General features: G+C 63.4%; 54 protein-coding genes and 1 pseudogene (2 of these 55 running past the window's edge). 17 read left to right on the forward strand and 38 right to left on the reverse strand.

Features of this window, described 5'->3' with window-relative positions; all coding sequences use genetic code 11:
- From AC1RCO_RS17610 to AC1RCO_RS17645, 8 genes are all read right to left on the reverse strand, one after another.
- On the reverse strand, positions 1–2104 hold the 5' portion of the coding sequence (locus AC1RCO_RS17610; protein ID WP_342400767.1) for a DUF4118 domain-containing protein. Its footprint begins 569 nt before the window's first position; the window shows 2104 of its 2673 coding nt (coding positions 1–2104); the start codon lies at positions 2102–2104; its stop codon lies off the left edge, out of view.
- Between the two features lie 78 nt (positions 2105–2182).
- Positions 2183–4255: a potassium-transporting ATPase subunit KdpB gene (gene kdpB / locus AC1RCO_RS17615; protein WP_011062825.1), complete on the reverse strand. Its 2073-nt coding sequence runs from the start codon at positions 4253–4255 to the stop codon at positions 2183–2185.
- A 12-nt stretch (positions 4256–4267) separates the two neighbouring features.
- Positions 4268–4951 carry a potassium-transporting ATPase subunit KdpC gene (gene kdpC / locus AC1RCO_RS17620; protein WP_015636717.1) on the reverse strand — a complete coding sequence of 228 codons (684 nt, stop codon included), beginning with the start codon at positions 4949–4951 and terminating at the stop codon, positions 4268–4270.
- Between the two features lie 9 nt (positions 4952–4960).
- A complete protein-coding gene (kdpA, locus tag AC1RCO_RS17625; protein WP_492617903.1) occupies positions 4961–6667 on the reverse strand; it encodes a potassium-transporting ATPase subunit KdpA in 1707 nt (568 codons plus the stop codon).
- Between the two features lie 13 nt (positions 6668–6680).
- A complete protein-coding gene (locus tag AC1RCO_RS17630; RefSeq protein ID WP_011062828.1) occupies positions 6681–6851 on the reverse strand; it encodes a hypothetical protein in 171 nt (56 codons plus the stop codon).
- The gene (gene kdpF, locus AC1RCO_RS17635; RefSeq protein ID WP_019093583.1) at positions 6835–6933 is read right to left on the reverse strand and encodes a K(+)-transporting ATPase subunit F; all 99 of its coding nucleotides are present in this window, start codon (positions 6931–6933) and stop codon (positions 6835–6837) included. The genes AC1RCO_RS17630 and kdpF overlap by 17 nt, the downstream gene beginning before the upstream one ends.
- A gap of 257 nt (positions 6934–7190) precedes the next feature.
- The gene (locus AC1RCO_RS17640; protein WP_404673787.1) at positions 7191–7679 is read right to left on the reverse strand and encodes a GyrI-like domain-containing protein; all 489 of its coding nucleotides are present in this window, start codon (positions 7677–7679) and stop codon (positions 7191–7193) included.
- Between the two features lie 69 nt (positions 7680–7748).
- Entirely contained in the window at positions 7749–8411 is a 663-nt protein-coding gene (locus AC1RCO_RS17645) for a LysE family translocator (RefSeq protein ID WP_404673788.1), read from the reverse strand.
- Between the two features lie 279 nt (positions 8412–8690).
- Between AC1RCO_RS17645 and alaC the strand changes: the two genes are divergently transcribed.
- On the forward strand, positions 8691–9902 hold the full coding sequence (alaC, locus tag AC1RCO_RS17650) for an alanine transaminase (RefSeq protein WP_053153377.1): 1212 nt from the start codon (positions 8691–8693) through the stop codon (positions 9900–9902).
- A 96-nt stretch (positions 9903–9998) separates the two neighbouring features.
- Here alaC and AC1RCO_RS17655 read toward each other — a convergent pair whose 3' ends face one another.
- Positions 9999–11351: a GntP family permease gene (locus AC1RCO_RS17655; protein WP_011062833.1), complete on the reverse strand. Its 1353-nt coding sequence runs from the start codon at positions 11349–11351 to the stop codon at positions 9999–10001.
- Between the two features lie 84 nt (positions 11352–11435).
- Entirely contained in the window at positions 11436–11969 is a 534-nt protein-coding gene (locus AC1RCO_RS17660; protein ID WP_011062834.1) for a gluconokinase, read from the reverse strand.
- A 215-nt stretch (positions 11970–12184) separates the two neighbouring features.
- On the opposite strand from AC1RCO_RS17660, the gene gntR reads away from it, so the two are divergent.
- Positions 12185–13216: an HTH-type transcriptional regulator GntR gene (gene gntR / locus AC1RCO_RS17665; RefSeq protein ID WP_011062835.1), complete on the forward strand. Its 1032-nt coding sequence runs from the start codon at positions 12185–12187 to the stop codon at positions 13214–13216.
- Positions 13217–13222: 6 nt separating this feature from the next.
- On the opposite strand, the gene AC1RCO_RS17670 is transcribed toward gntR, so the two are convergent.
- The gene (locus tag AC1RCO_RS17670; RefSeq protein ID WP_011062836.1) at positions 13223–13843 is read right to left on the reverse strand and encodes a LysE family transporter; all 621 of its coding nucleotides are present in this window, start codon (positions 13841–13843) and stop codon (positions 13223–13225) included.
- A gap of 66 nt (positions 13844–13909) precedes the next feature.
- On the opposite strand from AC1RCO_RS17670, the gene AC1RCO_RS17675 reads away from it, so the two are divergent.
- Entirely contained in the window at positions 13910–14839 is a 930-nt protein-coding gene (locus tag AC1RCO_RS17675; protein ID WP_041119577.1) for a LysR family transcriptional regulator, read from the forward strand.
- Positions 14840–14843: 4 nt separating this feature from the next.
- On the opposite strand, the gene AC1RCO_RS17680 is transcribed toward AC1RCO_RS17675, so the two are convergent.
- On the reverse strand, positions 14844–15758 hold the full coding sequence (locus AC1RCO_RS17680; protein ID WP_011062838.1) for a LysR family transcriptional regulator: 915 nt from the start codon (positions 15756–15758) through the stop codon (positions 14844–14846).
- 123 nt (positions 15759–15881) lie between these two features.
- On the opposite strand from AC1RCO_RS17680, the gene AC1RCO_RS17685 reads away from it, so the two are divergent.
- The 5 genes from AC1RCO_RS17685 to AC1RCO_RS17705 all read left to right on the forward strand — a co-directional run bounded on the left by AC1RCO_RS17685 (position 15882) and on the right by AC1RCO_RS17705 (position 20072).
- Positions 15882–16313, forward strand: a complete 432-nt coding sequence (locus tag AC1RCO_RS17685) for a PACE efflux transporter (protein ID WP_015636721.1) — start codon at positions 15882–15884, stop codon at positions 16311–16313.
- Between the two features lie 90 nt (positions 16314–16403).
- On the forward strand, positions 16404–17036 hold the full coding sequence (locus AC1RCO_RS17690) for a glutathione S-transferase family protein (RefSeq protein WP_011062840.1): 633 nt from the start codon (positions 16404–16406) through the stop codon (positions 17034–17036).
- Between the two features lie 37 nt (positions 17037–17073).
- Positions 17074–17817 carry an NAD-dependent epimerase/dehydratase family protein gene (locus AC1RCO_RS17695; RefSeq protein ID WP_015636722.1) on the forward strand — a complete coding sequence of 248 codons (744 nt, stop codon included), beginning with the start codon at positions 17074–17076 and terminating at the stop codon, positions 17815–17817.
- Between the two features lie 169 nt (positions 17818–17986).
- A complete protein-coding gene (locus AC1RCO_RS17700) occupies positions 17987–19402 on the forward strand; it encodes an MFS transporter (RefSeq protein ID WP_492617904.1) in 1416 nt (471 codons plus the stop codon).
- Positions 19403–19562: 160 nt separating this feature from the next.
- Positions 19563–20072, forward strand: coding sequence for a hypothetical protein (locus AC1RCO_RS17705; RefSeq protein WP_011062843.1), 510 nt, complete (start codon positions 19563–19565; stop codon positions 20070–20072).
- Positions 20073–20132: 60 nt separating this feature from the next.
- Here the strand turns inward: AC1RCO_RS17705 and AC1RCO_RS17710 are convergent, their stop codons facing one another.
- From AC1RCO_RS17710 to AC1RCO_RS17720, 3 genes and pseudogenes are all read right to left on the reverse strand, one after another.
- Positions 20133–20672, reverse strand: coding sequence for a methyl-accepting chemotaxis protein (locus tag AC1RCO_RS17710; protein ID WP_225368817.1), 540 nt, complete (start codon positions 20670–20672; stop codon positions 20133–20135).
- Between the two features lie 6 nt (positions 20673–20678).
- Positions 20679–21452 (reverse strand): annotated as a pseudogene (locus AC1RCO_RS17715) (PAS domain-containing protein); the annotation flags it as partial.
- A 537-nt stretch (positions 21453–21989) separates the two neighbouring features.
- Positions 21990–22850: a LysR family transcriptional regulator gene (locus AC1RCO_RS17720; protein ID WP_041774414.1), complete on the reverse strand. Its 861-nt coding sequence runs from the start codon at positions 22848–22850 to the stop codon at positions 21990–21992.
- 98 nt (positions 22851–22948) lie between these two features.
- Between AC1RCO_RS17720 and gstA the strand changes: the two genes are divergently transcribed.
- Positions 22949–23551 (forward strand): glutathione transferase GstA, encoded by a 603-nt coding sequence (gene gstA / locus AC1RCO_RS17725; protein WP_011062846.1) that lies wholly within the window; start codon positions 22949–22951, stop codon positions 23549–23551.
- A 265-nt stretch (positions 23552–23816) separates the two neighbouring features.
- Entirely contained in the window at positions 23817–24242 is a 426-nt protein-coding gene (locus AC1RCO_RS17730) for a GNAT family N-acetyltransferase (protein ID WP_492617905.1), read from the forward strand.
- Between the two features lie 18 nt (positions 24243–24260).
- Here the strand turns inward: AC1RCO_RS17730 and def are convergent, their stop codons facing one another.
- From def to AC1RCO_RS17745, 3 genes are all read right to left on the reverse strand, one after another.
- On the reverse strand, positions 24261–24800 hold the full coding sequence (gene def / locus AC1RCO_RS17735; protein ID WP_011062848.1) for a peptide deformylase: 540 nt from the start codon (positions 24798–24800) through the stop codon (positions 24261–24263).
- A gap of 2 nt (positions 24801–24802) precedes the next feature.
- A complete protein-coding gene (locus AC1RCO_RS17740; protein ID WP_015636729.1) occupies positions 24803–25747 on the reverse strand; it encodes a YihY/virulence factor BrkB family protein in 945 nt (314 codons plus the stop codon).
- A 186-nt stretch (positions 25748–25933) separates the two neighbouring features.
- Positions 25934–26125: a CsbD family protein gene (locus AC1RCO_RS17745; RefSeq protein ID WP_011062850.1), complete on the reverse strand. Its 192-nt coding sequence runs from the start codon at positions 26123–26125 to the stop codon at positions 25934–25936.
- A 210-nt stretch (positions 26126–26335) separates the two neighbouring features.
- Here AC1RCO_RS17745 and AC1RCO_RS17750 point away from each other — a divergent pair, with 210 nt between their 5' ends.
- A complete protein-coding gene (locus tag AC1RCO_RS17750) occupies positions 26336–26713 on the forward strand; it encodes a hypothetical protein (RefSeq protein ID WP_015636730.1) in 378 nt (125 codons plus the stop codon).
- Positions 26714–26774: 61 nt separating this feature from the next.
- Here AC1RCO_RS17750 and fadD1 read toward each other — a convergent pair whose 3' ends face one another.
- Positions 26775–28466, reverse strand: a complete 1692-nt coding sequence (fadD1, locus tag AC1RCO_RS17755) for a long-chain-fatty-acid--CoA ligase FadD1 (RefSeq protein WP_011062852.1) — start codon at positions 28464–28466, stop codon at positions 26775–26777.
- A gap of 340 nt (positions 28467–28806) precedes the next feature.
- Positions 28807–30495 carry a long-chain-fatty-acid--CoA ligase FadD2 gene (fadD2, locus tag AC1RCO_RS17760; protein WP_011062853.1) on the reverse strand — a complete coding sequence of 563 codons (1689 nt, stop codon included), beginning with the start codon at positions 30493–30495 and terminating at the stop codon, positions 28807–28809.
- Positions 30496–30709: 214 nt separating this feature from the next.
- Here fadD2 and AC1RCO_RS17765 point away from each other — a divergent pair, with 214 nt between their 5' ends.
- Entirely contained in the window at positions 30710–31654 is a 945-nt protein-coding gene (locus AC1RCO_RS17765) for an alpha/beta hydrolase (protein WP_011062854.1), read from the forward strand.
- Between the two features lie 49 nt (positions 31655–31703).
- Entirely contained in the window at positions 31704–32174 is a 471-nt protein-coding gene (locus AC1RCO_RS17770; RefSeq protein ID WP_011062855.1) for a MaoC family dehydratase, read from the forward strand.
- Positions 32175–32241: 67 nt separating this feature from the next.
- Here the strand turns inward: AC1RCO_RS17770 and AC1RCO_RS17775 are convergent, their stop codons facing one another.
- The 4 genes from AC1RCO_RS17775 to AC1RCO_RS17790 all read right to left on the reverse strand — a co-directional run bounded on the left by AC1RCO_RS17775 (position 32242) and on the right by AC1RCO_RS17790 (position 35925).
- Positions 32242–33108 (reverse strand): efflux RND transporter periplasmic adaptor subunit, encoded by an 867-nt coding sequence (locus AC1RCO_RS17775; protein ID WP_011062856.1) that lies wholly within the window; start codon positions 33106–33108, stop codon positions 32242–32244.
- 10 nt (positions 33109–33118) lie between these two features.
- Positions 33119–33325 (reverse strand): DUF1656 domain-containing protein, encoded by a 207-nt coding sequence (locus AC1RCO_RS17780; RefSeq protein WP_011062857.1) that lies wholly within the window; start codon positions 33323–33325, stop codon positions 33119–33121.
- Positions 33312–35300, reverse strand: coding sequence for an FUSC family protein (locus tag AC1RCO_RS17785; protein WP_065365380.1), 1989 nt, complete (start codon positions 35298–35300; stop codon positions 33312–33314). Before AC1RCO_RS17785 ends, AC1RCO_RS17780 begins: the two co-directional genes overlap by 14 nt.
- Before the next feature lie 157 nt (positions 35301–35457).
- Positions 35458–35925 (reverse strand): ferritin-like domain-containing protein, encoded by a 468-nt coding sequence (locus AC1RCO_RS17790; RefSeq protein ID WP_011062859.1) that lies wholly within the window; start codon positions 35923–35925, stop codon positions 35458–35460.
- A 232-nt stretch (positions 35926–36157) separates the two neighbouring features.
- Between AC1RCO_RS17790 and AC1RCO_RS17795 the strand changes: the two genes are divergently transcribed.
- Together AC1RCO_RS17795 and AC1RCO_RS17800 are read left to right on the forward strand one after the other, a co-directional pair.
- Positions 36158–36394: a DUF3820 family protein gene (locus AC1RCO_RS17795; RefSeq protein ID WP_015636734.1), complete on the forward strand. Its 237-nt coding sequence runs from the start codon at positions 36158–36160 to the stop codon at positions 36392–36394.
- 13 nt (positions 36395–36407) lie between these two features.
- On the forward strand, positions 36408–37598 hold the full coding sequence (locus tag AC1RCO_RS17800; RefSeq protein ID WP_492617906.1) for an aminotransferase class V-fold PLP-dependent enzyme: 1191 nt from the start codon (positions 36408–36410) through the stop codon (positions 37596–37598).
- A 114-nt stretch (positions 37599–37712) separates the two neighbouring features.
- Here the strand turns inward: AC1RCO_RS17800 and AC1RCO_RS17805 are convergent, their stop codons facing one another.
- Genes AC1RCO_RS17805 through zwf form a run of 3 tightly spaced genes read right to left on the reverse strand, consistent with a single transcriptional unit; the run spans position 37713 to position 40565 of the window.
- Complete coding sequence (locus tag AC1RCO_RS17805) at positions 37713–38378, reverse strand: bifunctional 4-hydroxy-2-oxoglutarate aldolase/2-dehydro-3-deoxy-phosphogluconate aldolase (RefSeq protein WP_404673585.1); 666 nt, start codon at positions 38376–38378, stop codon at positions 37713–37715.
- Between the two features lie 17 nt (positions 38379–38395).
- On the reverse strand, positions 38396–39109 hold the full coding sequence (gene pgl / locus AC1RCO_RS17810; RefSeq protein WP_019094569.1) for a 6-phosphogluconolactonase: 714 nt from the start codon (positions 39107–39109) through the stop codon (positions 38396–38398).
- Positions 39096–40565, reverse strand: coding sequence for a glucose-6-phosphate dehydrogenase (gene zwf, locus AC1RCO_RS17815; protein WP_015636738.1), 1470 nt, complete (start codon positions 40563–40565; stop codon positions 39096–39098). Before zwf ends, pgl begins: the two co-directional genes overlap by 14 nt.
- Before the next feature lie 312 nt (positions 40566–40877).
- Here zwf and AC1RCO_RS17820 point away from each other — a divergent pair, with 312 nt between their 5' ends.
- Positions 40878–41738, forward strand: coding sequence for a MurR/RpiR family transcriptional regulator (locus AC1RCO_RS17820; protein WP_169892262.1), 861 nt, complete (start codon positions 40878–40880; stop codon positions 41736–41738).
- Between the two features lie 31 nt (positions 41739–41769).
- On the opposite strand, the gene AC1RCO_RS17825 is transcribed toward AC1RCO_RS17820, so the two are convergent.
- The 11 genes from AC1RCO_RS17825 to edd all read right to left on the reverse strand — a co-directional run bounded on the left by AC1RCO_RS17825 (position 41770) and on the right by edd (position 55118).
- Positions 41770–42624: a D-hexose-6-phosphate mutarotase gene (locus AC1RCO_RS17825; RefSeq protein ID WP_015636740.1), complete on the reverse strand. Its 855-nt coding sequence runs from the start codon at positions 42622–42624 to the stop codon at positions 41770–41772.
- Positions 42625–42753: 129 nt separating this feature from the next.
- Entirely contained in the window at positions 42754–44103 is a 1350-nt protein-coding gene (locus tag AC1RCO_RS17830) for a carbohydrate porin (protein ID WP_047288671.1), read from the reverse strand.
- An 88-nt stretch (positions 44104–44191) separates the two neighbouring features.
- Entirely contained in the window at positions 44192–45352 is a 1161-nt protein-coding gene (locus tag AC1RCO_RS17835; RefSeq protein WP_220223166.1) for an ABC transporter ATP-binding protein, read from the reverse strand.
- A gap of 3 nt (positions 45353–45355) precedes the next feature.
- Positions 45356–46201 (reverse strand): carbohydrate ABC transporter permease, encoded by an 846-nt coding sequence (locus tag AC1RCO_RS17840; RefSeq protein WP_065365378.1) that lies wholly within the window; start codon positions 46199–46201, stop codon positions 45356–45358.
- Complete coding sequence (locus AC1RCO_RS17845; RefSeq protein ID WP_492617907.1) at positions 46194–47102, reverse strand: carbohydrate ABC transporter permease; 909 nt, start codon at positions 47100–47102, stop codon at positions 46194–46196. Before AC1RCO_RS17845 ends, AC1RCO_RS17840 begins: the two co-directional genes overlap by 8 nt.
- A gap of 120 nt (positions 47103–47222) precedes the next feature.
- Positions 47223–48515, reverse strand: coding sequence for an ABC transporter substrate-binding protein (locus AC1RCO_RS17850; RefSeq protein ID WP_053159862.1), 1293 nt, complete (start codon positions 48513–48515; stop codon positions 47223–47225).
- Positions 48516–48631: 116 nt separating this feature from the next.
- Positions 48632–49891: a D-mannose isomerase gene (locus AC1RCO_RS17855; RefSeq protein ID WP_015636742.1), complete on the reverse strand. Its 1260-nt coding sequence runs from the start codon at positions 49889–49891 to the stop codon at positions 48632–48634.
- A 187-nt stretch (positions 49892–50078) separates the two neighbouring features.
- The gene (locus AC1RCO_RS17860) at positions 50079–51548 is read right to left on the reverse strand and encodes an ATP-binding protein (protein ID WP_019094564.1); all 1470 of its coding nucleotides are present in this window, start codon (positions 51546–51548) and stop codon (positions 50079–50081) included.
- On the reverse strand, positions 51538–52269 hold the full coding sequence (locus AC1RCO_RS17865; RefSeq protein WP_011062874.1) for a response regulator: 732 nt from the start codon (positions 52267–52269) through the stop codon (positions 51538–51540). Before AC1RCO_RS17865 ends, AC1RCO_RS17860 begins: the two co-directional genes overlap by 11 nt.
- Before the next feature lie 69 nt (positions 52270–52338).
- Positions 52339–53295, reverse strand: coding sequence for a glucokinase (locus AC1RCO_RS17870; protein WP_011062875.1), 957 nt, complete (start codon positions 53293–53295; stop codon positions 52339–52341).
- Positions 53292–55118, reverse strand: coding sequence for a phosphogluconate dehydratase (gene edd, locus AC1RCO_RS17875; RefSeq protein WP_011062876.1), 1827 nt, complete (start codon positions 55116–55118; stop codon positions 53292–53294). The genes AC1RCO_RS17870 and edd overlap by 4 nt, the downstream gene beginning before the upstream one ends.
- A 223-nt stretch (positions 55119–55341) precedes the next feature.
- Here edd and gap point away from each other — a divergent pair, with 223 nt between their 5' ends.
- Positions 55342–55674, forward strand: partial view of a type I glyceraldehyde-3-phosphate dehydrogenase gene (gap, locus tag AC1RCO_RS17880; RefSeq protein ID WP_011062877.1) — the 5' portion only. Its footprint extends 672 nt past the window's final position; only the first 333 of its 1005 coding nucleotides appear in the window; the start codon lies at positions 55342–55344; its stop codon lies beyond the right edge, outside the window.

Raw genomic sequence — 55674 nt, forward strand, 5'->3', positions numbered from 1 at the left:
GCAGGTGCTTGAGCGGGCCCTGCGCAGCGTGGGGCAAGGCGGCGTCGGCGGCGCCGATGATGGTGGTCAAGGGCGTGCGCAGGTCATGGGAAATGGCCGCCAGCAGGGTGTTGCGCATGCGCTCGCCCTCCATCTGCAGCACAGTGCTCTGGGCCACCTCGACGTAATGCACGCGCTCCAGGGCAATCGCCAGCTGGCTCATGCAGGCCTCCAGCAGGCGCTGTTCTTCCGGCTCCTTGAGGCGCTCGGCATCCTCGGCTTCAAGCACCAGCACGCCACGCACCCGCATCGGCGCCTTGAGCGGCAGATAGCAGCCCTTGGCCGCCGCCAGGGTATCGGTGCCGCGCCCGGCCGGTTGGTCGTGGTCATAGGCCCACTGGGCGATGCTCTCGTCAATGGCCAGGGTATTGGCGCTCAGCGCCCGCACCCGGTTCTCGGCATCCGGCAACGCCAGCCCGACCCGGGCCTCGAACACCCCACTGAAGGTACGCAAGGCCACGGCGCAGATCTGCTCCTCGGTCAACGCCGCCGACAGCTCACGGGCCAGCCCGGCCAGGGAGGTGGCACGGCGCTCGCCCGCGGCCGCGGTACGCGCTTCATGGCGCAGGCGCGCGGTGAGCTGGCCGGTGATCAGGGCAATCCCCAGCATCAGGGCGAAGGTGAAGAAGTACTGGGTGTCGTTGACCGTGAACGACCACACCGGCTGGACGAAGAAGAAATCGAAGCACAGCACCGCCAGCATCGCCGCCCAGACGCCGGGGCCCCGCCCGTAGCGCAGCGCCACCAGGACCACGGTCAGCAGGAACAGCATGACCACGTTGGCCGGGTCGAACACTTTGAGCAGCAGCGCCGCCACCGCGGTGGCGGCAAAGCACGCCAGGCTCGCCCACAGGTAGGCCGGCGCGCGGCTGGGCGGCAGGCCGGCCTCGGGCTTGTCCACTGGCGCAGGGCGCCGGCTCAAGGGCCCGTTGGCGATCACGATCTGGTCGATTTCCGGGTGCTGGCGGCTGATGCGGTCGCTCACCGACTGGTGCCAGAACTGCCAGACCTTGCGCGGGTAATGGCCCAGCACCAGGCGATTGGCGTTGTGCTCGCGAGCGCAGGCCACCAGGGCTTCGACGACATCCATGCCGGGCAAAGTGGCGGTTTCGGCGCCAAACTCGGCGGCCAGGGCCAGGGTCTTCATGGCCGCCGCATAACGGGCGGCGCCGGCGCCACGGCGCTGGGCCGAAGCCACGTGCACCACCATCCAGTCGGCTTCGAGCTTTTGCGCCAGGCGCGCGGCTTCGCGCACCAGGCGCTCGTCCGCCGGGTCGCCAGCGACCCCCACCAGCAAGCGCTCGCGAGCCGGCCACAAGGCATTGATCGAACGCTCGCGGCGATAGTCGCGCATCTGTGCATCGACCCGGTCGGCGGTGCGGCGCAGGGTCAGTTCACGCAGGGCCAGCAGGTTGCCCTTGCGAAAGAAATGCCGTGAAGCGCGTTCGGCCTGGGGCCCGAGGTAGACCTTGCCGTCCTTGAGGCGGCGCAGCAGGTCATCCGGCGGCAGGTCGATCACCAGCACTTCGTGGGCTTCGTCGAACAGGTGGTCGGGCACCGTCTCGCGCACCCGGATGCCGATGATCCCGCTGACGATGTCGTTGAGGCTTTCCAGGTGCTGGACGTTGAGGGTGGTCCAGACATCGATGCCGGCCCGCAGCAATTCCTCCACGTCCTGCCAGCGCTTGGGATGGCGCGAGCCGGGCACGTTGCTGTGGGCCAGCTCGTCCACCAGCAGCACCGCCGGGTGCCGCGCCAGGGCGGCATCCAGGTCGAACTCCGGCAAGGCGTAGTCGCGGTGCATCAGGCGGTGGCGCTCCAGCACTTGCAGCCCTTGCAGCAGCTCGGCGGTTTCCCGCCGGCCATGGGTTTCCACCACCCCGGCCACCACGTCGCGGCCCTGGGCCACTTCGTTGCGCGCCGCGGTGAGCATGGCGCAGGTCTTGCCGACTCCGGCGTTGGAACCGAAATAGATCCGCAGTTTGCCCCGTTGGGCCGCTTGCTCGTCCTGCTGCAGTTTTTCCAGCAGCGCATCGGGATCGGGGCGACCGTCGCGGGGCGGCATGTCAGCATCGAGAACAGCCATGTGCATCCTTAAATGGACAAGGCGGCACTCGAAAGAGCGCCGCCTTGCAAGTCCCTGTCAGACCAGGCCGAGGCCGGCCAGCAGCATGTCGATCAGCTTGATCCCGGCGAAGGGTACCAGCACCCCGCCCAGGCCGTAGATCAGCAGGTTGCGGTTGAGCAGCGCCGCGGCGCCAATGGCCCGGTACTTCACCCCCTTGAGCGCCAGGGGGATGAGGAACACGATGATCAGCGCGTTGAAGATCACCGCACTGAGAATCGCCGAGTTCGGGCTGTTCAGGTGCATCACGTTCAGCGCCGCCAGTTGCGGGTAAGTGGCGACGAAGGCGGCCGGTACGATAGCAAAATACTTGGCCACGTCGTTGGCCACGCTGAAGGTGGTCAGGGCGCCGCGGGTCATGAGCATCTGCTTGCCCACTTCCACCACTTCGATCAGCTTGGTCGGGTTGCTGTCCAGGTCCACCATGTTGCCGGCTTCCTTGGCCGCCTGGGTGCCGCTGTTCATGGCCACCGCCACGTCGGCCTGTGCCAGGGCCGGGGCGTCGTTGGTACCGTCGCCGGTCATGGCCACCAGCTTGCCCTTGGCCTGGTAGTCGCGGATCAGTTGCAGCTTGTCCTCGGGCCGTGCTTCGGCGAGGAAATCGTCGACCCCGGCTTCCACGGCGATGGCCGCCGCGGTCAGGCGGTTGTCGCCGGTGATCATCACGGTCTTGATGCCCATGCGCCGCAGCTCGGCGAAGCGCTCCTTGATCCCGCCCTTGACCACGTCCTTGAGCTCCACCACGCCCAGGGCCTGGGCGCCTTCACTGACCACCAGCGGGGTGCTGCCACGCCGGGAGACTTCATCGACCTTGGCCTGCAAGGCCGGCGGGAAGCTGCCGCCCTGGGCCTCGATATGCCGGCGGATGGCATCGGCCGCGCCCTTGCGGATGCTCCGGCCCTCGGGCAGGTCGACCCCGCTCATGCGGGTCTGGGCGGTGAACTGCACGAAGCTGGCGCCCAGGGCGTGAAGGTCACGCCCACGGATGTCGAACAGTTGCTTGGCCAGCACCACGATGCTCCGGCCTTCCGGGGTCTCGTCCGCCAGGGAAGCCAGTTGCGCGGCTTGCGCCAGTTCGCTGTCCTTGATCCCCGGCGCCGGCAGGAAGGCGCTGGCCTGGCGGTTACCCAGGGTGATGGTGCCGGTCTTGTCCAGCAGCAGCACGTCCACGTCCCCCGCCGCTTCCACGGCGCGGCCGGAGGTGGCAATGACATTGGCCGACATCATCCGGCTCATGCCCGCCACACCGATGGCCGAGAGCAGGCCACCGATGGTGGTGGGGATCAGGCACACCAGCAGCGCCACCATCACCGTGGCGCTGATCACACTGCCGGTGCCGCTCATGGCCACGGCGAAGATCGAGTACGGGCTCAGGGTCACGATCACCAGCAGGAACAGCAGGGTCAGGCCCACCAGGAGAATGGTCAGGGCCACCTCGTTGGGGGTCTTCTGGCGCTTGGCCGATTCCACCATGGAGATCATGCGGTCCAGGAACGACTCGCCAGGGTTGACGCTGATGCGCACCACCAGCCAGTCCGACAGCACCCGGGTGCCGCCGGTGACCGAGGAGAAATCGCCCCCGGCCTCGCGGATCACCGGCGCCGATTCACCGGTGATGGCGCTTTCGTCCACCGTGGCCACGCCTTCGATGACCTCGCCGTCCAGGGGCACCAGGTCGCCGGCCTCGATCAGCACCACCATGTCCTTGCGCAGTTCGCTGGCGGCCATGGGCAACCAGGCGGCGCCATGCCGGGGCTGTTGCAGCAGCTTGGCCAGGGTCTGGCGCTTCATGCCCTTGAGGCTCGCCGCCTGGGCCCGGCTGCGGCCCTCGGCCAGGGCTTCGGCAAAGTTGGCAAACAGCACGGTGAACCACAGCCACAGGGTGATGCTGAGGATAAAGCCGCTGGGGGCCTCACCCTCGCCGCCCAGGGACTGGAACCACAGCAGGGTGGTGAGAAGGCTGCCCAGGTAGACCACGAACATCACCGGGTTCTTCCACTGCGCCTGGGGCAGCAGTTTCTTCACGGCATCCAGGCACGCGGTGAGCACTAGCCCACGGTCGAACAACGCTATACGAGGGTTGCTACTCATGATCGACGTCTCTTACTCACTGGCCGCAACGGGCGAGGAATGCAGGGGCGCTTGGGCATCCAGCGCCAGGTTGAGTTGCAGCACATTGACCCGGGGCTCGCCCAGCAGGCCGAAGGTGCGGCTTTCGCTGTGCGCCTGCAGCAGCATCAGCACGTCCACGGCGGCCATTTGCCGCTGGCGGGCCACCCGGTTCAGTTGCAGCCGGGCGTTGGCCAGGGAGATGTGCGGGTCCAGGCCGGAGGCCGAGGCGGTCACTGCGTCCACTGGCACCGGCATGTCTGCCGCCAGGCCATTGAGCTGGCGATAGGCGCTGACCCGCGCGGCCACGCTGTCCACCAGCTTCTGGCTGGTGGGGCCCAGGTTGCTGGCGCCACTGGCCCCGGCGTTGTAGGGCTGGGGCACACTCTTGCTCGGGTCCAGCGGATCGCTGCCCAGGGTCATGCTCGGGCGGCCCTGGAAATACTCCGGGCGGTCGAACGCCTGGCCGATCAGCGCCGAGCCCACGACCCGGCCATCACGCTGCACCAGACTGCCCTGGGCCTGGAACGGAAACAGCAGGTTGGCCAACCCCGTGGTAACCAGCGGATAGGCCAGCCCGGTGAGCAGCATGAAGAACACCGCCGACACCAGCACCGGGCGCAACAGGCCCTTGAACAGCAGCGCGGTGGCGCCCTGGGTTTGCATTTGCGTAGTCATCACAACCCCTTACTTGTAGGTCTGGCCGGCGAGCAACTGCAGTTGCTCCACCAGCGGGCCGAGCGCGAGGGCCGGCAGGAAAGTCAGGCCACCGACCACCAGCACCACGAACACCACCAGCAACATGAACAGCGGCGTGGCGGTGGGAATGGTGCCGGCACCGGCCGGGATGTTCTTTTTCGCCGCCAGGGAACCGGCCACGGCCAGCATCGGCAGCATGGTGAAGAAGCGCCCCATGAGCATCGCCAGGCCAATGGTGGTGTTGAAGAACGGTGTATTGGCGTTCAGGCCGGCAAACGCCGAACCGTTGTTGGCGGTGCCCGAGGCGTAGGCGTAGAGCACCTCGCTGAAGCCATGGGGGCCCAGATTGTTGAGGCTGTTGAGAGTGCCCGGCCACAGTGCCGCCAGGGCGGTGAAACCGAGGATGCAGATCGGGTGCGCGAGCACCGAGAGCATCACCAGCTTGATCTCCCGGGCCTCGATCTTCTTGCCCAGGAACTCAGGGCTGCGACCGATCATCATGCCCACCAGGAACACCGTCAGCAGGGCGTACTGGATCAGGTTGATAAAGCCCACGCCGTCGCCGCCGAACACACAGTTGAGCATCATCTGCGCCAGGGGCACGAAGCCGCCCATGGGGGTCAGCGAGTCGTGCATGGCATTCACCGAACCGGTGGTGGCGCCGGTGGTGGTGGTGACGAACAGCGCGGTGTCGGCAATGCCGAAGCGCAGCTCCTTGCCTTCCATGTTGCCGCCGCTCTGGGTCTCCGACATCTGCTGGTCGGCACCGGCCTGGGTCAGCAGCGGGTTACCGCCCTGCTCCGCGGTGAAGACAATCGCCAGGAAGCCGATGAACATCACCAGGAAAGTGCCGAAGAACACCCAGCCCTGACGCCGACGCAGCAGCATGCTGCCGAAGGCGTAGGTCAGCGCCGAAGGGATCAGCAACATGCTGAGGATGTGCAGGACGTTGGTCAGCGGCGTCGGATTCTCGAACGGGTGGGCCGCGTTCATGCTGAAGAAGCCGCCACCGTTGGTGCCGATGTGCTTGATCGACTCGAAACTGGCCACGGCGCCGACGATCAGTTGCTGCTGGGCGCCTTCCAGGGTGGTGGCCAGGGCCTGGGAGTTGAGGGTCTGGGGCATGCCCTGCCAGACATAGACCAGGGCCATGACCAGGCACAACGGCAGCATCACCCGGTACAGGGTGCGGGTGAAGTCGACCCAGTAGTTGCCGATATCCGCCGAGCTGGAACGGCTCAGGCCGCGAATGAAGCCGGCTGCGGCGACAACACCTGCGGTAGCGCCGACGAACATCAGGAAGGTGATCACTGCCATCTGGCTGAAGTTCGACAGGCTGCTTTCACCTGAGTACGCCTGCCAGTTGGTGTTGGTGATAAAGGACGCGGCGGTGTTGAACGCCAGGTCCGGGGTCTGCGCCGCCAGCCCCATGGGGTTGAGCGGCGTGCTGCCTTGCAGGCGCAGCAGCAGGTAGCCCAGCAGCATCATCGCCGCGTTGGACAGCAGCAGGGCCGAGCCATAGCGGGCCCAGCCCATGGTTTCAGCCGGGTCGATCCCCAGCAGGCGGTAGGTGGCACGCTCCGGCAAGGCGTGGCCACGGCCGCTGAAGACCCGGGCCAGCCATTGGCCCATGAGTACGGCGAGCCCGGTCATTACCCCGAGGATCACCGCGTATTCCAGCACAGTACTCAACATGTCGATGCTCCGTTCAAATCTTGCCCATGGCGACGATGACCAGGGCCGTCAACACAAAGAACCCCAGGGTCAGGCCCACGAAGATCAGGTCGAACATGGCTGGTTTCCTTTCTGGTAGATGCCCGGACGGGCGAATGAAAGTGGGTGGCAGTTGCTGCGTGCGGTCATCAGAATTTCTCGGCACGGATCAGCGCATAACCCAGGTAGGCAAACAGCAGCACGGCGCACAAACCACTGGCGCCGTAGATGAATGGCAGTGTCAGCAAGGCAGCTCTCCCCTTAATGCTCAAAGGCGGTGCCGGGAGCGCAAAGCGCAACCCGGGCACGGCCGGTCAGGGCACCCGCGACGGGCGCCGGCAGGGAGTCGGGAACGCCTCGTCCACCGCTCTCCTCTGCGCCACGCAGGTTAGGTGAGGGCGCATCAAGGTCGGGCACTGATTGCCGGGGGCGGCATTAAGACGGCGTAAAGATTGCGGCGGTGTGGGGCGGGAGAATCGGGGACGGGACAGCGCCCCCGAGGGGGTCATTCACTTTTCAGGGGCAGCCAGATTTCCAGTACCCCGGTGCCGGCCTGGGGGTTGAAGTCGGCGCTGTAGCGCTCGAATTCCGGGGCATCGGCGGCCTCTCGACCCGACTGGGGCAGCCAGGTGTTCCAGATGTAGTCGAAGGTCCGCGGCAAGTCCTGCAAGGCGCCGCCATGCTCGAACACCGCATAGTGCTGCGGCTGCACCTCGATCCAGCGATAGCGCTCGGGCAGATCGTCGAGCTTGCTGATCTCGACCCCGGCGATGTACTCGAAGCCGCCCTGGCCGTCGGGGTTGCGGCAGATGCCATAGGTCTTGCGGTCGACCTGCCCCGGCACCTTGCCGATGTGCGGCACAAAGCGCTGCCACAGCAGGCCGATGTCCTGGCGAGTGGCAGGAGTGAATCGTTCGCCGAGGCCGGCGATCAGCAAAAAACGCTCCCTTTCGAAGCGCGGTTCTGGGCCTCTGCCCTGTTCTTGCTCATCCATGAATGCCACTCCTGCCGCAGAAAAGATGGGTTCGGCACGAAGTATAGAAGCCAATAGCCAAGGCCAGGATCAGAGCGCCGGAAGGTCTGCCGCGCCCGTACCAAGGATGAACTCCTGGTAGCCGGATAGGATCACGTACACCGCGAAATAGCAGAAGATCGCCGCAGATGCCAGGTAGGAATAGCGCAACAGCTTGTCCCCCAGCAGCTTGCCGCCCTGGGTCGCGGCCAGGCACAGGCCCAGGGTCCAGATCAGCCCGGCACAGAAAAAGCCGGCCAGGAACAATCCCGAATCGGCAATCCCACCGCCCCCGGATCGGGCAATCAGGGTGCCGCCCACGGCAGCGAACCAGAGGATCGCACTGGGGGACGACATGGCCAGGAAGATCCCGCGAAAAAACTCCCGGCGCGGCGAGCCCTGGTCCGCCTCCCCGGCGGTGGCCAGCACCGCGCTGTGATGGAGGGCGGCGTAGATCATCTTCGCCGCGAAGTACACCAGCAGGGCCGAACCGCCGATCCACAGCACCCAGCGCACGCTTTGGTATTGCAGCAGCACGGTCATCCCGGCCAGGGCCAGCAGCGCATAGATCAGGTCGCCGACACAGGTCCCCAGGCCCAGGCAGAAGCCCTGGAAATAACCCCGTTGCATGGCCAGGGTAATCATCGCGATATTGGCCACGCCGATGTCCAGGCACAGCGAAAGGCTCAACAAGAAGCCGCTGGTAAACTCCATCATTCATCCCGTTTGCTGCTGTTGTTCGAAGAGAAGCGAGGTGCGAGGAGCCCGGAAAAGCCGGGCCGGCTGAGGCAGCTCACAGCCCCTGCAGGCAAGAAGCGTGCACGTTATAGCGGCAAATCCTGCACCCTCGCAAATCCGCCCGGCGCACCAAAAATAATTTTCCGCGCCTCTGGACAAGCCGGCGGCGGCGCCCGTATCGTCTGCCCCGCAGGCCACCGCAGTGGCCAACGTCGCTCGGACGGTTCCGGGCGCTTACGTCTTTTCGAGGCAACAATGGCCGAACAAGGTTCGCCGCGCCGCTTTGCGCGCATCGATCGTCTTCCCCCCTATGTTTTCAATATCACTGCCGAGCTGAAGATGGCTGCGCGTCGGCGCGGCGAAGACATCATCGACTTGAGCATGGGTAACCCCGACGGCCCTACCCCGCCGCATATCGTCGAGAAACTGGTCACCGTCGCCCAGCGCGAAGACACCCACGGCTACTCCACCTCCAAGGGCATTCCGCGGCTGCGCCGGGCGATTTCCCGCTGGTACAAGGACCGCTACGAGGTCGATATCGACCCGGAAAGCGAAGCCATCGTCACCATCGGATCCAAGGAAGGCCTGGCGCACCTGATGCTGGCCACCCTGGACCAGGGCGACACGGTGCTGGTGCCCAACCCCAGCTACCCGATCCACATCTACGGCGCGGTCATCGCCGGCGCCCAGGTGCGCTCGGTGCCGCTGGTGCCCGGGGTGGATTTCTTCGCCGAGCTGGAGCGGGCCATCCGCGGTTCGATCCCCAAGCCGAAGATGATGATCCTCGGCTTCCCGTCCAACCCCACCGCCCAGTGCGTGGAGCTGGACTTCTTCGAACGGGTGATCGCCCTGGCCAAGCAGTACGACGTGCTGGTGATCCATGACCTGGCCTACGCCGATATCGTCTACGACGGCTGGAAAGCTCCGTCGATCATGCAGGTGCCGGGCGCCAAGGACATCGCGGTGGAGTTCTTCACCCTGTCCAAGAGCTACAACATGGCCGGCTGGCGCATCGGCTTCATGGTGGGCAACCCGGAACTGGTCAGCGCCCTGGCGCGGATCAAGAGCTACCACGACTACGGCACCTTCACCCCGTTGCAGGTGGCGGCGATCGCCGCCCTGGAAGGCGACCAACAATGCGTGCGCGACATTGCCGAACAGTACCGGCAGCGGCGCAACGTGCTGGTCAAGGGCCTGCACGAACTGGGCTGGATGGTGGAGAACCCCAAGGCCTCGATGTACGTCTGGGCCAAGATTCCCGAGGCCTACGCGCACCTGGGCTCCCTGGAGTTCGCCAAGAAGCTGCTGGCCGAGGCCAAGGTCTGTGTCTCGCCGGGGGTGGGTTTTGGTGAATACGGCGACGATCACGTGCGCTTCGCCCTGATCGAAAACCAGGACCGGATTCGCCAGGCAGTGCGCGGCATCCGCGGCATGTTCCGCGCCGACGGCCTGGTGCAGAAAAGCTGAGATGCTTTCAGCCACAAAAAAACCGCAGTGATGCGGTTTTTTTGTGGCCGTGCTATCGGTGTTTCGCGGGCAAGCCCGCTCCTACGGGTGAAGCTCTTAAACCACCAACGACAGCAGCAGGATAAAGATCAGCCCCACCACCGAAAGGATGGTTTCCATCGCCGTCCAGGTCTTGAACGTCTCGGCCACGGTCATGTTGAAGTACTGCTTGACCAGCCAGAACCCGGCGTCGTTGACGTGGGACAGGATCAGCGAGCCGGCGCCGGTGGCCAGCACCAGCAGCTCGCGGTTGACCCCGGGAATCATCCCTACCACCGGCACCACGATGCCGGCACCGGTGATGGTGGCCACGGTGGCCGAACCGGTGGCGATACGGATCACCGCCGCCACCAGCCACGCCAGGAGGATCGGCGAGATCTGCGCATTGACCGCCATATGGCCGATCACGTCACCCACGCCGCTGGTCACCAGCATCTGCTTGAAGCCGCCACCGGCACCGATGATCAGGATGATCGCTGCGGTCGGCGCCAGGCTGGCATCCAACAGTTTGAGAATCTGCTTGGAACCGATGCCCTGCTTGTAGCCGAAGGTGTACAGCGACAGCAGCAGCGCCAGCAGCAAGGCGGTGATCGGGTGGCCGATCATGTCCATCCAGATGCGGAAGAAGTGTCCGTCAGGCAGCGCCACGTCGGCGAAGGTCTTGAGCAGCATCAGGAACACCGGCAGCAGCACGGTCACCAGGGTCACGCTGAAGCTGGGCAACTGGGCGGCCTGGGGCTCGCGGGCCAGTTGGTCCACCAGTTCCTGGGACGGATTGCCGGGAATGTACTTGGCAATGAAAGTGCCGTAGATCGGCCCGGCGATGATCGCCGTGGGCAGCGCCACGATCAGCCCATACAGGATGGTCTTGCCGATGTCGGCGCCGAACACGCCGATGGCCAGCAGCGGCCCCGGGTGCGGCGGCACCAGGCCGTGCACCGCCGACAGGCCGGCCAGCAGCGGAATGCCGATCTTGATCAGCGATACCCCGGTACGCCGGGCAACGATGAACACCAGCGGAATCAGCAGCACGAAGCCGATCTCGAAGAACAGCGGGATGCCCACCAGGAAGGCGGCAAACATCATCGCCCACTGCACCCGCTCCTTGCCGAACGAGCGGATCAGGGTCTGGGCGATCTGATCGGCGCCACCGGACTCGGCCATCATCTTGCCGAGCATGGTACCCAGGGCCAGGATGATGCCGACAAAACCGAGCACGCCACCAAAGCCGTCCTGGAACGCCTTGATGATCTTGTCCACCGGCATGCCCGACGTCAGGCCGAGGAAACCCGCGGCGATGATCAGAGCGATGAAGGGGTGCAGCTTGAATCGGGTGATCAACACGATCAGCCCGATGATAGTGACCACTGCATCAACCAGCAGATAGGTCTCTTGGGACATGCCAAACATGGGATTGCCTCCGGTTTGTTGTTTTTATTAAAGCGTTAAAAACAAGGGCCGAGTGGGATAGCGCTACCTTTTTCGAGCCAGCACTTAATGTGAAGGTTCCAGGCCATGCTCCAGCCACCATTGGTTGGCCAGTTCGGCCAGGCGCTGGACGCTCAGGGTGCTGGCATCCAGGGCCAGGGTGAGCGGCTCCCCCACCGGGGATTCGAGAGTGGCGAACTGACTGTCGATCAGGGTCGAAGGCATGAAATGCCCTGGCCGGTGCGCCACACGGTCGGCGGCGACTGCCGGAGTCAGTTCGAGAAAGACAAAGCCCAGGCCGGGCGTGGCGGCGCGCAGGCGCTCGCGGTACTTGCGCTTGAGCGCCGAGCAGGTCAGTACCGGGTGCTGGCCGGCGGCCAGGGCACGACGCAGTTCATCGCACAGGCTGTCGAGCCAGCCGGCACGGTCTTCGTCGTCGAGGGGAATGCCGGCACTCATCTTGGCGATGTTCGCCGCCGGGTGGAAGGTATCGCCTTCAATGGCCATGGCGCCGCTGCGCTGGCACAGGGCCTGACTGACACTGGACTTGCCGCAGCCGGCAACACCCATGATGACCAGGGCGGTGATGGGTTGACTCATGAAACACCTCAGCGCGCAGACAGCGCTACCTTCGCAAATAAAAAATCTAGTACAAAAACAGTGTCTGCCGACGCCTTCTTGTCATTTTTGTGGGTTGCCGCGTATATAGTCCGCCAAACCAAAGAGCGAGGGTCAGGCACACCTCGCTCACGCATTGCAGCTGTTTCAGGACAGCGCTACCTTAGAGACTTGAATTTTGTTTGGCAAGCCGTCTGATGACCACTCATAAAAACGATAAAAACACCCGTACCACGGGCCGTCCCACCCTCAATGAAGTCGCCCGCCTGGCCGGAGTCAGCCCGATTACCGCCTCCCGGGCCCTGCGCGGCGTCAGCAGCGTGGCCACCGAACTGGTGGAAAAGGTGCAGAAGGCCGCGCAGGAACTGAACTACGTGGTCAACTCCGCCGCCCGCGCCCTGGCTTCGGCGCAGAGCCAGTCGGTGGTGGTGCTGGTGCCGTCGCTGTCCAACCTGCTGTTCATCGAAACCCTGGAAGCCATCCACCAGGTACTGCGCCCCAAAGGCTTCGAAGTGCTGATCGGCAACTGCCACTATTCTCGGGACGAAGAAGAAAACCTGCTGCGCAACTACATGACCTACCAGCCCCGGGGGCTGCTGCTGACCGGTTTCGACCGCACCGAAAGCGCCCGACGGATGATCGAGGCGAACAACATTCCCTGCGTCTACATGATGGACCTGGACTCCGGCGCCGGGCTCAACTGCGTGGGCTTCTCGCAATTGAACGCCGGCGAAACGGCGGCCCAGCATCTGATTTCCCGCGGGCGCAAGCACCTGGCCTACGTCGGTGCGCAACTGGACCAGCGCACCCTGCTGCGCGGCGAAGGTTTCCGCCGTGCCCTGCAGCAGGCCGGGCTGTACAACCCCGACCTGGAACTGTTGACCCCACGGCCCTCGTCCGTCGGCCTGGGGGCCGAGCTGTTCCTGCAACTGATGCAGAGCCAGCCCCAGGTGGACGCGATCTTCTTCGGCAACGACGACCTGGCCCAGGGCGCGCTGCTGGAAGCCATGCGCTGCGGGATCAAGGTGCCCGAGCAGGTGGCGGTGCTGGGCTTCAACGACCTGCCCTCCTCCGAACACATGGTGCCGCGCCTGAGCAGCATCAGCACTCCGCGCGAAGCCATTGGCCGCCGCGCCGCCGAACAGATGCTGACCCTGCTGGCCGGCAACAGCGTGGCCGAGCCGGTGGTGGACATGGGGTTTGAACTGCGGGTTCGGGAAAGCACCTGAAACGCCTCAGGGCCTGACGCTCAGGACACTGAGCAACAGGCCGAAGCCCACCAGCACCGCGCCGAACAACTGATCGATCCGGCGTTTGTAGGCCAGTAGCCGGCCGGCAATCGCCGGTGCCGAGAAAAACAGCGCCACCAGCACGAACCACAGCACGTGGGCCAGGACGATGATCGCGCCGTAGCCGATCTGTACCGGCAAGGCCGTGCCCGGCTGAATCACCTGCATGAACAGACTGAGAACGAAAATCATCGTCTTGGGGTTCAGGGCATTGGTCAGAAAGCCACTGCGCAAGGCGCCCCAGGTCGACATCCGAGCCCCCTCTGCCGGTTCTTCCCCCGGACGTTGCTCAGGGCTGCGCAACAGCTTGATGCCCAGGTAGATCAGGTACAGCGCACCCGCGATCTTCAAGCCGGTAAACCACAGCAGCGACTGCTGCAACAGCACCCCCACCCCCAGCAAGCTGTAGCCGATATGCACCATGACCCCGAGCCCGATGCCCAGGGCCGTGAACACGCCGTGGCGGCGCGAAAGCAGCAGGCTGTTGCGGGTTACCAGGGCAAAGTCGGCCCCGGGGCTGAGTACAGCAAGAATGGTAATGGTGATTACGAGTAACAGTTCGGTCACGTTGAATACGCCTAGGCTATAGAATCAGGCACTACTGTATTGGGACCATGACCCAGGCCGATAACGATGAAAACTGACATTCCTGGTGATAAAAACTCACAACTCTCGCGACGGCGCCTGCCCCCGCTGAGCGCCTTGCGCTGCTTCGAAGCCGCTGCACGCCTGGAAAGCTTCACCCAGGCCGGCGCCACCCTGCACCTGACCCACGGCGCCATCAGCCGTGCGGTGCGCGCCCTGGAAGAGGACCTCGGCACCCCTCTCTTTGAGCGCCGCAGCCAGCGGGTCTTTCTCACCGCCGCCGGAGCCGAACTGCTCCACAGCGTGACCCAGGCCCTGGACCTGATCGAGAGCACCGCCAGCCGCCTGCGAGCCCCGGCTCCCGCAGCACCGCTGGTGCTGTCCTGCGAGCCGACGCTGCTGATGCGCTGGCTGATTCCGCGCATGCCGGGGTTCTATGCCGAGCACCCGCAAGTGCCGATCCAGCTGCTGGCCGGCGGCGGGCCCTTCTCGTTCGGTGCCGGTATCGACCTGGCGATCCGCCGCAACGACTTTGCCTGGAGCCGCGACACCCAGGCCCACTGGCTATTCGACGAAGCCATAGGCCCGGTATGCCGCCCCGAGCGCCAGGCCGACTGGACCCCGGCAACGGCCGGGCTGGCGCAACTGGCGGCGCAGGCACCGCGCCTGCACAGCGCCACCCGGCCGCACGCCTGGCAACAGTGGCTGCAATTGCAGCAACAACCGGTTGCCCCGACGCCACCGGAGCAGGTCTTCGAGCACTTCTACTTCAGCCTGCAAGCGGCCGTGGCCGGGCTGGGTCTGGCCATTGCCCCCTGGCAACTGGTGCGTGACGACCTGGAGGGCGGGCTGCTGTGTGCGCCCTTCGGCTTTGTCGCCGATGGCAGCGCTTATTACCTGCTTTCCCCCCAGGCCATAGACCCGGATTCGGCCAGCGGAAAACTGCTGCACTGGTTGCGCCGGCAAGCCCTGGCGTAGGCACTCAGGCAGGCGGGGCCACGGCCCCCAGCGCCGGGTCCTCGCCGCTGAGCAACTGCACCAGGGCCAGGGCCCCCTTCTGCAAAGGCTGGTTCTTCAACCACACCGCGTGCACCGGCAACACCAGGCCGTTGTCGATGTTCTTGAAATGCAGCCGTTGCAAGCGCCCCGCCGCCAGCAACGGCTGGATCACCGACAGCGGGAAATTGCCCCAGCCGATCCCCGCCTCCACCATGTGCAGGGCCATGGCCAGGCTGTCGGTGCGCCACAGCGACTCGCCCACCAGGGGCCGGGTATCACTCAGGGGCAGGTCGCGGCTGGCCACCACCACCTGACGGACCTTGATCAGCTCTTCCAGGTACAGCGAACCGTCACTGGCCTGGAACACAGGGTGCCCGGCACAAATGCAGGCAATCATCCGCTCGCAGCCCAGGTACTGGAAATACTCCAGGGCATTCACGCTCAACCCGGCAAAGGCCACGCCGACGCTGACCCGGCCACTGTGCAAAAGGTGCAGCACGTCATCCTGGGGAGCACTGAGCAGCTCGACTTCCAGCAGCGGATAACGCTCGGCAATCAGCTTGATGGCGGCCAGTACCCGTTGCTTGTCGATGTCATCCACCACCGCGATCGACAGCTTGCTCTCCAGGCCCAGGGACAGCTCGACGGCATGCACCTGCAATTGCTTGAGCTGGTCGGCAATCAGCCGCGCATGGGGCGCCAGGGACAAGGCCAGCGGCGTGGGCAGCGGCTCGCGGTGGCTGCGATCGAACAGCGCATACCCCAACTCCGCCTCGAGGTTGGCGATGCCCATGCTCACGGCCGAAGGCACCTTGCCCAAAGAACGCGCCGCCGCAGAAAAGGAGCCGCGATCGAGCACGGCGAGAAACAACTGGATGCTGTCGCTGGAGAAGTTCATGAGAAACAACCTATCAGGAAAACTGAAAGCTTCCGACTTTTTCTGTCACCTTGATTGAAGCTATCTTCCGCGCCCTGCGCCACCCTCAGGCTGGCCATTCCCATTCAAAATCGAGGAACCCGCATGCAAGGCGTGAAACGCAAACTGGTCTATGTCTCTTTATTCGAAGTGTTCGGCATGACCTTCTCGGCCCTGGGCCTGGCCCTGCTGTCCGGCACCTCGCCTAGCAGCACCGGACCGCTGGCGGTGGTCATCACCAGTATCGCGGTGACCTGGAACTTCATCTACACCACCCTGTTCGAGCGCTGGGAAAGCCGCCAGCCATCGCGCACCCGTACGGTCAAGCGGCGCATTGCCCATGCCGTGGGTTTCCAGTTGACCCTGATCGTGTTCCTGATCCCGCTGATCGCCTGGTGGATGGCGATCAGCCTGGTGCAGGCCTTTCTCCTGGACCTGGCGCTGATCCTGTTCATCCCCTGCTACACCTTTGCCTTCAACTGGCTGTTCGACCGGGTTTTCGGCTTGCCGGCCTCGGCCCTCCCCGATCCGGCCTGAGATACCCGTATCGGCAAATTGATCGTCGCCGAGACGACACCACGCTGTTAGATTCCCATGGCCATCCAGTACCACGAACAAGGAAGCGTCATGGGAACCCGCTGCAGAATTCTCGGTAAAGCCTCGTCCATCAATGTCAGGAAAGTCTTGTGGACCTGTGAGGAGCTTGGGCTTTCCTACCAGCAGGAAGACTGGGGTAGTGGCTTTCAGTCCACCCATACCCCCGAGTTTCTCGCCCTCAACCCCAATGCCCAGGTACCGGTGCTGATCGACGACGCCGGGGTCCTGTGGGAATCCAACAGCATCTGCCGCTACCTGGCCAACCTGCACCCCGGCAGCGGCCTGCTGCCCACGGCCCCGCGCGCCCGGGCCCTGGTTGAACAGTGGATGGACTGGCAGGCCACCGAGCTGAACCCGTCCTGGAGCTATGCCTTCATGGGCCTGGTGCGCCAGCATGCGGATTACCAGGACAGCCAGCGCATCGGCGCCAGCCTGCTGGCCTGGAATGCCAAGATGCAAATCCTCGAACGCCAGCTCGAGCGCTCGGGCGCCTATGTTCTGGGCGAGGATTTCAGCCTTGCGGATATCGTTCTTGGTCTCTCGGTGAATCGCTGGAAGATGACCCCCATGGAGCACCCGGCCTACCCCGCCGTGGCCGCCTACTACGAACGCCTCAGCCTGCACCCGGGCTTCATGCTGCACGGGCGCAATGGCATCGCCTGAGCTGGCCATCCCTCCTCTGGCCCATCGGAGATTCGAAATGAACGGACTTAACGTACTACTGACCGGCGCTTGCGGCAGGATCGGCAAGGTGTTTTTTCAGGGCTCCCAGGAGCGCCACCGCTTCACCCTCACCGACCGGGTGGAGCCGGACTTCGAAATCCCCGCGCCACACCGCTTCGTGCGCCTGGACCTCGACGACCCGCAAGCCATCGGCCGCCTGCTCCCGGGGATCGACGTCATCGTGCACCTGGCCGGCATTCCCCATGCCAGCGCCAGCTTCGACGAGTTGCTGCCGAACAACATCCTCGCCACCACCTACCTGTTCGAGGCCGCGGTACAGGCCGGTTGCCGGCGCCTGGTATTTGCCAGCAGCGCCCAGACCATCGAGGGCTACCCGGTGGACCGGCAGATCACCCCGGGCATGCCGGTGATGCCAGCCAACCTGTATGGCGTGAGCAAGTGCTACGGCGAGGCGCTATGCGCCTTCTATGCCGCCAAGCGCGGGCTGTCCTGCATTGCCCTGCGCATTGGTGCGTTCGAAGACCCGAAACACCACGAACTGACCACCACCCGCGACCTGAGCGCCTGGCTCAGCCCACGGGATGCAGTGCAGCTGTTGCAACGGGCAGTGGAAACCCCGGGGGTGCAACTGCTGATCGGCCACGGCATTTCCAACAATCGCTTCAAGCGCCTGGACCTCAGCGAAACCACCCGGGTGCTGGGCTACGAACCGGTGGACGATGCCTTCCAGGAAGATTTCGGCATTCCCATCACCTACTGAGCCACCACCGGGCACGCGCGGGTGCCCGGCGTTGCGCTATAAATCCGGCAGATGTAACGAAATACGACAATAAATCAGCGCATCCTCCGGTTTACGCACGTGGATTCACAATCCTTGGTTTCCGTTAGCAGGCTAAGATTTCCGCTCTGTGTCCTGTGGAATTCCCTGCATGCCCGCCTCTGCCCCGCTCACCAGCGACCTCGACCCTCAACGCGCCGCCGGCATCAGCGCGCGCATCGACCGCCTGCCTGCCATGGCCACGATCTGGCGCCTGGTGGCGCTGCTGTCCATTGGCGGTTTTTTCGAGCTGTACGACCTGTTCCAGACCGCCTACATCAGCCCGGGGCTGATCCGCGACGGGATCTTCGCCAGCGGCAACAAGGGGGTGTTCGGTTTTTCCGACCAGGCGGCCTTCGCCTCGGCGACCTTTCTCGGCCTGTTCCTCGGCGCCAGCCTGCTGAGCCCGATAGCCGACCGCTTCGGACGCCGGGCGATCTTCACCTTCGCCCTGATCTGGTACACCCTGGCCACGGTGCTGATGGGGCTGCAGAGCACGGCGCTGGGGATCATCTGCATGCGATTCCTGGTGGGCATCGGCCTGGGCATCGAACTGGTGACCATCGACGCCTACCTCAGCGAACTGGTGCCCAAGCGCATGCGCAGCTCGGCCTTCGCCTTTGCCTTTTTCGTGCAGTTCCTGTCGGTGCCGGCAGTGGCGCTGATGTCCTGGTGGCTGGTGCCCCAGGCGCCCTGGGGGATCTCCGGCTGGCGCTGGGTGGTGCTGGCCAGCGCGGTGTTCGCCCTGTTCATCTGGTGGTTGCGCTCACGCTTGCCGGAGTCGCCACGCTGGCTCGCCCAGCACGGGCGCTTCGACGAAGCCGACCGGATCCTGCAAGGCCTCGAGACCCGCTGCGCCCGGGACTACGCCAAGCCGCTGGATGAGCCCGAACCCCAGGCCGTGGATATCCAGGGCCGTGGGCGCTTCGCCGATATCTGGCAACCGCCCTACCGCCGCCGGGCCCTGATGCTGATCGTGTTTCACGTGTTCCAGGCCATCGGCTTCTTCGGTTTCGGCAACTGGCTGCCGGCGCTGCTGTCGGGCCAGGGCGTGAGCGTCACCCACAGCCTGCTGTACGCCTTCATCATCACCCTGGCCTATCCCCTGGGGCCGCTGCTGTTCGTGCGTTTCGCCAACCGCTTCGAGAACAAGTGGCAGATCGTCGGCTCGGCCCTGGGCGCCATGACCTTCGGCACCTTGTTCGCCCTGCAGAGCAGCGCCCTGGGGCTGATTGTCTGCGGGGTGATGATCACCTTCTGCAATGCCTGGCTGAGCTTCAGCTACCACTCCTACCAGAGCGAATTGTTCCCCACCAACATTCGCGCCCGGGCGGTGGGCTTCTGTTACTCGTTCAGCCGTTTGTCGACGGTGTTCAGCAGTTTGCTGGTGGGCTTTTTCCTCGAGCATTTCGGCACGCCCGGGGTCCTGGCCTTTATCGTCAGCAGCATGCTGATCGTGATCCTGACCATCGGCCGCTTCGGGCCGCGCACCCGCAACCTGGCCCTGGAAGACATTGCCCACGCATGAAGACGGCGCCGGCAGCGGTTGCCTGAAAGCGGCAAGACTTGTCCGCTTGCTGGCAGCCACGACCGGCGTCTTGAGCCAAGCCCTTGATATACAAGGGCGTATCAATCGGCATGGAACTTGCTAAAACCTCAGCCTAGTTCTCTTACACAGGTTCCCGATCATGTTGGTCAACGCCCAGAAATCCGTTTCGGTGCAGCCCACCTCGCGCACCGATATGGACCCGACTACCGCAGCCGCCAGCGCGCTGTACAGCGGCATGCTGCAACAGGCCCAGAACTCCGTGACCTATCCGGCGTCCCAGTCCTCCAGCCAGCAGGCCAACAGCGTGGACGACAACGTCAACGCCGCCTTCGCCAAGACCCGCGTGCTGCTCCAGGCCACGCCACCGACCGCCAGCGCAGCGCAGGCTACCAGCGCGACGGAAACCGGCGCGCTGAGCGAGTTCAAGGACTACATGAGCAAGACCCCGGAACAGCGCCTGCGCGACAGCATCCTCAAGGACATGGGGCTGACCGAGGAAGACCTGAAGAACCTGCCGCCAGAGCGCCAACTGGCGATCAACCAGGAAATTGCCCAGCGCCTGCAGGACAAGATGCAACTGGCCAAGGAAGAGAAAGACGCCAAGGACAGCGCCAAACCGGTGGACGAGAAGTTCCTCGCCGCGCTGTAACCCCGCTGGACGCAAAAGGGTTCCCCATGGGAACCCTATTTTGTGCCCGGCGAAAACCGGCTACTGCAACTGCAGGGTCGAGTTGAACTGGCTGATGGCATCCACCACGTGCCGCGAGCCCTGCTGGATCTCCAGGATCACCTCCCCCGCCTCATTCGCCAGTTCGACCCCGAGCCCGGTGCGGCTCAGGCTCGACTGCATGCTGGTCACCGCGCTCGTCGACAGGTCGTGGTTCTTGCGCACCACCTCGACGATTTCCACCGTCGCCTGGCTGGTGCGCGCCGCCAGGCTGCGCACCTCGTCCGCGACCACGGCGAAACCGCGCCCGTGCTCACCGGCACGGGCGGCCTCGATGGCCGCGTTGAGGGCCAGCAGGTTGGTCTGGTCGGCGATCCCGCGGATGGTCTGGACGATGCTGCCGATGATGTCCGACTGCTTGCTCACCGCATCGATGCTGTGGGCCGCTTCATTGAGGTCATGGGAAATCTGCTGAATGATTTCCACGGTCTGCTGCACCACCTCCGAGCCCTTCTGCGCACAGGCGTCGTTCTGCACCGAGGTGCTGTGGGCGGACTCGGCGGCGGAGCGCAAGGTGGTCATCTGATCGGTGATGTCGCTGGCGATCTTCACCACCTTGTACAGGCGGCCCTTGGTATCGAACAGCGGGTTGTAGGAGGCTTCGAGAAACACCGTCTGCCCATACTTGTTTTCCCGCTCGAAACGATGGGAGTGAAACTCGCCCCGGTTCAACGAAGCCCAGAATTGCTTGTACTCCGGGGATTCAGCCTCGGAACGGTGGCAGAACATGCTGTGATGCTGGCCAACGATTTCATTCAGGGTGTACTGCATGGTCTTCAGGAAGTTGTCGTTGGCGGTGATGATCCTGCCGTCAGGGCTGAACTCGATTATGGCCATGGAACGGCCGATAGCGTTCAGCAGGCTCTGGTTCTCATGTTCGACATGGATGCGTTCGGAGATGTCCGACGCCACCTTGATCACACTGCGCACCTGACGATCGGCATCGAACACCGGCATGTAGCTGGCTTCGAGCCAGATCTCCCGGCCACGCTTGTCCAGGCGCAGAAAAGTCCCGCTGACCGGTTCGCCACGCCCCAGGTCGCGCCACAGCTTGCTGTACTCCTCGCTGCGATAGAACTCTTCCTCACAGAAAATCCGGTGATGCTTGCCACGTATGTCTTCTGCGGAGTAGCCCATGACCTGGCAGAAGTTTTCATTGGCATCCAGCACGATGCCATCGGGCGAGAACTCGATCATCGCCATGGAACGACTGATCGCCGCCAACTTGGCGTTGGCCTCGCTCAGCGCACAGTTGAATCGTTCGATTTCCAGCAGGTCAGCCTTGTGATGTAGGTTAAACATGGTTGTATCACCTTCAACGCTGTCTTTTGATTGACGGAAGTTTCTAGTCTTTCAACTGATCCACCACAACGATCTATAAAACAGGGCAAGCGCCTCCCTCCATATGAGAGAGGAAGTGTCAGGTGATAAATGATGTTTAATCGGAGAGTCCATGTTGCAACGCTCTTATCAAGCCATCCTTTACTTGATGCCCCATTTCCGGGCCTGACCTAACAAAGTTAAGAAACTCCATCTAAATCGACACTCCTGATACTGCGGTGCCTCTAACTGCGCACTCTCGCCTTTATTCATGGATTCAATACTGCGCCCTGGATGAAGGTCGCACGCATACCGGTTACATCGGCGCAGGCCGCTCGGGACGGATACTCATAGGCCAACAGATACGAATTTTCACAATTGAGCATAGACAGCCGCAGTCTCTATGCAAGGCCACTAGTCAGTCTGTTTTCACAACTTTCGAGGTATTGAAGTGCATTCGCGACAAGTAACAAACAAGACATAAACAGAGCCTGTGGCAAAGCCCGGGAAGCTCCCGCACTAAAACTCTTCGAGGGTCGACAGAAACGCCTGGACCAGCACACTCGACTCCCGCCCCGGCGCCGCTACCAGGGCGAACTCCCGCTCCACTCCTGTGCTCAGTTCCAGCACCCGCAACCCTTCGCGCTGCACCGGTAACGTACTCTGTGGCACCAGAGTCACTCCCAGTCGCTCGCGCACCAGGCTGAAGGCACTGTTCCATTCCCGCACCTCCACCCGGACGTCGGCCAGGGGGATCCCGGCTTCGGCGGCCAGGCTGCGGGCGTTCACCGAACAGCCCCCGGTGGCCAGGACAAAGGGCTGCGCCAGCAAGGTTTCAAGGTCGATGGTCGAGGCCTGCCAGGGGTGATCTTCAGGTAGCACCGCGACCCACGAATCACGCCCCAGCAACCAAGAGCGGCGCTCGGGGGCCGGGTTGAGCACGACCCCAAGGTCCACCAGTTGCGCCTCTAGCAGCGTTTCGACTTCATCATCACTGACCTCCAGCTGCACCACCTCGATGCCCGGATACAGCTGCTTGAAACGCCGCAGCAACGGCGGCAGGAAAGTCGCCAGGACCATGGGAAAGCCCGCCAGTCGCACACTGCCTTGAGGAATGCCCCGCGCCGCGTCCACCTGCCGGCGGACCTCGGCCAGGGCCTCGAGCATCACCCGCGCCTGGGCCAGCACCTGCAAACCGATCGCCGTGGGCAGCGCCTGGCGGCTCTCGCGGACAAACAGCTGCACCCCGAGCATGTCCTCCATCTGGGCGAGGGCCTGGCTGGCCCCGGACTGGGTCATGCCCACCTGCTCGGCGGCCCGGGTGATGGTGGCGCACTCGGCAATCGCCACCAGCAGGCGCCAGTGCATCAGGTTCATCATGGCAGTAGCTGTCCTTATGGCAGTGTTCTGAAAGATTAATTTTACCCATGTTGCCGCCTTGCACGACACTGGCTCGCACGTTCACCAGAGACCTGCCGATGAAACTCTACTACGCCCCACAAGCCTGCTCCCTGGCCTCCCATATCGTGCTGCGCGAGCTGCAATTGCCGTTCGAGGCCATCCGCGTCGACAACCGCAGCAAGCGCACCGCCGACGGCCGGGACTTCCTCGCCATCAACCCCAAGGGCTACGTAGCCGCGCTGCAACTGGACGATGGCCAGGTTCTCACTGAAGGCCCGGCCATCCTGCAATACCTCGCCGACCTCAAGCCCGAGTCCGGCCTGGCCGCGGCCAATGGCAGCTGGGAGCGGGTGCGCCTGCAGGAAACCCTGAACTTCATCACCAGCGAAGTGCACGGGATCATGGGCTGGCTGTTCAATCCGGGGTTCGATGATGGGGTGAAAGAGGTGTTCAAGCAGAAGTTGTTCAAGCGCCTGGCCTTGCTCGAGCAGACGCTGGAACACCAGGACTACCTGCAAGGCGCGCAGTTCGGGATCGCCGATGCCTACCTGTTCACCGTCCTGCGCTGGACGGCATTGTTCGCCATCGACCTGGCGAACTGGCCGGCGCTGTCGCGGTTCCAGGCTCGGGTCGAACAGCGACCGGCGGTACGCGATGCCCTGGCGCTGGAACTGGCCTGAGGGGAGAGAGCACGAAGCCCGCGGGGCGGGCTTCGTCAAAGTGATCAGTGGCCGAAGATATTCACTTCAGTCTTCTTGGCCTTTTTTTCGGCGCGTTTCTCGTCTGCGCTCTTTGCCGGCTTTTTCTTGGCATTTTTCTTGGCGTTCATACCTTTGGACATGACGTTCACTCCACTGATGCGGGAAAGGCTTCAGGTATAGCACCTATAGTCGGCCAGGGTTCTTTTATAATCCGCCGGCCCCTGTTGCCAAATCCGGAAACCTCATGCCCGACCTCCAGATCAACCTGCTTGCCGAGGTTGAACGGCCCTTGCTGAACAAGTTCTATCGCCAGCACCGGTCATCCATGCGCGCCGCTTCCGAGGGCCAGCTCTGGGTTGCCAGAAGCAGTGAAATCATCGCTGGCATGAGCCTGAGCCCGACAGCTGAAGGCTATTGGCTGACAGGCCTGTTCGTCGCCCCGAGCAGTCGCGGCCAGGGGCTGGCCAGCCAGCTGGTGGGGCAGGCCGTGCAAAGCGTCGAAGGCCCGGTCTGGCTGTTCTGCCATCCGGACCTGCAGGCCCTGTACCGGTCGATGGGCTTCTGCAGCACGACCTGCCTGCCACACGCCTTGAACGAACGGCTGGCCCGCTACCAGCGCAGCAAACCGTTGCTGGCCATGGCCATCGACCGGCCTGGGTCGAGGCCCTGACACCGGGCGGGCCGGGGCTTATTCGTCGGCGTTGGGGTCGAGGTCGGGAAACAGCACTTCGGTGAAGCCGAACTTGCTGAAATCGCTGATCCGCGAGGGGTACAGCCGGCCGATCAGGTGATCGCACTCATGCTGCACCACCCGGGCGTGGAAACCCGAGGCCACGCGCACAATGGGCTCGCCCCTGGGGTCGAAGCCTTCGTAGCGGATGTGCTGGTAGCGCTGCACCGCGCCGCGCAGGCCGGGAACCGAGAGACAACCTTCCCAGCCCTCTTCCAGCACCGGGCTCAAGGGCGTGATCAGCGGATTGATGAGGATGGTTTGCGGCACAGCTTCGGCTTCCGGATAACGTTCGCTGTGCTCGAAGCCGAAGATCACCAGTTGCAGGTCGACACCGATCTGCGGCGCCGCCAGGCCGACGCCACCCACGCTTTCCATGGTCTGGAACATATCGTCGATCAGTTCCCAGAGCTCGGGGCTGTCGAACATTTCCGGCGGTACCGGCGGGGCGATGCGCAGCAGGCGCTCATCGCCCATCTTGAGGATTTCACGGATCATGATCAGGCTTCGTCAGTGGTCGGCTTGAGCGAGTGGTCCCGGCCCAGTCCCGAAACGTGTTGTTTTTCGTCGTGCTGGTCAAAGTCCTTTTCGCCAGGGTCCTTGCCTTCGGCCGACATGTGTTCGATCACCGCGTTCATCTCCGCTCCCAGCAACAGCACCGCGGCGGAGATATAGAAGTACAGCAACAGCACGATGATCGCACCGATACTGCCATACATGGCGTTGTAGTTAGCGAACGTCTTCACGTAGTAGGCAAACCCCAGGGAAGCGACGATCCATACCACCACCGCCAGCACCGACCCCGGGGTGATGAAGCGGAATTTCTGCTGCACATCGGGCATCACGTAGTACATCAGGGCCACGGCCACCATCATCAGCAGCACGATCACCGGCCAGCGCAGGATGGTCCACAGGGTGACGATGAAGTCCTCCAGGCCCACCTGCCCCGCCAGCCAGGCCATCACCTGCGGCCCCAGCACCATCAGCGCCGCGGCGGCCAGAAGCATGCCGGCAATGCCCACGGTGTAGAACACCGACAGCGGGAAGCGCTTCCAGATCGGCCGCCCCTCGACCACGTCGTAGGCGGCGTTCATCGCGCTCATCATCAGGCGTACACCCGCCGAAGCGGTCCACAGGGCGATGACAATACCGATGGACAGCAGGCCACCCTTGGACTGCTGCAATTGATCGATGACCGGGTTGACCTGCTCCAGGGCCTCGTGGGGCAGCACCAGCTCCGACTGCAGGCGCAGCCAGGTGAAGAAGTCCGGCAGATGGAGGAAGCCGATCAGGGCGATCAGGAACAGAATGAAGGGGAACAGCGAGAACAGCATCTGGTAGGCCAGTGCCGAGGCGTAGGTGGACATCTCGTCCGCGATGAACTCATTCACCGTGCGGATCAGTACCCGGTGCAGGGGCAAACCTTTGAGGTCCGGAAAAATCATAGCGTCTCCTTTCGCCGCAAAAAGGTTGAAGTCGATAGCGACTCAGGGGGCGTTTTCTACAACAAATTAGCCTAGTTGGCGAACCGCAACCATTTCCAGTGGCCGATTCCACTCTCTCACCCACACCTCACATGAAAACGGCCATCCGTGGATGGCCGCTGCAGTGGGTCATCGAACAGGCCGTTTTCAGGCCTTGTCGATGGTCTTTTTCACTGCGTCCTTGGCTTTGCCCACCGCTTGCTGGGCTTCGCCTTTCTTCTCCTGCAGCTTGCCTTCAGCCTGCAGCTTGGTGTTGTCGGTGGCTTTGCCGACACCTTGCTTGACGTTACCGATGGCTTCGTTAGCCAGACCTTTTGCCTTATCCGCTGTGCTGCCCATGGTATTTCTCCGTAGAACATTCATTGATCGAACAAAGGGGATTGCGTCGTTACCCAAGGTTGACCCGCGGCTTTCGCGCAGAGTTTCAATTATTTTTGCCGGGCATTTCATCGCGCCGCCCAGGTAGCGCTTTATGTTTGCCGGGCAACCCGGGAGAATGCTCCCCCTGTTCAGGCCAAGCACTGAAGATCCAATCCCCGTAGGAACGTTATGAAACTCGATAAAAAGCAGGCTATCGCCCGCAGGAACCAGGAACTGGGCGGTGCGGTGCTGGGCGTCAACAACTGCCACTTCGCGGAGCTGAACCGCAACCGCAATATCTGGTGGTTCGATATCCTGGTCACCCGCCTGGCCATCGGTCAGTACGAATGGGTGCACCTGCTGCTGCACACCCCGGACACCGATCAACTGCTGCACCTGAAAGTGCCTACGGTGTTCCTGCGGGAAAAACTCGAAGGCCTGGTGATCCGCAACGAAGGCAAGCGCAAGGCCGCCCTGAGCCTGGAGTTGAGCGCCGACAAGGACTCCTTCCTCAAGGACGTGCGCCCGGCCGGCACCGGCGTGAGCTTCGCCCAGTTCCAGCAGTAAGGCGGGCGCCGCCCAATAAAAAAGCCCCGCACTGGCGGGGCTTTTTTGTGGGCGCTGCGGCTTACTTCTTCACGCCGAGCTTCTTCAGCTCTTCGTCACGCAGCTCGCGGCGCAGGATCTTGCCGACGTTGGTGGTTGGCAACGCATCGCGGAACTCAACAGCCTTGGGCACCTTGTAGCCGGTGACATTGGCACGCATGTGCGCCATCACCTGCTCCTTGGTCAGGGTCACGCCCGGCTTGACCACGATGAAGATCTTGATGGTCTCACCGGATTTCTCGTCCGGCACGCCGATCGCCGCGCACTGCAGCACGCCCGGCAGCGAGGCCAGTACGTCTTCCAGCTCATTGGGATAGACGTTGAAACCGGAGACCAGAATCATGTCCTTCTTGCGGTCGACGATGCGGATGTAGCCATTGGGCTGGATCAGCGCGATATCACCGGTCTTCAGCCAGCCTTCGCTGTTGAGGACTTCATCGGTGGCATCCTGGCGCTGCCAGTAGCCCTTCATCACCTGCGGGCCCTTCACGCACAGTTCGCCGACTTCGCCCAGGGGCAGCTCTTCCCCGGCGTCGTCCACCACCCGGCACAGGGTCGAAGGCACCGGAATGCCGATGGTGCCGATCTGGATGTTCTGGATCGGGTTGACCGTGGCCACCGGGCTGGTCTCGGTCATGCCGTAGCCTTCGCAGATCGGGCAGTTGGTCACTTCCTTCCAACGCTCGGCCGCCGCCAGTTGCAGGGCCATGCCACCGGACAAGGTGACTTTCAGCGCCGAGAAATCCAGCTTGCGGAACGCTTCACTGTTGCACAGGGCGACAAACAGGGTGTTGAGGCCGACGAAGCCGCTGAACTTCCACTTCGACAGCTCCTTGACCATCGCCGGCAAGTCCCGCGGGTTGCTGATCAGGATGTTGTGGTTGCCCATGAGCATGATGGCCATGCAATGGAAGGTGAACGCATAGATGTGGTACAGCGGCAGCGGGGTGATGAGGATCTCGCAGCCTTCATTGAGGTTGGAGCCCATCAGCGCCTTGCACTGCAGCATGTTGGCCACCAGGTTGCGGTGGGTCAGCATGGCGCCCTTGGCGACCCCGGTGGTGCCACCGGTGTATTGCAGCACTGCCACGTCGCTGCTGGCAGGGTTGGCTTCCTGCACTGGCTGGCCATGGCCCTTGCGCAGAACGTCATTGAACTTGACGGCCTGGGGCAGGTGATAGGCCGGCACCATCTTCTTCACGTACTTGACCACGCTGTTGATCAGCAGGCGCTTGAGCGGCGGCAGCAGGTCCGCCACTTCGGTGACGATCACATGCCTGACCCCGGTCTTGGGTACCACGGCCTCTGCCAGGTGGGCCATGTTGGCCAGGCAGACAAGGGCCTTGGCGCCGGAGTCGTTGAATTGGTGTTCCATTTCCCGCGCGGTGTACAGCGGGTTGGTATTGACCACGATCAGGCCGGCGCGGATCGCGCCGAATACCGCGATCGGGTATTGCAGCAGGTTGGGCAGTTGCAAGGCGATTCGATCGCCGGGCTGCAAATCGGTATGCTGCTGCAGGTACGCGGCAAAGGCCCCGGACAGTTCGTACAGTTCACCGTAGGTGATTGTCTTGCCGAGGTTGCTAAAGGCCGGTTTGTTAGCGAAACGTTGGCAGGACTGCTTCAACACCGCCTGAATATTCGGATACTCGTCTGGATTGATATCGGCAGCAATCCCAGCTGGGTACTTATCCTTCCAAAAGTCTTCGATCATGGAAGCCCACTCCTCAGCAACGCGAATTCATCACCGCATTTGATGCGATTATTATTTGTCTGTGTTTTTTATTGGTGTCTATTGTTGGTGAGTCTGGCTTTTACTTAGGCCGAGAAGTCACAAAGCGCGCCGAGAGTAGCAGCTTTGGAAAAGGCCGACTAGAGCCAAAGAAGGCCTGAATAGTCACAAAAATGACTCAAGACATTTAAATAGTCACTTTTAGAGTAAAAATTCTACCCGCCTGAATTCCGCTCTGGCCCGGGGCTTTGCGCCCCTCGGAATGCAGAGCGGGCAAGCCGGTTGCGCCAACCGGCTTGCCCGCCAGGTAAAAGCCCTGGGCTCAAGCGATATCGCGCAACTCGCGGCGCAGGATCTTGCCCACCGGGGTCATCGGCAAAGAGTCACGCAGCACAATGTGCTTGGGCACCTTGTAGCCGGTGAAATTCTCTTTGCAGTAGGCCTTGAGCTCTTCAAGGCTGACCCCCGCCTCACGCGGCACCACAAACAGCTTCACCGCCTCGCCGGAACGCTCGTCCGGTATGCCGATGACTGCACAGTTGGCGACTTTCGGGTGAGCCATGACCACATCCTCGATCTCGTTCGGGTACACGTTGAAACCCGAGACGATGATCATGTCCTTCTTGCGATCGACAATGCGCACGAAACCGTCCGGATCGATCACCGCGATATCACCGGACTTGAACCAGCCCTCGGCATCCAGCACTTCGGCGGTGGCCTCGGGTTTGTTCCAGTAGCCCTTCATGATCTGCGGGCCCTTGATGCACAGCTCGCCCCGCTCGCCCAGCGGCAGCTCGACGCCCTGGTCATCGATGATCTTCAAGGTGGTGCCCGGTACCGGCAGGCCGACGGTGCCCAACCGCGAACGCTCGCCATAGGGGTTGGTACAGGCCACCGGCGAGGTTTCGGTCAGCCCGTAGCCTTCGGTGATCCGGCAGCCGGTCAGCTTCTGCCAGCGCTCGGCGGTAGCCTTGACCAGGGCCGTGCCGCCAGAGTTGGTGAGCTTCAGATTGGAAAAATCCAGGTTCTTGAAATCCGGGTGATCCATCAGTGCCACAAACAGCGTGTTGAGCCCCAGTAGCGCAGAAAAACGCCACTTCTTCAGCTCCTTGATGAAGCCGCCGATGTCCCGCGGGTTGGTGATCAGCACGTTGTGGTTGCCGGTCACCATCATGCACATGCAGTTCGCGGTGAAGGCATAGATGTGGTACAGCGGCAGCGGCGCGATCATCACCTCCTGGCCTTCACGCCACTGGGTGTGGCCGTCGGGCCCATGCTGGCCGAGGCAGGCCCGCGCCTGCTGCATGTTGGCCACCAGGTTGCCGTGGGTCAGCATCGCGCCCTTGGCCAGGCCGGTGGTGCCCCCGGTGTACTGCAGCACCGCAACATCGTCGTGGCCCACCTGCAGCGGCTTGATGCTCTGGCCACGCCCCAGGCGCAGGGCACTCTTGAAGGAAATGGCCTGGGGCAGGTGGTAGGCCGGCACCATCTTCTTGACCTTGTCCACCACGGTATTGATCAGCCAGCCCTTGGCGCTGGGCATCATGTCGCCCATCCGGGCCTCGATCAGGAACTGGATATCGGTATCCCCCAGCACTTCCTGGACCTTCTGGCCGAAGATGTTCAGGTAGACCAAGGCCCGGGCCCCGCAATCCTTGAACTGGTGGCGCATCTCCCGCGCGGTGTACAGCGGGTTGGTATTGACCACCACCAGCCCTGCGCGCAAGGCTCCGAATACCGCGATCGGGTACTGCAAAACGTTGGGCATCTGCACCGCAATACGGTCTCCCGGAACCAGATCGGTATGGCTTTGCAGATAACCGGCGAAGGCCGCGCTGTAGCGTTCCAGCTCGGCGTAGGTGAGGGTCACGCCCATGTTGCTGAAGGCCGGGCGATCAGCGAATTTCTTGCAGGAACGCTCAAACACCTCGATCACCGACTTGAAGGCCCCCAGGTCGATCTCGTTGGGGACGCCAGCGGGGCGCTTATCATTCCAGAAATCAGGTTGCATTATTCTTGTCCTCTCTTGTACCTGAGCTGTCCGGGCCGCCACTGCAACGCTCTCAGGGGCGGGGCTCCTCGGACGTTAGCAGCTATGGCGATTCAGGCAAATATGCGCAAGTGTGTCATTAATTTTGTGAATCTTGCTTCCAACGGGCGCGCGAATCAGACGCCCAGGCACCGATGCGCTATAAAGTGCAGCGTCTTCGAGCAAAGGAATCGCCATGACCCATGACACGTTCTGGTTGACCACGAGCGACCACCACCGCCTCTTCGTCAACCAGTGGCTGCCCGAACCGCCACTCAAGGCGGTGGTCCTGCTGTCCCACGGCATGGCCGAGCACAGCGGGCGCTATGCGCGCCTGGCCCAGGCCTTGTGCGCCGAAGGCTATGCCGTCTACGCCCCCGACCAGCGTGGCCACGGCAAGACGGCGGAACAGGGGGTGCTGGGCCACTACGCAGACCAGAACGGCTGGAGCAAGGTGGTCGGCGACCTGGCCAGCCTCAACCAGCACATCGGCCAGCAGCACCCCGGCACGCCCATCGTACTGCTGGGCCACAGCATGGGCAGCTACATCGCCCAGGCCTATCTGCAACATCACAGCGCTAGCCTGCACGGGGCGATTCTCAGCGGCTCGAATTTCCAGCCGGTGGCGCTGTACCGCGTCGCCAGCCTGATCGCCCGCATCGAACGCTGGCGCCAGGGCGGCCAGGGGCGCAGCGCACTGATCGAATGGCTGTCCTTCGGTTCGTTCAACAAGGCGTTCAAACCCAATCGCACCGCCTTCGACTGGCTCAGCCGCGACCCGGCGGAAGTCGACAAGTACGTGGCCGATCCATTGTGCGGCTTTCGTTGCACCAACCAGTTGTGGATCGATCTGCTGGGCGGGCTGCAGCAAATCAGCAAGATTGCCAACCTCAAGCAGATCGATCCGGGCCTGCCGCTGCTGGTAATGGGTGGTGAATGTGATCCGGTGAGCGCTGGCAAGCGTCTCAAGGATCTGGCCAACGCGTTGCGCGAGGCCGGCAGCCAGTGCCTGCAACTCAATATCTACCCCCAGGCACGTCATGAGCTGTTCAACGAAAGCAACCGTGACCAAGTGACCCACGACGTGCTGGCCTGGCTCGACCAGGCCCTGCAGCACCGCCGGCCACCGCGGTCGGAATAGCCGGTGCGCAGCCAGTGCGCTTATTTATCTGTCAGAGGATTTCAGCAACATGACCCAGGTAACCAACACGCCTTACGAAGCCCTGGAAGTCGGCCAGACCGCCCAGTACAGCAAGACCGTCGAGGAGCGTGACATCCAGCTGTTCGCCGCCATGTCCGGCGACCACAACCCGGTGCACCTGGACCCAGAGTTCGCCGCCGCCACCATGTTCAAGGAGCGCATCGCCCACGGCATGTTCAGCGGTGCGCTGATCAGTGCCGCCGTGGCCTGCGAGCTGCCAGGCCCGGGCACCATCTACATCGGCCAGCAGATGAGCTTCCAGAAGCCGGTGAAGATTGGCGACACCCTGACCGTGCGCCTGGAGATCCTCGAAAAACTGCCCAAGTTCCGCGTGCGCATCGCCACCCGCGTGTTCAACCAGCGCGATGAGCTGGTGGTGGACGGCGAAGCCGAGATTCTCGCGCCACGCAAGCAACAGACCGTGACCCTGCCGACCCTGCCAGCCATCACCATCGGCTGAGTCTCGCTCCCCAGGAGCCGGCTTGTCGGCGAAGGCTATGCCGGCGCTTTCGCCGGCAAGCCGGCTCCTACTGTTTGCCGCCCTCCTCCACCTGCACACTGGCTGTCATGCCGGCGCTCAGGTTGATGCCTTCGGGCACCTTGTCGAGCTTGATCCGCACCGGAATCCGTTGGGCCAGGCGTACCCAGTTGAAGGTCGGCTCCACTTCCGCCAGCAGTTGCCCGTCAGGTGTGGCATTACGGTCGGTGATCCCCCGGCTGATGCTTTCCACATGGCCTTGCAGGGCATCACCGGCGCTCATCAGCCAGACCTTCACCGGGTCGCCGACCTGGATCCGCGGCAACTTGGTTTCCTCGAAATAGGCCTGGACATAGAAGGTCGAGTCATCGATCAGCGCCATCACCGGCTGCCCGGCATTGACGTAGTTACCCTCGGCCAGGCGCAAGTTGGTGATATGCCCGTCACGGGGCGCATGCACCTGGCTACGGGCCAGGTTCAATTCGGCGACCTTGGCCTCGGCCTGGGCCTGGCGCAGCTCGCCACGGGCAATGCCGGCGTTGATCTGGGCGTTTTCGCGCAGCTCGGCGCTGATGGCCTGGGGGCCAAGAGCAGCGCGGCGGCTGGCTTCATGTTCGCGCAGGCTCAACTGCTGCTGGCGGGTCTGCACCACCGCCTGGGCTTTTTCCAGGGCGGCCTCGAAACGGTCGCGGTCGATGCTCAGCAACAGCTCGCCGGCCTTGACTGGCTGGTTGTCCGCCACCTTGAGCTCGCGCACCCAGCCGGACACATCCGGGGCGACTATCACCACGTCGGCGCGGATCCGCGCATCGCGGGTCCAGGGCGTAAGCATGTAGTACTGCCACAGGTGATAACCGGCAAAGATCGCCACCGCCACCAGGCAGAGGGTAAACACGACACGTACGGGTGTACGCATGATCAACTCCTTATAAGGGCCCCAGGACCAGCGTAATGACCGTCAAGACACAGACATACAGGGCACAATCGAACAGTGCTTCGTGCCAGATCCAGCGGCCCAGCCCGGTTACCCGCACCAGCATCCGCAGGGCACCGGTCAGCACCAGCGCCAGCACCACATAAATCAGGAACGGGCTGAGCAGCACCCCGCCCAGCGACCACTCACGCAGCCCCATGACTTTCCTCCTGCTGCCGGCACCAACTGCGCCAGCTGCTTTGCAATTGCACGACGGCGCCCTGCGCCAGTTTCAACGCATCACTGGGCGGCTGCTGCCCCAGCGCCTCCAGCAGGGCCACGCTGGCCTGCTCCAGGGCATCCTGACGACTGCCCGCCGGGCCTTGTTCCAGGGTGCGCTGCAGGTGCTCGAAATAAGCTCGCTGCGCGGCGCCGACCGGTACCTGGGCCACCGCCAGGCTCAGGCGCAGGTGCATCAGTTCGTCGCCGATATCCAGGCCCAGCAGGCCATCGTCCCAGCGGCTGCGGGCCGGCTCCGGCAGTTCCGGATAATGCCGCGCCAGTTGCAACAGGCGGTCGGCCATGCGCCCGCCAAACCAGCTTTCCGCACCCCGCAGGTTGCGCCGGGTCAGGCGCACCAGGTCGTGCAGGGTCGCAGCCAGCAGGCGCCGGCCGTGCCACGCCGGGTTGCGCAGGATCAGCAGATGGAAGGCCAGCACCGCAGCGCCCACCCCCAGCACCATGGCCTGGGCGTTATTGAAGAAACTGGCCACATCGAAACTCATGCGGTTCATCGGCGAGATCAGCACGATGAAGTGCAGGCAGAACGAAGTGGCCGTGGCGCCGATCTGCGGCTTGGCCATGCCCAGGGCGCCGAAGAACAGCGGCACGCCCATGGCCATCGCCAGCATCGGGAAACCGCTCCACTGAGGCAGCAGGATCTGCCCCACCACGAAGGCTGCCGGAACCGCCAGAAAGATCCCGCGCATGAAGCTCATGCCAATCTGCGCCCCGTTCTCGCGGCTGGCGAACAGGCTGCAGACCACACAGGTCAGCAGCATCGCCCCGGAGGCCGCGGGCCAGGCGGTGGCCAGCCAGAAGCTGGCCACCGTCAGAAAAGCCAGGGCGCTGCGGGCGCCGAATACCAGGGCCAGCGACAAGTCGCGGTGAGGTGTCAGCGTCGCCGGCTGCACCATTGCCCCACGCCCCTCCTGCACCGCTGAAAGGGCCTGGGTGGCAGCCAGGGCGGTGTCCAGCAACAAGCTGAAACGCGCCAGGCAGTAACTCTGCGCCGGGCTGATCGCCCCATCACGGGACGCCTCCAGCACCCGTGGCGACAAGGCTTGCAGGCTGGCACCCTCAGCGCTGTCCAGGGCCGCCAGGACCTGATCCATCCACGGCTGTAACCGCGCGGCTTCGACGCTATCCAACTGCTTCCACTGGCGCCGCACCGAACGGGAGATGCGCAGCAGCATCAACAGTTTCTGGCTCAGGCCACCGATCGCCCGGGCCCGCTGGCGGCCCAGCGGGCCTTCGAACCAGGCATGTTCGCGCTGGGCATCGACGGCGACGATGCGCCCGAGGATCTCCAGCAGGCCCTTGCGGGCCTGGGCATCCCCGGCCAGGGTGGCACGGGCCGCCTGCATCCCGCTGTGCCAGGCACTGCGGGCCTGATCGGCCAACTGTCGCTCGACGCGCAGCGGCCAGAGCAGCGCGCTGCTGGCGGTGGCGCAGATGATACCCAGGGAAATCTCCGTACAGCGGGCCACCGCCTGGTCGAAGATCCCCAGGGGATGGCTGATGGCCGGCAAGGCAATGATGGCCACGGTGTAGCCGGCCAGCACGAAGGAGTAGGACCAGGCACTGCGCAACAGGGTCGAACTGGCCGTGCACAACCCCAGCCACAGCGCCAGGGCCAGGAGGAACAGCCAGGGGGTCTGGGCGAACAGCCCCATGAACAGCACCGACATAAGGGTGCCCACCAAGGTCCCCAACAGCCGCGCCAGACCTTTTTGCAAGACCATGCCGGACAGCGGCTGAGCCACGATGAATGCGGTCATCAGGGCCCAGGCCGGTTGCTCCAGCCCCCAGCGCAATGCCAGCCACAGCGCTACCCCACCACCGAGCAGGGTCTTGATCGCGAACTGCAATGCAGGAAGGTTGGGAGCAAGCAGGGCTTGCAGGGTAATGGGCACGGCTGGCAACTCTTGGCAGGACAAACACAACGATAGTCGCGATAGGCATCAGCGAAGCTGGGCTAATTATTAGCTAGCTAACTAAATACCGTCCAGCATTAAATTACCGGCATAAAAAAACGCCAGACTGGCTGGCGTTTTTGACAGGTTTTGACCCTTACGAACGGGCGCGTGCCTGATTGCGCAGGGCCTTGACCTGGTCGTGATTGCGTTGCACGCCGTGGTACTGGCGCTCTACCACATCACGAATACCCACCAGGTTGTGCTTGTTGATCTTCTCCAGAGCCTCCTTGTAGGCCTTCAGTGCATGGTCTTCACCACGCTCGGCTTCGTTGAGCACCGCCTCCTCGTCCTTGCCGGTCACCAGGGACTTGAGGTCGACCCAGCGACGGTGCAGGTCGCCGCTAACACTGGTGGAGGTTTCCGGATCACCGCCCATGGAGCGCACTACCGACTGCAGTTCTGCCGCGGCCGTGGCGCAATCGGTGGAGCGCTTGATGAACAGCGCCTTGAGCTCGGGGTGCTTGATGTCTTCGGCACAGGTCTTGAACCCTTCCTGACCGTCCTTGCTGGTCTCGATCAGGCTGTTGAGTACCGAAATAGCTTCTTTATTCAAGTCAGTCATTTTCTGGTTCCTTGTGGGTTGCGAGAATTGGGTTAACTCGAGAGTTGAGTTAGTTGAGTTAACTGTTGCACCCGCCATGCCAGACTTGGATTATATTTTTATTCCTTATTATTCAATGACTTAGAAAATATACAAAAATCTGTATCCGAGTTATTTGCATGATCTGTCATTTGGCCTCCATGCAGAATGCCTGTATTTTCCAAGGCTCTTGAATGACACGACAGCCCCCGCCATGACCCCTGAAACTCTTGAACTGCTGGTCACCCGGGAAATGCCCTTCGGCAAATACAAGGGCCGAATCCTGGCCGACCTGCCCGGCCCCTACCTGAACTGGTTCGCCCGGGAAGGTTTTCCCAAGGGCGAACTCGGCGGCCTGCTGGCCCTGATGCAGGAAATCGACCACAACGGCCTTAGCGACCTGCTCGATCCCCTGCGGGCCAAACACGGCAAACCCAAACCCCGTCACTGAAAAAGAGCCCTCCATGCCAAGGACTGCAGCCACACTTGCCCACGACGAAGATCATTGGCAGGGCATCGCTTGCCAGTTCGACATCGAGCCGGGGCCGATCAACCTGGAAAACGGCTACTTCGGGCGCATGACCCGCAGCGTGGCCCAGGAGTACCAGCACAACATCCAGTGGGTGAACCGCAGCAACTCGCTGCTGGTGCGCCAGCGCTTCGAGCAGATCGACGCGCTGGACATCCGCCGCCAACTGGCGGCGCTGCTGCAGGCGCCGGAAAACGCCGTGGCCCTCACCCGCTGTGCCTCCGACGCCCTGCAATCGCTGATCCGCAACTACAACCGCCTGCAACCGGGCGACCAGGTGCTGCTCAGCGACCTGGAGTACGACACGGTCAAGAGCGCCATGCGCTGGCTGGCCCGCCAGCGCGGCGTCGAAGTGATAGAGATCGTCCACCGGCATCCTGCCAGTTTTGACAGCCTTGTAAGCACCTACAAAGACGCTTTCGAGCGCTACCCACGGCTCAAGCTGATGCCCCTGACCTATGTCACCCATCGCAGCGGGCTGGTGATGCCGGTCCGGGCGATTGCCGCCGCCGCTCGGGAACACGGAGTCGACATCATCCTCGACGGCGCCCACGCCCTGGGCCAGATCGACTTCGACCTTCGCGACCTGGGCATCGCCTTCGCCGGTTTCAACCTGCACAAGTGGATCGGCGCACCGCTGAGCCTGGGCTTTGTGTATATCCACCCCGAACGCCTGGAAGACATCGACCCGGACATGGACGAGTTCCATTTTCCCCGTGACGACGTGCGCGCCCGTACGCCCTACAGCACGCCAAACATTCCGGCGCTGATGACCCTGCCCCGGGTGTTCGAGGAACACCGGGCGATGGGTGGTGCAGCGGCCAAGGGCGCGCGCCTGAACTACCTGCGCCATAGCTGGAGCGAAGCGGTGCGCGAAATGGACGGGCTGGAAGTCATGACCCCGCAGGACCCGCGCCTGTGCTGCGCCATCAGCGCTGTGCGCTTCACCAGCCACCAGGACCAGCAAGCCCTGGCGGATCGCCTGCTACGGGACTACAACCTGTTTACCGTGGCCCGCAATGGCGCAGGGTTCGGCACCTGCATCCGCATCACTCCGGGGCTGACCACTCCCCTTGCGCATATGCAGCAGTTGATCGAAGCCCTCACCGACCTGGCCGGCCGGTAAGCCCTGCCCGCCTGTCGCGCGCCGGGCAGCGCTATTCTCCAGGCAAAAAAAAACGGTGCGCCGACCAAGCGCACCGTAAAGCCGTAGAACACACCAACGAATCGGGTAGAACCTTCAGTCCAGCAGGCCCAGGGCCTCGGCCGTGCACTCCTGGATCCGTGCCCAGTCGCCGTTCTTGATCCACTCGGGATCGAGCATCCAGCTACCGCCGACACACATCACATTCTTGAGCGCCATGTAGCTCTTGATATTGGCCGGGCCGACGCCGCCGGTAGGGCAGAACTTGACCTCGCCGAACGGCCCGCCCAGGGCCTTGATCGCCGCCACGCCACCACTGACTTCCGCCGGGAACAGCTTGAAGCGGCGATAGCCCAGGGCATAACCCTCCATGATCCCGGAGGCATTGCTGATCCCCGGCAGCAGGGGAATCGGGCTGGCCACGCTGGCTTGCAGCAGGTCGCGGGTGATGCCCGGGGTGACGATGAACTGCGAACCTGCCGCCTCCGCCGCCACCAGCATCTGCGGGTCGAGCACGGTGCCGGCACCGGTCACCAGCTCCGGGCGCTGTTCGCGCAGGATCTGGATCGCCTTGAGGCCGAACTGCGAACGCAGGGTCACTTCCAGGGCGGTCAGGCCGCCGGCCGCCAGGGCATCGGCCAGCGGCAGGACATCCTGCTCGCGGGCAATGGTGATCACCGGCAGGATCCGCGCCTTGGCGCAGAGGCTGTCGATCAGGGCAACTTTGTCCGCCATGGAAACGGTCGGGGCGAGGTTTGTCATAGCGGCTGATCCTTGGCTCATGGGCACCAGTAAATCTCTAACGGGGTTTGCAGGAAGGCGCGAATCGGCATTTCGGCGACAGCGTCACCAGCCAGTGCGGCGCTCAGGGTGGTCAGCTTGGACTGACCGGAAATCGACAACAGGCTGTTGCGGGCCGAAGCCAGCAATGCCCGGCTCATGCTCAGGCGCTGATGGGGCACGCTGGGCGCCAGCATCGGCCAGCAGCGACGAGTGCCATCGGCCTTGAGCGCTTCAGCCAGGTTCGGGCTGTTGGGGAACAGAGACGCGGTGTGGCCGTCATCCCCCATGCCCAGCACCAGCACATCGATGCCCGGCAGTTCGGCCAGCAGACTGTCCGCTTGCAGGGCAGCCTCTTCAAGATTGGCCGCCGCACTGTAGAGGCCGAGGAAGCGAGCCTTGGCCACCGGCCCCTGGAGCAGGTAGCGCTTGAGCAGGCCCGCATTGCTGTCGGCATGCTCCACAGGCACCCAGCGCTCGTCCGCCAGGGTGATCAGCACCTTGGACCAATCCAGCTCCTGCTTCACCAGAGCCTGGAAAAACGCCACCGGGCTACGGCCACCGGACACCACCAGGGTGGCGTTGCCGCGCGCGGCAATGGCCTCGCGCAGCAGCTCGGCGACCTTCAGCGCCTGGCCTTCAGCCAGCAGCGTGGGGCTGCGGAATTCGTGGGCGCGCACGCCCGCCGGCAGTTGCAAATCAGATATCGCCATACCAAGACCTCCCATCCCGCGTGATCAGTGCAATGGAGCTCATCGGCCCCCAGGACCCGGCCGCGTACGGCTTGGGCGCATCGCCGGATTTCTTCCACCCGGCAATCAACTGGTCACACCACTTCCACGCGGCTTCGATTTCATCTTTGCGCACAAACAGGTTCTGATTGCCGCGCATCACTTCCAGCAACAACCGCTCGTAGGCATCGGGGATCCGTGCACTGCGATAGGTATCGGAAAAATTCAGCTGCAACGGACCGCTGCGCAGTTGCATGCCCTTGTCCAGGCCCTGCTCCTTGGTCATCACCCGCAACGAGATACCTTCGTCCGGCTGCAGGCGGATGATCAGCTTGTTGCTGATCTGCAGGCGCTGCTCGGGGGCGAAGATGTAGTGCGAGGGTTCCTTGAAGTGGATGACGATCTGCGACAGCTTCTGTGGCATGCGCTTGCCGGTGCGCAGGTAGAACGGCACCCCGGCCCAGCGCCAGTTGCGGATATCGGCGCGCAGGGCGACGAAGGTCTCGGTGTCGCTCTGGGTGTTGGAGTTTTCTTCCTCCAGGTAGCCCGGCACCGACTGACCTTCGCTGTGGCCGGCGATGTACTGGCCGCGCACCACCTGGGTGGTCAGGCCTTCCGGGCTGATGGGCGCCAGGGCCTTGAGCACCTTGACCTTCTCGTCGCGGATGCTGTCGGCCGAAAGGTCGGCCGGCGGGTCCATCGCGATCAGGCAGAGCAGTTGCAGCAAGTGGTTCTGGATCATGTCCCGCAGTTGGCCGGCCTTGTCGAAATAGCCCCAGCGACCTTCGATGCCGACCTTCTCGGCCACGGTGATTTCCACGTGGGAGATGTAGTTCTGGTTCCACTGGGTTTCGAACAGGCTGTTGGCGAAACGCAGGGCAATCAGGTTCTGCACCGTTTCCTTGCCCAGGTAGTGGTCGATCCGGTAGATGCGGGTTTCCGGGAAGAACTGCGCCACCGCGTCGTTGACCTTGCGTGATGAATCCAGGTCCGAGCCGATGGGTTTTTCCAGGACCACACGGGTGTGCTGGTTGAGCCCGACCCGGGAGAGGTTTTCGCAGATCGCGCCATACACCGCCGCCGGCGTGGCGAAGTAGGCAATCAGGCGCTGCTCGCTGCCGACACGTTCGGCCAGGGCGACGTAGTCCTCGGCCTTGAGGAAGTCCACATGCAGGTAGCTCAGGCGGGCGAGAAAACGCTGCAGGACCTGGCTATCGATATCCTTGTCGCCGACATACTTGTGCAGCTCGGTTTCGATATTCGCCAGGTGTTCCTGCTCGCTGCCAGGCTCGCGGGCCAGGGCCAGGATGCGCGTGTCGTCATGCAGCAAACCGGCGGCATCGAGTTGGTACAGGGCAGGAAACAGCTTACGCAGCGCCAGATCGCCCAGCGCGCCAAACAAGGCAAAGGTGCAGGGTTCAACCGTTATCGAAGGCATGATGTTTGTTCTTTTATCAAGTTAAGCTACAAATACCTTTTTTCAAGGCATCACTCAAGGAAAAATGTAGTAATAAACACAACATTTTTACAAAATACAGATTCCAGGTGGTGGTCGATCCGGGCCATCAGTAGGATAGGCCACCTCTCAACTTCGCATTGCAGGCGCGCCAGCGACCCGGTGCGCAGCGCAATCGCAGCAAGCTCAAAAGGCCTGCACCGACAATCCGTCGGCGCGCCTTGCTCGATTGACCGCTTCCCGGCCCTGCCCGCAGCGCCTGTCTAGCCGATCTAGGAAACCTTAATGGACCGAGTGCGAAACCTTCTGGAGCAGATCCAGAACCGTCTTGAAGAACTGAACAAGGCGGAACGTAAAGTCGCCGAAGTCATCCTGCTCAACCCGCAGCAGGCGACTCGCTTCAGCATCGCCGCCCTGGCCCAGGCTGCCTCGGTCAGCGAACCGACGGTCAATCGCTTCTGCCGCTCCTTTGGCGTCAGCGGCTACCCGGAACTCAAGCTGCAACTGGCCCAGAGCCTGGCCAGCGGTGCGGCCTATGTCAGCCGTGCCGTGGAGGCCGACGACAACCCAGAAGCCTACACGCAAAAGATTTTCGGCAGCGCCATCGCCTCCCTGGACAGCGCCTGCCAGGCCCTGGACCCGAACCTGATCAGCAAGGCCGTGGACTTGTTGATCCAGGCCCGGCAGATCCACTTCTTCGGTCTCGGCGCCTCGGCCCCGGTGGCCCTGGACGCCCAGCACAAGTTCTTCCGCTTCAACCTCGCCGTCACCGCCCACGCCGATGTGCTGATGCAACGGATGATCGCGTCGGTGGCTCATACCGGCGAATTGTTCGTGATCATTTCCTACACCGGCCGCACCCGCGAACTGGTGGAAGTGGCGCGTATCGCACGGGAAAACGGCGCCTCGGTGCTGGGGCTGACCGCAGAAAACTCGCCACTGGCCAAGGCCAGCACCTTGAGCCTGAACATCCCGCTACCGGAAGACACCGACATCTACATGCCGATGACCTCACGGATCATCCAGCTCACCGTGCTCGACGTGCTGGCCACCGGCATGACCCTGCGCCGCGGCGTGGATTTCCAGCCACACCTGCGCAAGATCAAGGAAAGCCTCAACGCCAGCCGCTACCCGGTGGGCGACGAGTTCAACTGAAGCCGGGCCGGTTCGCCGGCCAGCCGGCTCCCTACCCCGCAGCGCGCGCCTGCAAGCTCAGGTGCGCTTGCTCCCCGGGCGCCAGGCGCAGGCTGTCGGTGCCGCCCACAGCCGCTTCGACACAGACGAACCGCGACACCTCATTCCAGCTCACCCCCAGCAGCGGCCGGGTGCCGGGGTGCCAGACCACGGTGTCGGCATGGTCACCGGTATCGATGCACAACTCGCGCTGCCAGGCGTGATCCTTGAGCTGCAACTCACCCTCGTGCTGGAACACCCGCTGGCAACCGCCCTCGACCCGCAACTCGCCCTGCTGCTGGCAGACCTGACGGCTCAACTGGTCATAACCCTGGGCGCCATCGAGCCCAGACAGCGCTATCTCGCCGACATCACCAATACGCCAGTAGGCGTGCAGAGCCTGGCTCAACTGGCAGGGTTCGGTGTCCTGGTGCTCGGTGCTCAGGCGCAGGTCCATGCTCTGGCCCAGGTGCGCATGCAGGTCGACCTTCCAGTCGCACAACTGCAATTGCCAGTGCAGGCGCACGCCCTCTTCATCACTGCTGCTGTCCAGCAGCTTCCAGTCCAGCAGCCGCGCCCAGCCATGGGAAGGCCAGGCATTTTCGCTGGGATGGCGCCCATACCAGGGCCAGCACACAGGCACTCCGCCACGGATCGCCCCCACCTGCGGCCACTTCGCCGCACACCACAGCCAGGGCTTTTGTCCGGCCGGCTGGAAGTGCAGCAACTGGGCACCCTGACGACTGAACACGGCCTGGCACAGCGGGTGATCGATCACCAGCACGTCACGCAATTGATAACGCTCCCAGGCAAACACCGGGCGCTCGCGCAAGGATCTGAAAAAGCGTTGTAGCGGATGCTCATGCATGGGCCGCAGTCCTGAAAATCAATGCTGTCTCGCTACTCATGAGGGGGGGCGCCGGCCCGACAAAAAAAAGCGGACGGCCCAGGCCATCCGCAAAATGCGCACAGAGAGAAGGAGCTTATCGCAACGGCCTTAGAACACCGACTGAATTTTCAGGCCGGCCACCAGCGCGTTGTCGACTTCATCCACACCACCCGGGTGGGTGATGTATTGCAGGTTGGGGCGCACGGTCAGCCAGTTGGTGACGTGGAAGCCATAGTTGATCTCGTAGTTGTATTCGGTGTCGCGCAGCGGCATGTACAGCGGGTTGTCGTAGTTGCTGATGCCGTTGTCCTCGTTGATCAGCTGGGCGTTCTTGCGCACATCGTCGTTGACGTGGATCCGAGCAAAACCGATGCCGACGTCATCTTTGGGACGCGCATCGAACGGCCCCTTGTACACGAACATCAGCGACTGGTAGTTGTCGACGACGTTGGTGTCCTTGTCGTGGAAGGTGGCGTTGGCAGCGATGTTCAGGCCCCGGGAAGCGTCACCGTTGTGGGTGGTGAGTTGCTGCTGCCCGACGAACCAGTAGCCGTGCTTGCTGTTGTGCACGCGATAGGCATCGCCGGTGTCCGCGGCATCCTGACCATTGACGTCCTTGCGCACATCATTGGCATCGGCCGTGCTCTTGTAGTAACCGACGCGGTACTCGCCCGGCAGGCTGTTGAGCTTGGGCGACCAGACCAGTTCCACGGGCAATACGGTGCCCTTGGTGCCGCTGCCGCTGAGCTTGAAGCCGTTGCCGTGCTCCAGTTGCGACGGGTTCTGGTTGTAGGCGCCGATTTGCGCATACAGCTCGGGGGTGATGTTGTACTTGATTCGCAGCGCCGCCTGGCTGACCGGCCAGTTGTACCAGATGCCGGTGGCCCAGTTACCCACCTGGGAGCCGCAGAACGCCAGGTTCTGGAAGTCGCAGGGGAAGGTGTTGAAGTCTTCGCCTTCGCCGAAGTAGCCGGCCTTGACGTCCAGCTTGCCGTCGAGGAACTGGTGCTGAACCCACAACTGGGTCAAGCGGACCATGTGCCCCCGGCCATAGACCTCCTGGGAGGAGCTCAAGGTGCCGGCACGCGGGTCGCCGATGCGGTCGTTGGAGATGTTCTGGCCGTTACGGTTGGTCAGCTGGATCTTGGCCTGGGTGTTGTCCCAGCCCAAAAGCTTCTGCAGGTCGAACGCCACGCCCAGGCCGAACTGGTCGCTGTAGCGCCCGGTCTTGTCGTCGTTGTAACCACCATGCAGGTTGGCGCCCATTTCACCGACGTAGTCGGCCTTGATGTCGATCCCCTGCTCGATCAGCTTGGTGCGCTCGCCGCCCCAGTCGCCGGTCATCCATTTCGAATCGGCGCTGAACGCCTCATCGGCCATGGCATTGCCGGACAGGACCAGGGCCGCCACCGCCGACAACTGGCAGAGCAATCGGGTGTTGCTGTGTTGCTTTTTCATCCCTACATCCTCGTCTTTATTGTTATTAACGATTTATCCAACGCGGTTTACAGCAGTGGCGACGGATGACAGGCCATCCGTCACGGATTCAGCGGCCCTTGAACTGCGCCACATTGCCGCCCCGGGCCTCTGTCACCGGTGTCCCGGCGGCGCCCAGGCGTTCACCGCTCTGGGCGTCGAACAACAGCACCCGGGCCGGATCGAACTGCAGTGTCAGGGTTTCCCCGGCCTCGGGGGCCTGGTCCGGTGCCAGGCGGCAGCAGACCTTGGTGCCATTGAGCGTGACGAACACCAGGGTGTCGGGGCCGGTGGGCTCGATCACCTGGACCTCGGCACGAATGGTCGGCAGGCCGTTGGCCTCGCCCGCGGCCAGGGCGATCTGTTCCGGGCGAATGCCGAGGATCACCTCACGGTCTTCCAGCCCGGCATCCTGGGGCCCCAGGGGCAGCTCGCAGCGAGCCTGGCCACTGTCCAGCAGGGCCAGCAGGCGGCCGTCCTTGCGCTGCAGGCGCAGGGGGATGAAGTTCATCGGTGGCGAACCGATGAAGCTGGCCACGAACAGGTTGGCCGGGTCGTTGTAGATCTGCTTCGGGGTGCCGAACTGCTGGATGATCCCGTCCTTCATCACCGCCACCTTGTCACCCAGGGTCATGGCTTCGATCTGGTCGTGGGTGACATAGACCGTGGTGGTTTTCAGACGCTGGTGCATCAGCTTCATTTCTGTGCGCATCTCCACCCGCAGCTTGGCGTCGAGGTTGGACAGCGGCTCGTCAAACAGATAGATCTTCGGCCGCCGGGCCAGGGCCCGGCCCATGGCCACCCGTTGCTGCTGGCCACCGGAGAGCTGGCCCGGCTTGCGGGTGAGCAGGTGCTCGATCTGCAGCAGCTTGGCCACCCGTGCCACTTCCGCGTCGATCTCGGCGGCGGGCATCTTGCGGATCTTCAGGCCGAAGGCGATGTTGTCGCGCACGCTCATGGTCGGGTACAGCGCGTAGGACTGGAACACCATGGCGATGTCACGATCCTTGGGGCTCATGCCACTGATGTCGGCGTCGTCCACCAGGATCGCCCCGCCACTGATGTTCTCAAGGCCCGCGATGCAGTTCATCAGGGTGGATTTGCCGCAGCCGGATGGGCCGACGAGGATCAGGAATTCACCGTCATCGATCTTCAGCTCGATGTTCTTCAGGGTGTCCGGCAGGCCGGCACCGTAGGTCTTGTTGACGTTGCGTAATTCGAGAGTTGCCATGCCTTACCCCTTGACCGCGCCGGACGTCAGCCCGCGCAGGAAATACTTGCCGGCGAAGATGTAGACCAGCAGTGTCGGCAGCCCGGCGATCATCGCCGCTGCCATATCAACGTTGTATTCCTTGGTCCCGGTGCTGGTGTTGACCAGGTTGTTCAGGGCCACGGTGATCGGTTGCGCGTCGCCACTGGCGAACACCACGCCGAAGAGGAAATCGTTCCAGATCTGGGTGAACTGCCAGATCAGGCAGACCATGATGATCGGCACCGACATCGGCAGCAGGATCTTGCCGAAGATGGTGAAGAACCCGGCACCGTCCAGGCGCGCAGCCTTGACCAGCGCATCCGGCACGCTCACGTAGTAGTTGCGAAAGAACAAAGTGGTGAAGGCCAGCCCGTAGACCACGTGCACCAGCACCAGGCCGGTGGTGGTGTTGGCCAGGCCGAACTTGCCCAGGGTGAACGAAGCCGGCAGCAGCACGGTCTGGAACGGCAGGAAGCAGCCGAACAGCAGCAGGCCGAAGAACAGTTGGGAGCCGCGAAAGCGCCACATCGACAGCACGTAGCCGTTCATTGCACCGATGAAGGTGGAGATCAGCACCGCCGGCACGGTGATCTTCACCGAGTTCCAGAAGTAGCCACCGACAGTGTCCCAGGCCTTGATCCAGCCGATGCCGTCCACCACCTGTGGCCAGCTCAAAAGGTTGCCGGTGCGGATATCCTCCGGGGTCTTGAAGCTGGTGAGCAGCATCACCACCAGCGGTATCAGGTACACCGCCGCCGCCAGCAGCAGGGTGGCGTAGATGGCGATCCGGCTGAAGTTCAGGGTCGGCTTGGCGAGGGAGTTAGTCATGGCGCTTGCCTCGCAGTTCGGAGTACAGGTAAGGCACCAGGATGGTCAGTACGGCCCCCAGCATCAGCATGGCGCTGGCCGAACCTATGCCCATCTGGCCGCGGCTGAAGGTGAAGGAATACATGAACATCGCCGGCAGGTCGGAGGAATAGCCCGGCCCGCCCGCGGTCATCGCCGCCACTAGGTCGAAGCTCTTGATGGCGATGTGGGCGAGGATCATGAAGGCACTGAAGAACACCGGCCGCAGGCTCGGCAGGACAATCTTCAGGTAGATGGTCGGCAGGCTCGCGCCGTCCACCTGGGCGGCGCGGATGATCGACTGGTCGACACCCCGCAGGCCGGCGAGGAACATCGCCATGACAAAGCCCGAGGCCTGCCACACCGCGGCGATCACCAGGCAGTACACCACCCGGTCCTGATCCACCAGCCAGTCCAGGCGAAAGCCTTCCCAGCCCCAGTCGCGAAGCATCTTGTCCAGGCCCAGGCCGGGGTTGAGCAACCACTTCCAGGCGGTACCGGTGACGATCATCGACAGCGCCATGGGGTACAGGTACACGGTGCGGATAAAGCCTTCCTTGCGGATGCGCTGGTCCAGCAGCACCGCGAGGAACACTCCCAGCACCAGGCTGATGGCGATGAACATGCCGCCGAAGACCGCGAGGTTCTTGCTCGCCACCCACCAGCGGTCGTTGTCCATCAAGCGCAGGTATTGCTGCAGGCCGACCCACTTGTAGCTCGGCATGAAGCTGGAATTGGTAAAGGACAGAATGAACGTCCAGATGATGTAGCCGTAGAAACCCACCAGCACGATCAACATGCTCGGTGCCAGCACCAGCTTGGGTAGCCAGCGCTGCAATGCATCTAACGGTGAGGCTTTGCTGAAAACCGCCACAGAGCTCATCGGAATAACCCAGTCAGGAGTGAATCCGGGCTGCACACCGTCGCTGCATGGGCCGGGGCACAGGCAGGGCGGCGACAGTCACGGGTGAGCCGCCGGCGTACCGGCGGCGGGGTTCAAGGATTACTGCGCGGCCTTGACCGCCGAAGCCAGCTGCGCACTGGCCTTGGCCGGGTCCGCATCCTTGTCGTTCATGAAGTTGGTCACCACGTCGAAGATCGCGCCCTGCACCGCCAGGGAAGTGGCCATGTTGTGCGCCATGCTCGGCTGCAGGCCGCCGGTCTTCTCGTCTGCCAGGAAGTCCTTGGCCGACGCCTGGGCGCAGGAGTCGAAGCCCTCGGCGCTCATGTCGTTGAGCATGTCGGTGCGCACCGGGATCGAACCCTTGTTGATGCTGAAGACTTTCTGGAAGTCCTTGCCCAGGGCGACCTTGGCCAGGTCCTGCTGGGCAGCGATATCGCCCTTGCGGTCGGCCTTGAGCTTGAACACCGCCAGGGAGTCGATGTTGTAGGTGAAGGCCTTGTCGGTACCCGGGAACGGTACGCACTGGTAGTCCTTGCCGGCGACCTTCTTGGCCGCGGTCCACTCGCTCTTGGCCCAGTCGCCCATCATCTGCATGCCGGCCTTGCCGCCGATCACGTCGGCTGCGGCAATGTTCCAGTCACGCCCGGCACGGTTGGGGTCCATGTAGCCGGTGATCTTCTTCAGCTCGGTGAAGGCCTTGGCCATTTCCGGGCCGGAGAGGGTTTTCTGGTCCAGGTCCACCAGGGCTTTCTTGTAGCCCTCCGGGCCCATGACCGAGAGCACCACGTCTTCGAACACGGTGCTGTCCTGCCACGGCTGGCCACCGTGGGCCAGGGCGATGAAGCCGGCGGCCTTGAGCTTGTCGCCGGCGGCATAGAATTCTTCGAGGGTGGTCGGGGCCTTGTCGATCCCGGCTTTCTTGAACACGGCAGGGTTGATCCACAGCCAGTTGACCCGGTGGATGTTCACCGGCACCGCCACGTAGTCACCTTCGTACTTGACGGTATTGGCCACCTTGGGCGACAGCAGGCCGTCCCAGTTCTCGGCCTTGGCCACGTCCTTGAGGGTTTCGGTACTGAGCAGGCCGGTGCTGCCCCATTCCTGGATGTCCGGGCCCTTGATCTGCGCCACACCCGGCGGGTTGCCGGCCACGGCGCGGCTTTTGAGCACGGTCATGGCAGTGGAACCGCCACCGCCGGCCACGGCGCCGTCCTTCCAGGTGAAACCGTCTTTTTCCACTTGGGCCTTGAGCACATCGACGGCGGCTTTTTCACCACCCGAAGTCCACCAGTGGACGACTTCCACGGAACCTTTGGAGTCGGCGGCGAGGGCACTCAGGGGAAACAGAGAGGCAAGGGAAATGACAGTGGCGAGGCGAGAAATCGCATTCATTTGAAGTACCTTTCTTGTTGTTATGCATGCAAGTCTGGTGCTTGCGCTGCAAACGAGTCTAAACAGCCTAGTCGATCATTCGAGTAACGAAGCGATGGGGAAATGTCACCACATGGTTACACAAGGCCCGGAACAGACACCTGGGCCAATGCCGAAGCCATGCTCGGGGCCAACGGCAGGCGCGGGATCAGCACCGCCTGCCAGGCGTGATAGAGGTCCGGCTTGCCGCCCCAGATCCGGGCTGACGGCTGGTTGTCCGGGCCCAGTTCGTGGTGCCAGCTACCGTGCCTGCGGTCGATGAAATGGGCCTCGCAGAATTCCCAGAAACAGCGGTACCAGGCCTCGTACTGGGCCTGGCCGGTGCGTTTGAGCAAGGCGCTGGCGGCGGCGCTGGCCTCGGCGTGGGTCCAGTGCAGGCGCTCGCGCACCACTGGCTGGTGGTCCCAGTCCAGGGTGTAGACCATGCCCGGGGCGCCATCGACGCTCCAGCCATGGCGGCAGTTGCTTTCGAACAGCTTCTGCGCGTCCTGCACCAGCCAGCCGGGGGTCAGCATGCCGGCCTTCACCCGCGAAGCCTCCAGGTGCAGCAACAGCCGCGCCCATTCGAAGCCGTGTCCCGGGGTGGTGCCAAAGGGCCGGAAACCGTCGGCGGGAAAGGCCCGGTTGTAGTCACGAAGTGGTTGCCAGGCGAGGTCGAAATGCTCGATCACCATGAAGTCGTTGGCCGCCGCCTGAGTGTGGATCACCCGCTCGACGATCCGCAGGGCGCGGGTCAGCCAGCGTGAGTCCTGGGTGACATCGGCCAGGGCCAGGAACGCCTCGGTGGCGTGCATGTTGCTGTTGGCACCGCGATAGGCTTCCGGCTGACTCCAGTCGCAGTTGAAAGACTCGCGCAGCGCGCCCTCCTCCTCGCTCCAGAAATGCCGGTCGATGATGGCGATGGCCTCCTCCAGCAAACGCTCGGCGCCGGGACGTTGGGCCACCACCGCGGAGCTGGCCGCCAGAGCGACAAAGGCATGCAGGTAGGCGGCCTTGGTGCTGTTGCCGTCGGCCTGCCCGGCCACGGCGAACCAGCCGCCGTGCTCGGCATCACGCAAGGGCCCGCCGAGGGCGGCGATGCCGTGGTCCACCAGAGCGGCATAACCCGGCAGGCCCTGGATATGGGCCATGGCGAAGCTGTGGGTCATGCGCGCGGTGTTCATGGTTTCGGCCTGGGCGCCGCTGGGCAGGCGGCCCTGTTCATCGAGGTTGCCAAAGCCCGCGGGGAGCCGTGAGGCCTTGGCAAAATCCAGCAGGCGCAGGCCTTCGGCGGCGAGCCAGGCCTGATGTGCAGGGGCATTCAGCCAACTGCTGAATGGCAGGGAGAGAGCGTCCATGGGTGACCTGTTGTTGTTTTTATCGAAGGCTTGAGTCTAATCAAGCCGCCTGCGACCGCAGGTAACAAAGGACCAGCGCAATGTCACCAAACCGTGACATTGCACCTTGAGCCCTGTGGTGCCCTTGAGGACGCCTTCGCTGGCAAGCCAGTTCCTCCACAAGCCAGCGCTTACAACGGCCGGCAGGTCAGTCGAAGGTCCGGGGCAGGTACAGGGTTACGCGCAGGCCGCCTTCGCGCAGGTTCTGCAGGCTGACTTCGCCGCCATGGCTGTGGGCGATGTTGCGGGCAATCCCCAGGCCCAGGCCGTAGCCCTGCTGCTGGCCAGCAAGACGGAAGTGCGGCTCGAAGACTTGCTCCAGGCGCTGCTCCGGTACGCCGGGGCCTTCGTCGTCGACATGCAGGACAAAGCCGCTGTCGTCGTCTTCGATGTGCAGGTGAGCGTTCTGTCCGTACTTCAGGGCATTGTCGATCAGGTTGCCCATGCAGCGCTTGAGCGCCAGGGGCTTGCCCGGGTAGCTGGCCAGGGCCCGGCCCTGTTGGGTCACGCGGCCATTGCCGTTGGGTGCCAGATAAGGCTCTACCAGGCAGTCGAGTACCTGATTGAGGTCCACCGGCTCGATGTTCTCGTGGATGTCGGTGTCCTTGACGCACTGCAGCGCGCCCTTGACCAGCAACTCCAGTTCATCCAGGTCGCGCCCGAACTTGGCCTGCAGTTGCTCGTCCTCCAGCAATTCCACCCGCAGGCGCAAGCGGGTGATGGGGGTGCGCAGGTCATGGGAGATGGCGCTGAACAGCTGGCTGCGCTCGGTCAGGTAGCGGCTGATGCGCTCGCGCATGCTGTTGAAGGCCCGCCCCACTTCCACCACCTCGCTGCCACCGCCCTCCGCTACCGGCTCGACGTCGGCCCCCAGGGACATGTCCCGCGCCGCCCGGGCCAGGCGCTTGAGGGGCCGGCTCTGCCAATGCACCAACAGGCCGATGAACAACAGCAGAAAACCGCTGGTGAGCAGGATGAACCACACCTGCTGCGCCGGCAGGCCCTGTTCTTCCAGGCTGGTGTAGGGCTCGGGCAACAGCGAGGCGATGTACAGCCACTCTCCCGGCGCCATCTGGATCTGGGTCACCAGCACCGGCGGGTTTACCGGTTCCAGGGTCAGGGCGTAATGGGCCCAGGAGCGCGGCAATTCGTCGAGCTTGAGGCCGCCATTGAAGATCCGCAGGTCATCGGGGCTGACGAAGGTCACGGAGATATCCGCGTCATTGCCCAGGGACTGGCGCAACACCTGCTCCACGGCTTGCAACACCGCTTCTTTGCGCGGGGTGGCGGGCAGCACCTGCATGCCCAGGGGCTTGTCGTTCAGGGTCACGACAAACCGCGTACCGCCCATGCTGCGCAACTGGTCCAGCACCAGGGGCCGGTACGCCACCGGCAACGAACGCAGGTAACTGACGCTGGCGGTCATCGAGTGGGCCAGGCTGCGGGCGCTGGTCACCAGCCCTTCGAGCTGGGTGGCGCGCAGTTGGGAAACCCAGATCACGCTGGACAGCGCCTGGGCGAACAGCACCGCCAGCAGGGTCAAAAGCAGCATCCGCCCCAGCAGGGAACGGGGCACCGGCAGGCGCCGCAGCACTTTGCGCAATGCCTCAGTGGCCACTGCCGGCAACCACATTGGCTGCCAATTGATAGCCACTGCCGCGCACGGTACGAATCAGCCGCGGCGGCTTTTCGGTGTCACGCAGACGCTGGCGCAGGCGGCTCACCGCCATGTCGACGATGCGATCCAGGGGCATCAGGTCACGCCCGCGGGTGGCATTGCCGATGGTGTCGCGATCGAGGATTTCCTGGGGATGGTCGAGAAACAGCTTGAGCAGAGCGAAGTCGGCGCCGGAAAGAATCACCTCCTCGCCATCGTTGTGGAACAGCCGGTGGCTGATCACATCCAGGCGCCATTCGTCGAAGCACAGCACCTCGCCGACAACCCGCTCCTGGGTGAACTGCACGCGCCGCAGCAGGGCCTTGATCCGCGCCTGCAGCTCCCGGGGGCTGAAAGGCTTGCCCAGGTAGTCGTCGGCGCCCAGCTCCAGGCCGATGACCCGATCGGCCTCGTCGGAGCTGGCGGTCAGCATGATGATCGGCACCTGGCTGCGCTTGGGATGCTGGCGGATCCAGCGGCACAGGCTGAAGCCGTCTTCGTCCGGCAGCATCACATCGAGGATCACCAGGTCGCTGGGCGCCTCGTTGAGGGCCAGGCGAAAGCCGGCCCCGTCGGCGGTGCTGCGCACCTGGAAGCCGCAGCGGCTGAGATAGGTTTCCAGCAGCTCGCGAATTTCCTGATCGTCGTCAACCAACAAAATCGACTTACTGACTGAACTCACCGGGGCCGTCCTTATTGTTAGGCAGGGTGCGCGATTATGCCTGATGCCGGGTCGCCTGCCAGGGCGGCGTCAGCCCTGGGCCTGCTCCAGGGCCACGCCGGCACCGGTGAGCCCGGAATAGGGCGCGGTCACCAGCCACACCGGGATGCCCTTGAAGTAATCGCTCATGCAACCCTTGTCGGCAAAGCTCTTGGCAAAGCCGCTGTGGATGAAGAAATCGGCAAAGCGCGGAATCACCCCACCGACGATGTACACCCCGCCACGCCCCCCGGTGGTCAGCACGTTGTTGCCCGCCACCCGGCCCAGCCAGCAGCTGAACTGCTCCAGCACTTCCCGGGCGATCGGGTCGCCGGCCAGGCCGGCCGCGGTGATGGCCTCCGGAGTCTCGAGCCGCGGCTCATGGCCGTCCACCGCGCAGATCGCCCGATACACCCGGGGCAGGCCGCCACCGCTGAGGGCGGTCTCGGCGCTGACATGGCCGATCTCGTCGTGAATGTGCTGCCAGAGCTGGGTTTCCCGCGCACTGCTCAAGGGCAGGTCGACATGCCCACCCTCCCCCGGCAAGGCCATGTAACGACCGTCGCCGAAGTTCAGCAGGGTGCCCACCCCGAGGCCCGTGCCCGGGCCGATCACCACGGCCGGGCGCAAGGGCTCGGCAACGCCTTCGCAGACCACGCGAAATTCATCCGGCTGCAGGCGGGTCATGCCCAGGGCCATGGCCGAGAAGTCGTTGACCAACAGCAGTTGGTCCACCTGCAACGCCTGGCAGAAAGCCTGGCGACTCAGGCGCCAGTGGTTGTTGGTGAAGCGAAACTCATCGCCGCTGACCGGGCCGGCCACCGACAGGCACACCGAACCTATGGCACCCAGGGCCAGCCCCTGGTCCCGCAGGTAGGCCTTGATGGCGTCTTCCGGGCAGCTGTAGTCCGCAGTGGCGTGGACTTCGATCGCCTCCAGTTGTTGGTCTTTCCACAACGCGAAGCGCGCGTTGGTGCCACCGATATCACCGACCAGGGCCAGTTTCACTTGAGCGTCTCCAGGGCAGAGGTAAAGGCGCTGGCGCCCTGCTCTGCCGAGCTGAAGGCCATGCGCATGAAGGCGAAGAGTTCGCGGCCGGTGCCAACGTTGTTGCCCAGCAGGCCCTTGGCCGGCTCCCGGGCGGCGAATTCTGCGGCGTCTACCTTAAGCTCCAGGGTGCCCTTGACGCCATCCACGCGGATGATATCGCCGTCCAGCACCCGGGCCAGCGCGCCACCCACCTGGGCTTCGGGGCTGACATGGATCGCTGCCGGAATCTTGCCCGAAGCGCCGGACATGCGCCCGTCGGTGACCAGCGCCACCTTGAAGCCGCGGTCCTGCAGCACCCCGAGGAAGGGGGTCATCTTGTGCAGCTCGGGCATGCCGTTGGAGCGCGGGCCCTGGAAGCGCATCACCGCGACGAAGTCCTTCTCCAGCAGGCCGGCCTTGAAGGCATCGGCCAGGTCCTGCTGGTCCTGGAACACCACGGCCGGGGCCTCGACGATCTGGTGCTCCGGGGCCACGGCGGAAACCTTCATCACGCCGCGACCGAGATTGCCTTCCATGACCCGCAAGCCGCCCTCCGCAGAGAACGCCCGGGCCACCGGGCGCAGGATGTTTTCGTCCAGGCTTTCGATCGGGCCGTCGCGCCACACCAGCTTGCCGTTGTCCAGGAAGGGTTCCTGGGTATAGCGGCTCAGGCCGCGGCCGGCCACGGTATTGACGTCTTCGTGGAGCAGGCCGGCTTCCAGCAGCTCGCGGATCAGGAACGACATGCCGCCCGCCGCCTGGAAGTGGTTGATATCGGCCTTGCCGTTTGGATAGACGTGGGACAGGGTCGGCACCACCTCGGAGAGGTCGGCCATGTCCTGCCAGGTCAGCTGGATGCCCGCCGCCTGGGCGATGGCCGGCATGTGCAGGGTGTGGTTGGTGGAGCCGCCCGTGGCGTGCAGGGCAACGATGGAGTTGACCAGCACGCGCTCGTCGACGATCTCGCCAATCGGCATGAAGGCCCCGCTCTGCTTGGTCAGGCGCGTGACCTGCTGCGCCGCCTCATGGGTCAGGGCATCGCGCAGCGGCGTATTGGGGTTGACGAAAGAGGCGCCCGGCAGGTGCAAGCCCATGACTTCCATCAGCAACTGGTTGGTGTTGGCGGTGCCGTAGAAGGTGCAGGTGCCGGGGCTGTGGTAGGACTTCATTTCCGACTCCAGCAGTTCCTCGCGGCTGGCCTTGCCTTCGGCGTAACGCTGGCGCACGTCAGCTTTCTGCTTGTTGGAAATGCCCGAGACCATGGGCCCGCCCGGAACGAAGATGGTCGGCAGGTGACCGAAGCGCAGGGCGCCCATCATCAACCCCGGGACAATCTTGTCGCAGATCCCCAGCATCAGCGCGGCATCGAACATGTTGTGAGAGAGGGCCACCGCCGTAGACAGGGCGATCACTTCACGGCTCGGCAGGCTCAGTTCCATGCCGGCCTCGCCCTGGGTCACGCCATCGCACATGGCCGGGGTGCCGCCGGCGAACTGGCCCACCGAGCCGATCTCGCGCAGGGCGCGCTTGATCTGCTCGGGGAACACCTCGTAAGGCTGGTGCGCCGACAACATGTCGTTATATGACGAAACAATTGCCACGTTGGCCGCATTCATCATCCGCAGGTTGTGCTTGTCGTCGGTGCCGCAACCGGCCACGCCGTGGGCGAAGTTCGCACATTGCAGCTTGCCCCGCTGCGGGCCATCGCTGGCGGCATCGCGGATCAGCGCGAGATAGGCCTGGCGAGTGGCGCGACTGCGGGCGATAAGCCGTTCGGTGACCTCAAGAACGCGGGGATGCATGTGTAGAACTCCAGGCTAACGGATGTGGCGACCTGTTTGTCTATGCTGATCAGACGCGCCACCGCTCAGGGACAGCGGAGGATGTTTCTGACCATTTGGACCAGTTGATTCAGGTCACTCGTTGTAGATAAGACAAAATATTGCCACTAAAAAGGCTTGTTTTCTATTTCTATGCGAATAATCTTGTAATTCCAACAACAAATTCAACGACAGGCGTTTGCACATGACTCTTCGAATCGCAATCAATGGTTTTGGCCGTATCGGCCGTAACGTCCTGCGCGCACTTTATACCCAAGGCTATCGCCAGGATCTGCAGATCGTCGCTATCAACGATCTCGGAGACAGCGCTATCAATGCCCACCTGCTGAAATACGACACCGTGCACGGTACTTTCGACGCCCAAGTCGAACACGATCAGGAAAGCCTCACCGTGAATGGCGATCGGATTGCCGTCAGCGCCATCCGCAACCCGGCCGAACTGCCCTGGGCCGCGGAGAAGATCGACGTGGTGTTCGAATGCACCGGCCTGTTCACCGACCGCGCCAAGGCTGCCGCC

The sequence above is a fragment of the Pseudomonas sp. GW823-FHT03E05 genome (assembly GCF_058796855.1).

Excerpts from the sequence above, each read along its gene's own strand:
- kdpB (WP_011062825.1), bottom strand. The coding sequence starts at position 4,255 with ATGAGTAGCAACCCTCGTATAGCGTTGTTCGACCGTGGGCTAGTGCTC.
- kdpC (WP_015636717.1), bottom strand. The coding sequence starts at position 4,951 with ATGACTACGCAAATGCAAACCCAGGGCGCCACCGCGCTGCTGTTCAAG.
- kdpA (WP_492617903.1), bottom strand. The coding sequence starts at position 6,667 with ATGTTGAGTACTGTGCTGGAATACGCGGTGATCCTCGGGGTAATGACC.
- AC1RCO_RS17640 (WP_404673787.1), bottom strand. The coding sequence starts at position 7,679 with ATGGATGAGCAAGAACAGGGCAGAGGCCCAGAACCGCGCTTCGAAAGG.
- AC1RCO_RS17645 (WP_404673788.1), bottom strand. The coding sequence starts at position 8,411 with ATGGAGTTTACCAGCGGCTTCTTGTTGAGCCTTTCGCTGTGCCTGGAC.
- alaC (WP_053153377.1), top strand. The coding sequence starts at position 8,691 with ATGGCCGAACAAGGTTCGCCGCGCCGCTTTGCGCGCATCGATCGTCTT.
- AC1RCO_RS17655 (WP_011062833.1), bottom strand. The coding sequence starts at position 11,351 with ATGTTTGGCATGTCCCAAGAGACCTATCTGCTGGTTGATGCAGTGGTC.
- AC1RCO_RS17660 (WP_011062834.1), bottom strand. The coding sequence starts at position 11,969 with ATGAGTCAACCCATCACCGCCCTGGTCATCATGGGTGTTGCCGGCTGC.
- gntR (WP_011062835.1), top strand. The coding sequence starts at position 12,185 with ATGACCACTCATAAAAACGATAAAAACACCCGTACCACGGGCCGTCCC.
- AC1RCO_RS17675 (WP_041119577.1), top strand. The coding sequence starts at position 13,910 with ATGAAAACTGACATTCCTGGTGATAAAAACTCACAACTCTCGCGACGG.
- AC1RCO_RS17680 (WP_011062838.1), bottom strand. The coding sequence starts at position 15,758 with ATGAACTTCTCCAGCGACAGCATCCAGTTGTTTCTCGCCGTGCTCGAT.
- AC1RCO_RS17685 (WP_015636721.1), top strand. The coding sequence starts at position 15,882 with ATGCAAGGCGTGAAACGCAAACTGGTCTATGTCTCTTTATTCGAAGTG.
- AC1RCO_RS17690 (WP_011062840.1), top strand. The coding sequence starts at position 16,404 with ATGGGAACCCGCTGCAGAATTCTCGGTAAAGCCTCGTCCATCAATGTC.
- AC1RCO_RS17695 (WP_015636722.1), top strand. The coding sequence starts at position 17,074 with ATGAACGGACTTAACGTACTACTGACCGGCGCTTGCGGCAGGATCGGC.
- AC1RCO_RS17700 (WP_492617904.1), top strand. The coding sequence starts at position 17,987 with ATGCCCGCCTCTGCCCCGCTCACCAGCGACCTCGACCCTCAACGCGCC.
- AC1RCO_RS17705 (WP_011062843.1), top strand. The coding sequence starts at position 19,563 with ATGTTGGTCAACGCCCAGAAATCCGTTTCGGTGCAGCCCACCTCGCGC.
- AC1RCO_RS17710 (WP_225368817.1), bottom strand. The coding sequence starts at position 20,672 with ATGACCACCTTGCGCTCCGCCGCCGAGTCCGCCCACAGCACCTCGGTG.
- AC1RCO_RS17720 (WP_041774414.1), bottom strand. The coding sequence starts at position 22,850 with ATGATGAACCTGATGCACTGGCGCCTGCTGGTGGCGATTGCCGAGTGC.
- gstA (WP_011062846.1), top strand. The coding sequence starts at position 22,949 with ATGAAACTCTACTACGCCCCACAAGCCTGCTCCCTGGCCTCCCATATC.
- AC1RCO_RS17730 (WP_492617905.1), top strand. The coding sequence starts at position 23,817 with ATGCCCGACCTCCAGATCAACCTGCTTGCCGAGGTTGAACGGCCCTTG.
- def (WP_011062848.1), bottom strand. The coding sequence starts at position 24,800 with ATGATCCGTGAAATCCTCAAGATGGGCGATGAGCGCCTGCTGCGCATC.
- AC1RCO_RS17740 (WP_015636729.1), bottom strand. The coding sequence starts at position 25,747 with ATGATTTTTCCGGACCTCAAAGGTTTGCCCCTGCACCGGGTACTGATC.
- AC1RCO_RS17745 (WP_011062850.1), bottom strand. The coding sequence starts at position 26,125 with ATGGGCAGCACAGCGGATAAGGCAAAAGGTCTGGCTAACGAAGCCATC.
- AC1RCO_RS17750 (WP_015636730.1), top strand. The coding sequence starts at position 26,336 with ATGAAACTCGATAAAAAGCAGGCTATCGCCCGCAGGAACCAGGAACTG.
- fadD1 (WP_011062852.1), bottom strand. The coding sequence starts at position 28,466 with ATGATCGAAGACTTTTGGAAGGATAAGTACCCAGCTGGGATTGCTGCC.
- fadD2 (WP_011062853.1), bottom strand. The coding sequence starts at position 30,495 with ATGCAACCTGATTTCTGGAATGATAAGCGCCCCGCTGGCGTCCCCAAC.
- AC1RCO_RS17765 (WP_011062854.1), top strand. The coding sequence starts at position 30,710 with ATGACCCATGACACGTTCTGGTTGACCACGAGCGACCACCACCGCCTC.
- AC1RCO_RS17770 (WP_011062855.1), top strand. The coding sequence starts at position 31,704 with ATGACCCAGGTAACCAACACGCCTTACGAAGCCCTGGAAGTCGGCCAG.
- AC1RCO_RS17775 (WP_011062856.1), bottom strand. The coding sequence starts at position 33,108 with ATGCGTACACCCGTACGTGTCGTGTTTACCCTCTGCCTGGTGGCGGTG.
- AC1RCO_RS17780 (WP_011062857.1), bottom strand. The coding sequence starts at position 33,325 with ATGGGGCTGCGTGAGTGGTCGCTGGGCGGGGTGCTGCTCAGCCCGTTC.
- AC1RCO_RS17790 (WP_011062859.1), bottom strand. The coding sequence starts at position 35,925 with ATGACTGACTTGAATAAAGAAGCTATTTCGGTACTCAACAGCCTGATC.
- AC1RCO_RS17795 (WP_015636734.1), top strand. The coding sequence starts at position 36,158 with ATGACCCCTGAAACTCTTGAACTGCTGGTCACCCGGGAAATGCCCTTC.
- AC1RCO_RS17800 (WP_492617906.1), top strand. The coding sequence starts at position 36,408 with ATGCCAAGGACTGCAGCCACACTTGCCCACGACGAAGATCATTGGCAG.
- AC1RCO_RS17805 (WP_404673585.1), bottom strand. The coding sequence starts at position 38,378 with ATGACAAACCTCGCCCCGACCGTTTCCATGGCGGACAAAGTTGCCCTG.
- pgl (WP_019094569.1), bottom strand. The coding sequence starts at position 39,109 with ATGGCGATATCTGATTTGCAACTGCCGGCGGGCGTGCGCGCCCACGAA.
- zwf (WP_015636738.1), bottom strand. The coding sequence starts at position 40,565 with ATGCCTTCGATAACGGTTGAACCCTGCACCTTTGCCTTGTTTGGCGCG.
- AC1RCO_RS17825 (WP_015636740.1), bottom strand. The coding sequence starts at position 42,624 with ATGCATGAGCATCCGCTACAACGCTTTTTCAGATCCTTGCGCGAGCGC.
- AC1RCO_RS17830 (WP_047288671.1), bottom strand. The coding sequence starts at position 44,103 with ATGAAAAAGCAACACAGCAACACCCGATTGCTCTGCCAGTTGTCGGCG.
- AC1RCO_RS17835 (WP_220223166.1), bottom strand. The coding sequence starts at position 45,352 with ATGGCAACTCTCGAATTACGCAACGTCAACAAGACCTACGGTGCCGGC.
- AC1RCO_RS17840 (WP_065365378.1), bottom strand. The coding sequence starts at position 46,201 with ATGACTAACTCCCTCGCCAAGCCGACCCTGAACTTCAGCCGGATCGCC.
- AC1RCO_RS17845 (WP_492617907.1), bottom strand. The coding sequence starts at position 47,102 with ATGAGCTCTGTGGCGGTTTTCAGCAAAGCCTCACCGTTAGATGCATTG.
- AC1RCO_RS17850 (WP_053159862.1), bottom strand. The coding sequence starts at position 48,515 with ATGAATGCGATTTCTCGCCTCGCCACTGTCATTTCCCTTGCCTCTCTG.
- AC1RCO_RS17855 (WP_015636742.1), bottom strand. The coding sequence starts at position 49,891 with ATGGACGCTCTCTCCCTGCCATTCAGCAGTTGGCTGAATGCCCCTGCA.
- edd (WP_011062876.1), bottom strand. The coding sequence starts at position 55,118 with ATGCATCCCCGCGTTCTTGAGGTCACCGAACGGCTTATCGCCCGCAGT.